Annotated in this window: 56 protein-coding genes (2 of these 56 only partly in view); 37 read left to right on the top strand and 19 right to left on the bottom strand. The window is 72.4% G+C overall.

Going from position 1 to position 56,352, the window contains the following annotated elements; translation table 11 throughout:
- Positions 1-3,541, top strand: partial view of a S8 family serine peptidase gene (locus tag AB0K00_RS25595; RefSeq protein WP_363524360.1) — the 3' portion only. Its footprint begins 287 nt before the window's first position; only the last 3,541 of its 3,828 coding nucleotides appear in the window; its start codon lies beyond the left edge, outside the window; the stop codon is at positions 3,539-3,541.
- A gap of 59 nt (positions 3,542-3,600) precedes the next feature.
- Here the strand turns inward: AB0K00_RS25595 and AB0K00_RS25590 are convergent, their stop codons facing one another.
- Positions 3,601-5,958, bottom strand: coding sequence for a glycoside hydrolase family 3 C-terminal domain-containing protein (locus tag AB0K00_RS25590; RefSeq protein ID WP_363524357.1), 2,358 nt, complete (start codon positions 5,956-5,958; stop codon positions 3,601-3,603).
- Positions 5,959-6,209: 251 nt separating this feature from the next.
- On the opposite strand from AB0K00_RS25590, the gene AB0K00_RS25585 reads away from it, so the two are divergent.
- From AB0K00_RS25585 to AB0K00_RS25565, 5 genes are read left to right on the top strand one after another with little or no spacing between them, the layout of a single operon-like run.
- Positions 6,210-7,910: a hypothetical protein gene (locus AB0K00_RS25585; RefSeq protein WP_363524355.1), complete on the top strand. Its 1,701-nt coding sequence runs from the start codon at positions 6,210-6,212 to the stop codon at positions 7,908-7,910.
- 13 nt (positions 7,911-7,923) lie between these two features.
- A complete protein-coding gene (locus AB0K00_RS25580; protein WP_363524352.1) occupies positions 7,924-8,889 on the top strand; it encodes an ABC transporter permease subunit in 966 nt (321 codons plus the stop codon).
- Positions 8,886-9,827, top strand: coding sequence for a carbohydrate ABC transporter permease (locus tag AB0K00_RS25575; RefSeq protein ID WP_363524349.1), 942 nt, complete (start codon positions 8,886-8,888; stop codon positions 9,825-9,827). Before AB0K00_RS25580 ends, AB0K00_RS25575 begins: the two co-directional genes overlap by 4 nt.
- A gap of 4 nt (positions 9,828-9,831) precedes the next feature.
- Complete coding sequence (locus AB0K00_RS25570; protein WP_363524346.1) at positions 9,832-11,745, top strand: beta-galactosidase; 1,914 nt, start codon at positions 9,832-9,834, stop codon at positions 11,743-11,745.
- The gene (locus AB0K00_RS25565; RefSeq protein WP_363524344.1) at positions 11,742-14,075 is read left to right on the top strand and encodes a glycoside hydrolase family 95 protein; all 2,334 of its coding nucleotides are present in this window, start codon (positions 11,742-11,744) and stop codon (positions 14,073-14,075) included. Before AB0K00_RS25570 ends, AB0K00_RS25565 begins: the two co-directional genes overlap by 4 nt.
- Positions 14,076-14,086: 11 nt before the next feature.
- Here AB0K00_RS25565 and AB0K00_RS25560 read toward each other — a convergent pair whose 3' ends face one another.
- Positions 14,087-14,824 (bottom strand): hypothetical protein, encoded by a 738-nt coding sequence (locus AB0K00_RS25560; RefSeq protein WP_363524341.1) that lies wholly within the window; start codon positions 14,822-14,824, stop codon positions 14,087-14,089.
- A gap of 66 nt (positions 14,825-14,890) precedes the next feature.
- On the opposite strand from AB0K00_RS25560, the gene AB0K00_RS25555 reads away from it, so the two are divergent.
- A complete protein-coding gene (locus AB0K00_RS25555) occupies positions 14,891-15,991 on the top strand; it encodes a histidine kinase (protein ID WP_363524338.1) in 1,101 nt (366 codons plus the stop codon).
- Positions 15,988-16,650: a response regulator transcription factor gene (locus tag AB0K00_RS25550; RefSeq protein ID WP_363524335.1), complete on the top strand. Its 663-nt coding sequence runs from the start codon at positions 15,988-15,990 to the stop codon at positions 16,648-16,650. The genes AB0K00_RS25555 and AB0K00_RS25550 overlap by 4 nt, the downstream gene beginning before the upstream one ends.
- Here the strand turns inward: AB0K00_RS25550 and AB0K00_RS25545 are convergent.
- The gene (locus AB0K00_RS25545; protein WP_363524333.1) at positions 16,580-16,981 is read right to left on the bottom strand and encodes a hypothetical protein; all 402 of its coding nucleotides are present in this window, start codon (positions 16,979-16,981) and stop codon (positions 16,580-16,582) included. The genes AB0K00_RS25550 and AB0K00_RS25545 overlap by 71 nt on opposite strands.
- A 131-nt stretch (positions 16,982-17,112) precedes the next feature.
- Here AB0K00_RS25545 and AB0K00_RS25540 point away from each other — a divergent pair, with 131 nt between their 5' ends.
- Positions 17,113-17,748 (top strand): DUF2306 domain-containing protein, encoded by a 636-nt coding sequence (locus AB0K00_RS25540; RefSeq protein ID WP_363524330.1) that lies wholly within the window; start codon positions 17,113-17,115, stop codon positions 17,746-17,748.
- Positions 17,749-17,771: 23 nt separating this feature from the next.
- Positions 17,772-18,257, top strand: a complete 486-nt coding sequence (locus AB0K00_RS25535) for a MarR family transcriptional regulator (RefSeq protein WP_363524327.1) — start codon at positions 17,772-17,774, stop codon at positions 18,255-18,257.
- On the opposite strand, the gene AB0K00_RS25530 is transcribed toward AB0K00_RS25535, so the two are convergent.
- From AB0K00_RS25530 to AB0K00_RS25510, 5 genes are all read right to left on the bottom strand, one after another.
- A complete protein-coding gene (locus AB0K00_RS25530; RefSeq protein WP_363524325.1) occupies positions 18,233-18,589 on the bottom strand; it encodes a hypothetical protein in 357 nt (118 codons plus the stop codon). The genes AB0K00_RS25535 and AB0K00_RS25530 overlap by 25 nt on opposite strands.
- 121 nt (positions 18,590-18,710) lie before the next feature.
- On the bottom strand, positions 18,711-19,679 hold the full coding sequence (locus AB0K00_RS25525; RefSeq protein WP_363524322.1) for a hypothetical protein: 969 nt from the start codon (positions 19,677-19,679) through the stop codon (positions 18,711-18,713).
- A complete protein-coding gene (locus AB0K00_RS25520; RefSeq protein ID WP_363524319.1) occupies positions 19,676-20,764 on the bottom strand; it encodes a hypothetical protein in 1,089 nt (362 codons plus the stop codon). The genes AB0K00_RS25525 and AB0K00_RS25520 overlap by 4 nt, the downstream gene beginning before the upstream one ends.
- Positions 20,761-21,213, bottom strand: a complete 453-nt coding sequence (locus AB0K00_RS25515) for a DUF4188 domain-containing protein (protein WP_363524316.1) — start codon at positions 21,211-21,213, stop codon at positions 20,761-20,763. Before AB0K00_RS25515 ends, AB0K00_RS25520 begins: the two co-directional genes overlap by 4 nt.
- Positions 21,210-22,751 carry a phenylacetate--CoA ligase family protein gene (locus tag AB0K00_RS25510; protein WP_363524313.1) on the bottom strand — a complete coding sequence of 514 codons (1,542 nt, stop codon included), beginning with the start codon at positions 22,749-22,751 and terminating at the stop codon, positions 21,210-21,212. Before AB0K00_RS25510 ends, AB0K00_RS25515 begins: the two co-directional genes overlap by 4 nt.
- A gap of 99 nt (positions 22,752-22,850) precedes the next feature.
- Between AB0K00_RS25510 and AB0K00_RS25505 the strand changes: the two genes are divergently transcribed.
- Positions 22,851-24,461 (top strand): amidohydrolase family protein, encoded by a 1,611-nt coding sequence (locus tag AB0K00_RS25505; protein ID WP_363524310.1) that lies wholly within the window; start codon positions 22,851-22,853, stop codon positions 24,459-24,461.
- A gap of 26 nt (positions 24,462-24,487) precedes the next feature.
- Here AB0K00_RS25505 and AB0K00_RS25500 read toward each other — a convergent pair whose 3' ends face one another.
- Both AB0K00_RS25500 and AB0K00_RS25495 read right to left on the bottom strand, forming a co-directional pair.
- On the bottom strand, positions 24,488-25,291 hold the full coding sequence (locus AB0K00_RS25500) for an SDR family oxidoreductase (RefSeq protein WP_363524307.1): 804 nt from the start codon (positions 25,289-25,291) through the stop codon (positions 24,488-24,490).
- Between the two features lie 58 nt (positions 25,292-25,349).
- Positions 25,350-26,048, bottom strand: coding sequence for an SDR family NAD(P)-dependent oxidoreductase (locus tag AB0K00_RS25495; RefSeq protein ID WP_363524304.1), 699 nt, complete (start codon positions 26,046-26,048; stop codon positions 25,350-25,352).
- 102 nt (positions 26,049-26,150) lie between these two features.
- Here AB0K00_RS25495 and AB0K00_RS25490 point away from each other — a divergent pair, with 102 nt between their 5' ends.
- A complete protein-coding gene (locus tag AB0K00_RS25490) occupies positions 26,151-27,026 on the top strand; it encodes a helix-turn-helix transcriptional regulator (RefSeq protein ID WP_363524301.1) in 876 nt (291 codons plus the stop codon).
- A gap of 19 nt (positions 27,027-27,045) precedes the next feature.
- Here the strand turns inward: AB0K00_RS25490 and AB0K00_RS25485 are convergent, their stop codons facing one another.
- The gene (locus tag AB0K00_RS25485; protein WP_363524298.1) at positions 27,046-27,855 is read right to left on the bottom strand and encodes a phosphotransferase; all 810 of its coding nucleotides are present in this window, start codon (positions 27,853-27,855) and stop codon (positions 27,046-27,048) included.
- Positions 27,856-27,913: 58 nt separating this feature from the next.
- Between AB0K00_RS25485 and AB0K00_RS25480 the strand changes: the two genes are divergently transcribed.
- Positions 27,914-28,576, top strand: a complete 663-nt coding sequence (locus AB0K00_RS25480) for a tyrosine-protein phosphatase (RefSeq protein WP_363524295.1) — start codon at positions 27,914-27,916, stop codon at positions 28,574-28,576.
- Between the two features lie 86 nt (positions 28,577-28,662).
- On the top strand, positions 28,663-29,148 hold the full coding sequence (locus AB0K00_RS25475) for a hypothetical protein (RefSeq protein WP_363524292.1): 486 nt from the start codon (positions 28,663-28,665) through the stop codon (positions 29,146-29,148).
- 193 nt (positions 29,149-29,341) lie between these two features.
- Here AB0K00_RS25475 and AB0K00_RS25470 read toward each other — a convergent pair whose 3' ends face one another.
- Genes AB0K00_RS25470 through AB0K00_RS25460 form a run of 3 tightly spaced genes read right to left on the bottom strand, consistent with a single transcriptional unit; the run spans position 29,342 to position 31,511 of the window.
- Positions 29,342-30,115: a tyrosine-protein phosphatase gene (locus tag AB0K00_RS25470; RefSeq protein ID WP_363524289.1), complete on the bottom strand. Its 774-nt coding sequence runs from the start codon at positions 30,113-30,115 to the stop codon at positions 29,342-29,344.
- 41 nt (positions 30,116-30,156) lie between these two features.
- On the bottom strand, positions 30,157-30,984 hold the full coding sequence (locus AB0K00_RS25465; RefSeq protein ID WP_363524286.1) for a hypothetical protein: 828 nt from the start codon (positions 30,982-30,984) through the stop codon (positions 30,157-30,159).
- Entirely contained in the window at positions 30,984-31,511 is a 528-nt protein-coding gene (locus AB0K00_RS25460; RefSeq protein ID WP_363524283.1) for a SigE family RNA polymerase sigma factor, read from the bottom strand. Before AB0K00_RS25460 ends, AB0K00_RS25465 begins: the two co-directional genes overlap by 1 nt.
- A 198-nt stretch (positions 31,512-31,709) precedes the next feature.
- Between AB0K00_RS25460 and AB0K00_RS25455 the strand changes: the two genes are divergently transcribed.
- The 3 genes from AB0K00_RS25455 to AB0K00_RS25445 are packed head-to-tail and all read left to right on the top strand — an operon-like array spanning position 31,710 to position 34,070.
- A complete protein-coding gene (locus AB0K00_RS25455) occupies positions 31,710-33,491 on the top strand; it encodes a S8 family peptidase (RefSeq protein ID WP_363524280.1) in 1,782 nt (593 codons plus the stop codon).
- Between the two features lie 15 nt (positions 33,492-33,506).
- Positions 33,507-33,764 (top strand): hypothetical protein, encoded by a 258-nt coding sequence (locus AB0K00_RS25450; RefSeq protein ID WP_363524277.1) that lies wholly within the window; start codon positions 33,507-33,509, stop codon positions 33,762-33,764.
- Positions 33,765-33,776: 12 nt separating this feature from the next.
- On the top strand, positions 33,777-34,070 hold the full coding sequence (locus AB0K00_RS25445) for a hypothetical protein (protein ID WP_363524275.1): 294 nt from the start codon (positions 33,777-33,779) through the stop codon (positions 34,068-34,070).
- 27 nt (positions 34,071-34,097) lie between these two features.
- Here the strand turns inward: AB0K00_RS25445 and AB0K00_RS25440 are convergent, their stop codons facing one another.
- Positions 34,098-36,800: a CHAT domain-containing tetratricopeptide repeat protein gene (locus tag AB0K00_RS25440; RefSeq protein WP_363524272.1), complete on the bottom strand. Its 2,703-nt coding sequence runs from the start codon at positions 36,798-36,800 to the stop codon at positions 34,098-34,100.
- Positions 36,801-36,889: 89 nt separating this feature from the next.
- Between AB0K00_RS25440 and AB0K00_RS25435 the strand changes: the two genes are divergently transcribed.
- The 6 genes from AB0K00_RS25435 (at position 36,890) to AB0K00_RS25410 (ending at position 41,314) form a co-directional block, all read left to right on the top strand.
- A complete protein-coding gene (locus AB0K00_RS25435) occupies positions 36,890-38,209 on the top strand; it encodes a S8/S53 family peptidase (RefSeq protein ID WP_363524269.1) in 1,320 nt (439 codons plus the stop codon).
- Positions 38,210-38,268: 59 nt separating this feature from the next.
- Complete coding sequence (locus tag AB0K00_RS25430; RefSeq protein WP_363524266.1) at positions 38,269-38,874, top strand: sigma-70 family RNA polymerase sigma factor; 606 nt, start codon at positions 38,269-38,271, stop codon at positions 38,872-38,874.
- On the top strand, positions 38,871-39,323 hold the full coding sequence (locus tag AB0K00_RS25425) for a hypothetical protein (protein ID WP_363524263.1): 453 nt from the start codon (positions 38,871-38,873) through the stop codon (positions 39,321-39,323). The genes AB0K00_RS25430 and AB0K00_RS25425 overlap by 4 nt, the downstream gene beginning before the upstream one ends.
- A 75-nt stretch (positions 39,324-39,398) precedes the next feature.
- A complete protein-coding gene (locus tag AB0K00_RS25420; protein ID WP_363524261.1) occupies positions 39,399-40,217 on the top strand; it encodes a hypothetical protein in 819 nt (272 codons plus the stop codon).
- 1 nt (position 40,218) lies between these two features.
- On the top strand, positions 40,219-40,473 hold the full coding sequence (locus AB0K00_RS25415; protein WP_363524258.1) for a hypothetical protein: 255 nt from the start codon (positions 40,219-40,221) through the stop codon (positions 40,471-40,473).
- 37 nt (positions 40,474-40,510) lie between these two features.
- Positions 40,511-41,314, top strand: a complete 804-nt coding sequence (locus tag AB0K00_RS25410; RefSeq protein ID WP_363524256.1) for a class I SAM-dependent methyltransferase — start codon at positions 40,511-40,513, stop codon at positions 41,312-41,314.
- 146 nt (positions 41,315-41,460) lie between these two features.
- Here the strand turns inward: AB0K00_RS25410 and AB0K00_RS25405 are convergent, their stop codons facing one another.
- Entirely contained in the window at positions 41,461-41,877 is a 417-nt protein-coding gene (locus AB0K00_RS25405; RefSeq protein ID WP_363524254.1) for a hypothetical protein, read from the bottom strand.
- Between the two features lie 90 nt (positions 41,878-41,967).
- On the opposite strand from AB0K00_RS25405, the gene AB0K00_RS25400 reads away from it, so the two are divergent.
- Complete coding sequence (locus AB0K00_RS25400) at positions 41,968-42,765, top strand: helix-turn-helix domain-containing protein (protein WP_363524251.1); 798 nt, start codon at positions 41,968-41,970, stop codon at positions 42,763-42,765.
- Positions 42,766-42,803: 38 nt separating this feature from the next.
- Here AB0K00_RS25400 and AB0K00_RS25395 read toward each other — a convergent pair whose 3' ends face one another.
- Positions 42,804-43,109 carry a hypothetical protein gene (locus tag AB0K00_RS25395; protein WP_363524249.1) on the bottom strand — a complete coding sequence of 102 codons (306 nt, stop codon included), beginning with the start codon at positions 43,107-43,109 and terminating at the stop codon, positions 42,804-42,806.
- A gap of 122 nt (positions 43,110-43,231) precedes the next feature.
- Here AB0K00_RS25395 and AB0K00_RS25390 point away from each other — a divergent pair, with 122 nt between their 5' ends.
- From AB0K00_RS25390 to AB0K00_RS25335, 12 genes are all read left to right on the top strand, one after another.
- A complete protein-coding gene (locus tag AB0K00_RS25390; RefSeq protein ID WP_363524246.1) occupies positions 43,232-43,585 on the top strand; it encodes a hypothetical protein in 354 nt (117 codons plus the stop codon).
- A 163-nt stretch (positions 43,586-43,748) separates the two neighbouring features.
- Positions 43,749-44,072, top strand: a complete 324-nt coding sequence (locus AB0K00_RS25385) for a YciI family protein (RefSeq protein ID WP_363524243.1) — start codon at positions 43,749-43,751, stop codon at positions 44,070-44,072.
- Positions 44,069-45,316: an RNA polymerase sigma factor gene (locus AB0K00_RS25380; RefSeq protein ID WP_363524240.1), complete on the top strand. Its 1,248-nt coding sequence runs from the start codon at positions 44,069-44,071 to the stop codon at positions 45,314-45,316. The genes AB0K00_RS25385 and AB0K00_RS25380 overlap by 4 nt, the downstream gene beginning before the upstream one ends.
- A 165-nt stretch (positions 45,317-45,481) precedes the next feature.
- Positions 45,482-46,429, top strand: coding sequence for a hypothetical protein (locus AB0K00_RS25375; RefSeq protein WP_363524237.1), 948 nt, complete (start codon positions 45,482-45,484; stop codon positions 46,427-46,429).
- Positions 46,426-47,277 carry an alpha/beta hydrolase gene (locus AB0K00_RS25370; RefSeq protein WP_363524234.1) on the top strand — a complete coding sequence of 284 codons (852 nt, stop codon included), beginning with the start codon at positions 46,426-46,428 and terminating at the stop codon, positions 47,275-47,277. Before AB0K00_RS25375 ends, AB0K00_RS25370 begins: the two co-directional genes overlap by 4 nt.
- An 83-nt stretch (positions 47,278-47,360) precedes the next feature.
- Positions 47,361-47,873: a hypothetical protein gene (locus AB0K00_RS25365; RefSeq protein ID WP_363524231.1), complete on the top strand. Its 513-nt coding sequence runs from the start codon at positions 47,361-47,363 to the stop codon at positions 47,871-47,873.
- Entirely contained in the window at positions 47,873-50,668 is a 2,796-nt protein-coding gene (locus AB0K00_RS25360) for a TIR domain-containing protein (protein ID WP_363524228.1), read from the top strand. Before AB0K00_RS25365 ends, AB0K00_RS25360 begins: the two co-directional genes overlap by 1 nt.
- Before the next feature lie 52 nt (positions 50,669-50,720).
- Positions 50,721-51,701, top strand: a complete 981-nt coding sequence (locus AB0K00_RS25355; RefSeq protein ID WP_363524225.1) for a hypothetical protein — start codon at positions 50,721-50,723, stop codon at positions 51,699-51,701.
- A 17-nt stretch (positions 51,702-51,718) separates the two neighbouring features.
- On the top strand, positions 51,719-52,006 hold the full coding sequence (locus AB0K00_RS25350; protein ID WP_363524222.1) for a hypothetical protein: 288 nt from the start codon (positions 51,719-51,721) through the stop codon (positions 52,004-52,006).
- Between the two features lie 161 nt (positions 52,007-52,167).
- Positions 52,168-52,422, top strand: a complete 255-nt coding sequence (locus tag AB0K00_RS25345) for a hypothetical protein (RefSeq protein WP_363524219.1) — start codon at positions 52,168-52,170, stop codon at positions 52,420-52,422.
- Positions 52,423-52,478: 56 nt separating this feature from the next.
- A complete protein-coding gene (locus AB0K00_RS25340; RefSeq protein ID WP_363524216.1) occupies positions 52,479-52,934 on the top strand; it encodes a MarR family winged helix-turn-helix transcriptional regulator in 456 nt (151 codons plus the stop codon).
- Between the two features lie 116 nt (positions 52,935-53,050).
- Complete coding sequence (locus AB0K00_RS25335) at positions 53,051-54,166, top strand: epoxide hydrolase family protein (RefSeq protein WP_363524213.1); 1,116 nt, start codon at positions 53,051-53,053, stop codon at positions 54,164-54,166.
- A gap of 21 nt (positions 54,167-54,187) precedes the next feature.
- Here AB0K00_RS25335 and AB0K00_RS25330 read toward each other — a convergent pair whose 3' ends face one another.
- A complete protein-coding gene (locus AB0K00_RS25330; RefSeq protein WP_363524210.1) occupies positions 54,188-54,868 on the bottom strand; it encodes a response regulator transcription factor in 681 nt (226 codons plus the stop codon).
- On the bottom strand, positions 54,856-56,040 hold the full coding sequence (locus AB0K00_RS25325; protein ID WP_363524207.1) for a histidine kinase: 1,185 nt from the start codon (positions 56,038-56,040) through the stop codon (positions 54,856-54,858). Before AB0K00_RS25325 ends, AB0K00_RS25330 begins: the two co-directional genes overlap by 13 nt.
- A gap of 143 nt (positions 56,041-56,183) precedes the next feature.
- On the opposite strand from AB0K00_RS25325, the gene AB0K00_RS25320 reads away from it, so the two are divergent.
- A protein-coding gene (locus tag AB0K00_RS25320; protein WP_363524204.1) for a hypothetical protein crosses the window boundary here: on the top strand, positions 56,184-56,352 show its 5' end (the start). The gene runs 521 nt beyond the window's last position; 169 of the gene's 690 nt are visible here — the first part of the coding sequence; its start codon is at positions 56,184-56,186; its stop codon lies beyond the right edge, outside the window.

Here is a 56,352-nt window from a genome sequence, read left to right as displayed (position 1 = left end):
GTTCGTCGGGCCGGTGCAGGAGTCGTGGCTGGCGACCCTCGCCGAGCGCGGCATCCGGCTCGTCGAGGCCGTCGGCCAGCACGCGGCCTACGTGCGCGCCGACGCCGAGACCGTGGCAACCGCGGTGGCGCTGCCGTTCGTCGAGTGGACGGGTCCGCTCGCGCCCGCCCTCAAGGTCAACCCTGACCTGCTGGGCGGCAATCCCGAGGTCGGCACCGATCGCGGCCTCGGACCCGTCGAGGCGGTCGACATCGGGGTCCTCGCCGAGGGCGACGTCGACGGCGTCGCGACGCTGGTGATCTCGCTCGGCGGGACCGTGCTCGCGATCGCGCCCGAGTCATCCGACGCGTTCCGCAGCGTCACCGCGCGGGTGCCCACCGAGGCGCTGCCGGCGATCGCCGGGCGCGACGACGTGCGCTGGATCGACGCCGTGCACGCACCCGCACTGGAAGACGAGCGCAGCTCGCAGATCGTGTTCGAGGACCTCGACGCGACGGCGCCGCCGAGCACGCTGCCGAACACCGGGTACGCCGCGAACCTGACGGGTCTCGGCGTCGACGGCACCGGCGTCACGATCGCGGTGTGCGACACCGGCATCGACACCAACAACCCGATGACCGTCCACGCCGATCTCGCCGGGCGCCTGGCGTTCGTCGTCGACTCCGCGGGCGCGGCCGTCGCCGGCGCCGACACCGACGGGCACGGCACGCACGTCACCGGCATCGCCGCCGGCGACGGCGGTTCGGGTGCGGTCGACCCGCAGGGGTTCCTGCTCGGGCAGGGCGTGGCACCGGGAGCCACCGTGGGCCTCGTCGAGCTCGGTGGCACGGTCGCGGCCCGGGTGCGCCAGTCGGCGCTGCAGGGCGGCGACGTCATGAACAACTCGTGGGCGATGAACGGCGCCACCTACTCCGCCGACGACCGCACCGTCGACCTGGGCGTCCGCGACGCCGACGCGACCGCGACCGACCAGACGCCGCTCGTCATCGTCTTCTCGGCGGGCAACAGCGGGTCGGGTGCCGGCACGGTCACGAAGAACCCGAAGAACGCGATCCTCGTGGGCAACTCGCTCAACGCGCGGCCGGGCGAGATGACCGCGAACGACGACATCCGCGGACTCGCGACGTCCTCGTCGCGCGGCCCCGCGGCCGACGGCCGGATGCTGCCGACGGTCGTCGCGCCGGGCACCGACATCATCTCCACCTACAGCCCGGTCGGCTTCCGCAGCGGGCCCTACACCGACACCGGCGGCACGCTGCACCCGGTGCACGCGCCGATGACGGGGACGTCGATGGCATCGCCGCACGTCGCCGGCACCGCCGCGCTGCTGATCGACTGGTGGCGGCAGACCCGCAACGGCAGGACGCCGAGCCCGGCGCTCGTCAAGGCGCTGCTGGTCTCCAGCACCGAACCGGTCGCGGGTGGCACGGACGGCGCCGGCGGCACGATCGCCGCCGGCCCGAACAACGCCGTGGGCTGGGGCCGCGTCTCGATCGGCAACGCGCTGCTGCAGGCACCCGACGCCGACCGCGGGCCGAAGGTCTTCGTCGACCAGCGGCAGGCGTTCACGGCGACGGGGCAGGAGTACACGGTCCGCGTGGCCGTCGCCGACGCGGCGCTGCCGCTGCGCGTCGCGCTGTCGTGGTCGGACGCCGCGGGCGCCGTCGGCGCGAACCCGGCGCTGGTGAACGACCTCGACCTGGAGGTGCGGCACGTCGGCACCGGCCAGCTGTTCCGCGGCAACGTGTTCGCGGGCGCGTTCTCGACGACGGGCGGCGTCGCCGACGACCTCAACACCACCGAGGTCGCCGTCATCCAGAACCCCACCGGCGACTACGAGATCACCGTCGTCGCGGCCAACATCGCGGCGTCCGCCCGCACCGACATCGCCGGACCGTGGCAGGACTTCGCGCTCGTCATCGACAACGCGGAGCTGCCGGCCGCCGACCCGGTGCGGGTCGTCACGGTGCTCGACCGGTCGGGCTCGATGCAGGCCTTCGGGTACATCGACATCACCCGCCAGACGTCGCGCCAGTTCATCGACCTCATGCGGGTCGACGACGCCGTCGGGGTCGTCAGCTTCGGCGACTCCGGCGACGAGGAGTACCCGGGAACGGGCGCGCCGCAGCTGATCGTGGGCCAGCCGACCAAGGACGCCGCGACCGCCGCGGTCGACGGGATCGGGTTCGGCGGCTGCACGTTCATGGGCGCCGGCATCCAGGCGGCGGGCGGCATGCTCGCCGGCGCCGGATCGCGCCGCGCGATGGTCCTGCTGTCCGACGGCTACGACAACAAGGGCTGCGACGAGGGCAACCCGGCCAGGCCGTGGGCGGTCGACGCCGCCGCGGCACTGCCCGCGGACCTGCCGATCCACAGCTGCGCGATGGGCCCGGCCTCGGATCAGACCCGGCTCGCGCAGCTGGCCGACGACACCGACGGCCGGTACTACTTCATGCCGACGATCGACGACCTCTTCGAGATCTACAACTACATCCGGGGCCGGGTGACCGGTGACGGCGTCATCGTCAACGAGTCGTCGACCGCATCGGTGTCGCAGGTGTCCGGCTGGGTCGACGGGTGCGCCGACGCGGTGCTGTTCACCGTCGCCTGGCACGACACGTCGCTGCGGTACGTGCCACGCGACCCGAAGGGCCCGGGCGAGATCGCGGTGCGACTGCGCTCACCGGGCGGCCGCTGGCTGCCCCGCTCGGCGACCGAGTTCCTGCGCAACGCCGGCGACGGCTACGTGAGCTTCACGATCCACGACCCGCAGCCGGGCCTGTGGACCGTCGAGGTCGCCACCGACCGCCAGCAGCACACGCCGTACACCGTCGGCGGTTTCGTCCACTCACCGCTCACGCTGAAGCTGGACGTGCCGACCCTCGTGCGGGTCGGCGACGTCATCGGCGTGCGGGCGTCGGTCGGCGACCCTCGCGGCGGCATCAACGGCGTCAAGGTGCGGGCCACGGTCGCGGCTCCCGCCGCGTCGAACGCGGACCTCATCGACAGGTTCCGGGACCGGCTCGCCGACATCAAGCTGCCCCGGGCGTTCCTCGCCGACGGCAAACCCGACCAGGCCCGCGCCCAGCTCGCGCAGCTCGTGCTGCTGCGGGACCAGCTGGTGGCCGACGCGGGTGACGACATCCTCGCGCCGCGAATCGACCCGCTCGCCCTCGGCGCGACGACACTCAAGCCCACGCGTCCGACGCGGTCCGGGGCCGTGCGCGCACCCGAGGCCTCGACGGTCGTCGTCGTCGGCGGCGGTACGGGGCAGGGCGGCGTCGTGGTCGGCACCGGCACCGGCGGCAGGGCGGGCGGCTCGGTCATCGTGAACCCCGGCCGCATCGGGGTGATCGACCCGCGGCTCGTGCTGCGCCCGAAGCAGGCCGGCGTCCTCACGGGCCGCTACGCGCGGACGGAGATCCCGGGCAGCTACTCCGTCGCCGTCACCGCGACCGGGTTCAGCCCGACCTGCAACACCCGGTTCGTCCGCATGGACCTCGCCAGCGTCGCGGTCGTCACGGCCGCCGACAAGGGGTAGCGCCACAGGCGCGGCGACGGCACCCGCCGGGCAATGCGGATGCCGTCGCCGCGGGCTCGTCAGGCGTCCAGGGTGACCGTGCACCGGGCGTCCGGACCGGCGTGGAACACGTACTCGCCGGGCGGGGCGACGAACCGGCCGGACCAGTACGCCAGCGCCGCGACCGGCACGTCGAACCGGACCTCGCGGGACTCGCCCGCCGCCAGCGGCACCCGCTCGAACCCGACCAGCCGCCGGGCGGGGGGCGGCACGGGCCAGCACCGGGGTGTGACGTACAGCAGCACGACCTCGTCGCCGGCGCGGTCGCCGGTGTTGGTGACGGTGACGGTCGCCGTGAAGCCCGAGGATGTGACCGCGACGGATAGCGGGCCGTAGCCGAAGGTCGTGTACGACAGGCCGTGGCCGAACGGGTAGAGCGGCTCGCCGCGGTGGTACTGATACGTCCAGCCGGCGCCGATGATGTCGTAGTCGGTCGGGTCGGGCAGGACGGTGCCGGCGCGGTACCAGGTCTGCGGCAGCCGCCCGCCCGGGTTCGCGTCGCCGAGCAGCACGTCGGCGACCGCCGTGCCGAGCTCCTGCCCGGCGTGCGAGGTCCACAGGATCGCCGGCACGTGCTCCTGGGCCCAGTCGATCGCGTACGGGTAGCTGGACACCAGCGCCAGGACGGTGGCCGGGTTCGCGGCGAGGACCGCGCGCAGCAGCGCCTCCTGCTGCGCCGGCAGCGTCAGCGACGAGCGGTCGACGGTCTCCCGGCCGTTGATGTGCGGGTCGTTGCCCAGCACCACCACGACCCGCGCGGCGGCCCGGGCGGCCGCGACCGCCGTGGCCAGGCCGGATGAGACCTGCTCCCGGACGAACCGCAGGGCGCCGTCGGAGGGACCCGCCGTCAGCCGCCCGTCCGGGCCTTCCGTCACGTACCGGCCGAGGGCGTTGGAGTACAGCAGGAACTCGCCGGGCGAGGCGGGGTGCAGCTCCCACAGCTCGCGCACCACCCACCCGTCTGGCGTGGCCGCGGACGCCGCGAGGACGCCGTCGTCGCCGACGGTCACGTAGCGCCCGGAACCGGTGTCCTGCAACGTGTGCACCGGCACCGGGCACTGGACGCTGGTGCCCCAGTCCTGGTGGGTGAACACCGCGCCCGGCCCGTCGCCGAGCCGGAGGCCGCCGTCGTCGACCCGCAGCCGCCGCCCGTCCGGCGTCGCCAGGCCGACGCGGTCCAGACCATCCACAGTGGACACGTCGAGGCGTGGGCGCAGCGCGGCGGCGACGGTCACCGCGTACGGCAGCGTGCCGCTGTACCAGTCGGTCAGCACCCGGTCGCCGAGGTGCCCGATCACCGCGACGCTCCCGCCCGCGCGCCACGGCAGGGCGCCGGGGGAGTTCTTGAGCAGCACGACCCCCGCGTGCGCGGCGCGGGCCGCCAGCCGGGCGTGCGCGTCGCAGGCGATCACGTCGCGGCGGATCCCGGTGTACGGGTCGTCCGCCGGGTCGAACTCGCCCGTGCTGGCCCGCATCCGCAGGATCCGCCCGAGCGCGGTGTCGATGTCGGCCTCGGTGATCAGGCCACGGTCGAGGGCCTCGGTGAACCGGGCGATCGTCGGCGCCGGGTCGGGGCCGTTGTCGGTGTAGCTGTCCACCCCGGCGCGCAGCGCCGCCGCGTGCGACGAGGCGTGTTCGTCGAAGTACCGTTCGGTCTCCACCAGGTTCGACGGTGCCTGCGCGTCGGAGCACACCACCAGGTCGGGTGCGGCGGCCCGCAGCACCGAGGCGAGCAGCGGGTGCACGTGGTTGGGGACGCCGTTGACGAGGTTGTAGGCGGGCATGACCCCGGCCGCCACGCCGGCGCGCAGCGGCTCGAGGAAGCCGGGCAGCTCGTACTCGTGCAGCACCCGCTCCGGCACCGCGACGTCGACCACATCCCGGCCGGTCTCCACGTTGTAGGCCAGGAAGTGCTTGAGCACCGGCGCGGTCCGCCACACGGTAGGGTGGTCGCCGCGCAGCCCGGTGCAGTACGCGACGGCCAGCTGCGCGGTCGCGTACGGGTCTTCGCTGTACCCCTCCTCGTTGCGCCCCCACCGCGGGTCGCGCAGCAGGTTGACCACCGGCGCCCACACGTTGAGCGAGACCCGCACGGCGCCGTCGGGCGGGTCGTGGTGGAACGCGCGGACCTCGGTGGCGGCGGCCTCGCCGACGGCCCGCAGCAGCGCCCGGTCCCAGCTCGCGCCGAGCCCGACCGCCTGCGGGAACACGGTCGCCCGGCCGACCCAGGCGACACCGTGCAGCACCTCGCAGCCGGTGTGGAACTCCGCCAGGCCGAGCCGGGGCACGGCCGGCTGCCGCTGGTGCAGCATCGCGATCTTCTCGGCGGTGGTGAGCTGCCGCAGGAGATCGGCGACCAGCTCCAGGGTGGTAGTCATGGGCCCCTACTCTGCACGAGATGAGCGTTGTCGAAGCGCTTCGATGATCGACGGCGGCCGGTTGGCTGTCAAACGGCGGGAAACTTTCACGCCCGGCGGCACGGGTCGCGCGGTCGGACGGCGGCCTTCGTCGATGTCCTTGTCGGTCGGCCATCGATGCCCTACGGTCTGGCAGTCGAAGCGCCGTCGAAGCGCTTCGATACTTCGCGCACCGCATCGTGCACCTCGATCACCCGAAGGGTGGAACCACCATGCAAAGCGGAGCGACCCCAGACACCGGCGGGCTGAGCCGGCGCGGCTTGCTCACCTCCATCGCCGTCATCGCCGCGGTGCCGCTGCTGGACGCCTGCGGCAGCCCGAAGGAGAAGAACTCGGGCACCACCACCGAGAACGACCTGACCAAGGCGCTGCCCGCCTACGTGGCCAACGACCTGGTCAAGCCCGACATCCCGGTCGTCGCCGGCGCCAACGGCGCGTCCACGGACCCGGCGTTCCTGGCGTACCCCGCCAACCCGCCCCGCACGGTCACCGGCGCGGTCGGTGCCGGCGGCACGTACGTGACCATGACCCCGCTGTGGGGCGCGATCCCGCCGTCCAGCGGCAACGCCTACTACGACGCGGTCAACAAGAGCCTCGGCGCGACGCTGAAGATGCAGCCCGCCGACGGCAACACCTACGCCGACCTGCTGCCACCGCTGTTCGCCGCCGACAAGCTGCCGGACTGGATCGACATTCCGAGCTGGACGACCAGCAAGCTCAACTTCGGCGAGGCGGTCCGCACCAAGTTCGCCGACCTCACCCCGTATCTGGCCGGCGACAAGGTCAAGCAGTATCCGAACCTCGCCGCCCTGTCCACCAACGCCTGGGTGGCCGGGGTCTGGAACGGCAAGCTCTACGGGCTGCCGATCTACTCCTCCAACGCCGTCATCGCCGGCATGTACTACTACCGCAAGGACCTGCTGGACAAGGCCGGCGTCTCCGCAGACGTCAAGAGCGTCGCCGACCTGGAGGCCATCGGCAAGGCGCTGACCAACGCCACCGCCGGTCAGTGGGCGTTCGACGACCTGTTCGGCAACGACGGCGCCTACATCTACCAGATCTTCGGGTTCCCCGGCACCGGCTACCCGTGGGCGCAGGACTCCGGCGGCAAGCTCGTGCACCGGTACGAGTCCGAAGGCATCGTCGAGGCGCTCAACTGGCACGCCAAGATGGTCAAGGCCGGCTACATGCACCCCGACGCCGTGGCCAACAACAGCCAGAACGCCAAGCAGCGGTTCTGGAGCGGCAAGGTCGCCGTGTGCGCCGACGGCACCGGCGCCTGGAACGGCGACGACGCCAAGTCCGGCTCGGCGGCCGCCCCGACCTACAACCGGCAGGCGTTCAAGCTGTTCAGCGCCAAGGGCGACAAGCCCACGGTCCAGCTCGGCAACGGCGCGTCGATGTACAGCTACCTGAACAAGAAGCTCAGCGACGGCCAGATCAAGGAGCTGCTCGCGATCGCCAACTACCTCGCCGCGCCCTACGGCTCGGCCGAATGGCTGACGGTCAACTTCGGCACGCCCGGCACCCACCACAACATGACCGCCGGCAACCCGCTGCTGACCGAGCAGGGCAGCAAGGAGATCGCCACCACCTACCAGTTCCTGGCGTGCCCCGCCTCGGCGAGCACCGTGCAGTCCGGCGCCGTGCAGGTGACCAAGGACGCCGCCGCCTGGCAGGCCGACATGGTCAAGTACGCGGTGAAGCCGCTGTTCTACGGCATGAACGTGACCGAGCCGGCGCAGTTCGGCTCGCTCGGCCTGCCGATGATCGACACGATCACCGACGTGAAGCTCGGCCGCAAACCGATCTCCGCGTGGACCGACGCGGTCACCAACTGGCGCAAGCAGGGCGGCGACGACCTGCGCAAGTTCTACGACGGCATCCGCGAGAAGTTCGGCACCGGCAAGTGAACGCAGGCACACCGTGACGGCCACGAAGCCGGACGCGCCACCGCGTCCGGCTCCGGCCGCCGCCGACAGGGAGTCGCGGTGGCGGATCCGGCTGCGCCGCGACCGCTCGCTGCTGTTCATGACGCTGCCCGCGGTCGTGCTGCTCGCCGTGTTCGCCTACGTGCCCATGTTCGGGCTGGTCACCGCATTCCAGAGCTACGACATCTACTCCGGGTTCTGGTACAGCCCGCTGATCGGCGTCGACAACTTCCGGCGGCTGCTCGACGACCCGATCTTCTGGCACGCGCTGCAGAACACGCTCGTCATCAGCGCGGTCCAGCTGGTGCTGTACTTCCCGGTGCCGATCGCGCTGGCGCTGGTGTTCAACGAGATCGTCAACGCCCGGATCCGCTCGTTCGTGCAGTCCGTGGTGTACCTGCCGCACTTCTTCTCCTGGGTCCTCGTCGTGACCGTGTTCCAGGAGATGCTCGGCGGCGCCGGCGCGCTCAACACGATGCTGCGCCGGCACGGGTGGGCGACCTGGGACATCATGACCGACCCGGACGCCTTCAAGTACCTGGTCACCGCGCAGGCGGTGTGGAAGGAGGCCGGCTGGGGCATCATCGTGTTCCTCGCCGCGCTCGCCGCCATCGACCAGAACCTCTACGAGGCGGCGGCCGCCGACGGCGCCGGACGGTGGCGCCGGCTTTGGCACATCACGCTGCCCGGCATGCGCGGCGTCATCGTGCTCATGCTGGTGCTGCGCCTGGGCAACGCCCTCACCGTCGGCTTCGAACAGATGCTGATCCAGCGGCAGGCGGTCGGCCGGGACGCCTCCGAGGTGCTCGATACCTTCGCCTACTACTACGGCGTGGTCAACAACAACTTCAGTTACGGCGCCGCCGCCGGCCTGTTCAAGGGTGTGCTGTCACTGATCCTGGTGCTGGCCGCGAACAAGCTCGCGCACGCCTTCGGCGAGGACGGGTTGTACCGCAGATGACCGTCGACATCAGAACCCAGCCGAAACCACGGCCGAAGCGCACCGGCCCGGTGTGGGAGGAGCCGCTCGGGCCGGCGGGCAAGGCCGGCAAGGGCGTCACGCTGTTCATCGTGGTGGCGGTGATCCTGGTGCCGCTGTACTCGATCGTGCTCACCAGCTTCTCCACCCAGGCGGCCATCAACGAGGCCGGCGGGCTCGTCACCGTGCCGACGGAGCTGACGATCGAGGCGTACCGGCAGATCTTCACCAACCAGCTCGTCACGCACTCGCTGCTGGTCAGCCTTGCCATCACCGCCGTCGGCACGGTGCTGTCGATGGTGGTGACCGTCCTGTGCGCCTACGGGCTGTCCCGGCACGGGTCCCTCGGCCACCGGGGCATCCTGCTGTTCCTGGTCGTCACGATGTTCTTCAGCGGCGGGCTGATCCCGACGTTCCTGGTCGTCACCTCGCTCGGCGGCTACGGCGAATACTGGACCATGATCCTGCCCAGCGCGGTGTCGGTGTTCAACATCCTGGTGATGCGCGGCTTCTTCAGCAGCACCGCACCGGAGCTCATCGACGCGGCCCGCATGGACGGCGCGGGGGAGTGGCGCATCCTGTGGTCGGTGGTGCTGCCGACGTCCCGCGCGGTCACCGCCGTCATCGCCCTGTTCTACGCCGTCGGCTACTGGAACTCGTTCTTCAACGCGCTGCTGTACCTGCCCGACAACGGCAAGTGGCCGCTGCAGATGGTCCTGTACACGTACACGTACCAGGGCAGCGCCATGCCGGGCACCGGCACGACCGGCACCGGCCAGTACGCCGGACATCAGCAGATCGCCCAGCTGTCGCTGCAGATGGCGGTGGTCACCCTCACCCTGCTGCCGATCGTGGTCGCCTACCCGTTCGTGCAGCGGCACTTCACCAAGGGCATGCTCATCGGCGCGATCAAGGGCTGAACCGGTGCCGGGACTGCAGGACGTGACGCGGGGGCGGCTGCTGTACGGCGGCGACTACAACCCCGAGCAGTGGCCGCCGCACGTGTGGGACGACGACGTGCGGCTCATGCGCGACGCCGGCGTCAACCTCGTGACGGTGGGCGTGTTCGCGTGGTCGGCGCTGCAACCGGCGCCGGGCACCTTCACGTTCGACTGGCTCGACACCGTCCTCGACCTGCTGCACGACGGCGGCATCGGCGTCGCCCTCGCCACCCCCACCGCGTCCCCGCCGCCGTGGCTCGGTCACCGCCATCCCGACACGCTGCCGCAGGGCCCCGACGGGATCCGGCGGCTGTACGGCTCCCGCAACCAGTACTGCCCGTGCGCGCCGGCGTACCGGCAGGCGGCACTGACGATCACCGACGCGGTCGCGGCCCGCTACGCCCACCACCCGGCGCTGCGGCTGTGGCACATCGGCAACGAATACGGCACCACCTGCCACTGTGGACACTGCGCCGAGCGGTTCCGCGGCTGGCTGAGCCGGCGCTACGGCGACCTCGACGGCCTCAACACCGCCTGGGGCACCGCCGTGTGGTCGCAACGCTACGGCGACTGGGCCGAGGTGCTGCCGCCCCGGCGGGTCCAGTACGTCATCAACCCGTCGCAGGACCTGGACTACCAACGCTTCTGCGACGCCATGCTGCTGGAGTGCTTCACCGCCGAACGCGACGCCGTGCGCGCCCACAACGCGGGCGTGCCGGTCACCACGAACTTCATGGACTGCTACCGGTACACCGACGGCTGGCGGTGGGCCGCCGCCGAGGACCTGGTGTCGCTGGACACCTACCCGGACCCGAACGACCCCGACGCCGCGATGCGCGCCGCCATGTCCAAGGACGTCATGCGGTCCCTCGGCGGCGGCCGGCCGTGGCTGCTCGCCGAACAGTCACCCGGCGCGGCCAGCTGGCGGCCGGTGGCCACCCCGAAACGGCCGGGCCTGAACCGGCTGTGGTCGATGCAGGCCGTCGCCCGCGGCGCCGACGGCGTCCTGCACTTCCAGTGGCGCGCCTCCCGGCAGGGCGCCGAACGCGCGCACGGCGCGATGGTGCCGCACGCCGGACCCGACTCCCGCGTGCACCGCGAGATCCGCGCGCTCGGCGCAGAGCTCGCCGGACTGTCCGAAGTGGTCGGTGCGCGGGTGCCGGCCGACGTGGCGTTCGTCCTGGACTGGGACGCGTGGCGGGCCGTCGAGCTGGAGCACCAGCCGCACGAAGGGTTCCGCTACGTCGACCGGCTCCTGGACTACTACGCGCCGCTGTGGCGGGACAACGTCACCTGCGACTTCGCCCCCGCCGGCGGCCCGCTGTCACGCTACCGGCTGGTCGTGGTGCCCAACCTGTACCAGGTGACCCCGGCCGCCGCGGCGAACCTCACCGGCTATGTCGAGGCCGGCGGCACCCTGGTCGTCGGCCCGTTCAGCGGCATCACCGACCCGGACGAGCGCGTGTACACCGGCGGCTGGCCCGGCCCGTGGCAGGACCTGCTCGGCGTGCGGGTCGAGGAGCACTGGCCGCTGCCCGACGGCGAGCTGCTCGACGTCGCCTCGGCGTCGCTGGGCGACTTCACCGCCACGACGTGGGCCGAGTGGACGGTGTCGCGCGGCGCGGACACGGTCGCCGCCGTCCGCGGCGGGCCCCTGCACGACCGGCCCGTCGTGCTGCGCAACACGTACGGCACCGGGACCGCCTGGTACGTCGCCACCCTGCCGGCACCTGACGCGATGCGCCGGCTGCTGCGGCGGGTCTGCGCCGAGACGGGCGTCGCGCCGGTGCTGCCGGACCTGCCCCCGGACGTGGAGGCGGTCCGCCGCGGCGGGCTGGTGTTCCTGCTGCACCACGACACCGGCCGGGTCGAGATCCGCCGGGAGGCGCACCCGTGACCCGGCACCGGATCGAGCGCGCGGCGCCGGCCGGCGAGTTCCATGACGGGTTCCCGCTCGGCAACGGCAGCCTCGGCGCCATGCTGCACGGGCGGCCCGGCCGCGAATGGTTCGACCTCAACGCCGACACCCTCTGGTCCGGCGGCCCGCTGCCGTCGTCCCCTGTGGACGGTCCGCTGCCGGCGCGGCTGCTGCCGGCGCTGCGTGCGGCCGTCGCCGCCGGTGACCACCACACCGCCGAGGCGCTCGCCCGGCGGCTGCAGGGCGGCGCGTGGACCCAGTCGTATCAGCCGGTCGGCCGCCTCGAGTGGTGCTACGCCTCCGGTGAGGAGGTCACCGGGTATGAGCGCAGCCTCGACCTCGCCGACGCCGTCGCCGGCACCGGCTACGACAGCGCCTCCGGCCCGGTGCGGCTGGCGGCGTTCGTCTCCGCCCCCGACGACGTCCTCGTCGTCGCCGCGACCGGTCCCGGAACCCTCGCGGACACCGTCATGCCGCGGCTGCGCACGCCGCACCCGGTCACCGCCGGCGTGGTCGACGCGGGCGCCGGACCCTGCCTGGTCTGGACCGGCCGGGCCCCCGCACACGTGCTGCCGAACTACGTCGACGCGGAGCCCGCCGTCACCTACGCGGATGACGATCCGGCCGCGGACGGCACCGTGCCCGCCGGGATGGGGTTCGCCGTCGCCGCCGCCGTGCGGCACACCGCCGGCGAGACCCGTCTCGTCGTCGCGGCCGTCACCGGGTTCCGCGGGCCGCACCTACGCCCGAGCGCCGACCTCGCCGCCATCGCGGGCGACGCCCTCGCACGCGTCGCGCGGGCCCTCGCGGTACCGACGGCGACGCTGAAACAGCGGCACATTGCGGACCACCGGCGGTGCTTCGACCGTGCCGACCTGGAACTGCCCGGCTTCGCGGACGCGGAGCTGCTGTTCCACCTCGGCCGGTACCTGCTGATCGCCGGCTCCCGGCCCGGCACCCAACCGTTGAACCTGCAAGGCATCTGGAACGCCGACGTGCGCCCCGGCTGGTCCTGCAACTGGACCACGAACATCAACGCGCAGATGAACTACTGGGCCGCGGAAAGCACCGGCCTGGCGGACCTGCACGAGCCGCTGCTCACCCTGACCGGCGACCTCGCGATCGCCGGCACCCGCACCGCCGAGCTGTACTACGGCTCCCGGGGCGCGGCCGCGCACCACAACACCGATCTGTGGCGCTTCACCGCGCCGGTGCCCGGTGACCCGCAGTGGGCGAACTGGCCGTCGGCCCTGCCGTGGCTGGCGGCGCACGTCTGGGACCACCTCGAGCACGGCGCCGGCGCCCGGTTCGCCCGCACGGTCGCGCTGCCGGTGCTGCGGGCCGCGGCCAGGTTCATCCTCGACATGCTCGTCGCCGACCCGGCCGGCGCCCTGGTCGTCAGCCCCTCCACGTCGCCGGAGCACCATTTCCTGACCGGCGACGGCGGGCACGCCGCCACGTCCTGGGGCTGTGCGCTGGACCAGGAGCTCGCGAGGGAGGTGCTGACCCGGCTGACGGCGCTGCTCGAACGATGGCCGGACCCCGCGCTCGCCGGTGCGGTCGCGGCCGCGCTCGCGGCGCTGCGCCCCGTCCAGGTCGGCGCCGACGGGGGCCTGCTGGAGTGGTACGACGACCGTCCACCCCGCGAGCCCGGCCACCGGCACCTGTCGCACCTCTACGGCCTGTACCCCGGCACCCGCATCACGGAGACCGGCACCCCCGCCGACTTCGCCGCCGCCGGCACGGCGCTGCGGGCCAGGCTCGCGCACGGCACCGGCCACACCGGGTGGAGCCGGGCCTGGGTCGTGTGCCTCGCCGCCCGCCTCCGCGACGCGGACCTCGCCGAGCGGTCCATCGCCGCGCTGGCCGGCGAGCTGTGCTCCGCGTCGCTGCTGACGCTGCACCCCGACGCGGGCCGCCCCAGCGGCTGGATCTTCCAGATCGACGGCAACCTCGGCATCCCCGCCGGGATCACCGAACTCCTCGTGCAGAGCCACGCCGGCGCGGTCAGCCTCCTGCCGGCGCTGCCATCCGCCTGGGACACCGGCCGGATCCGTGGCGTGCGGTGCCGCGGCGGTCATCGCGTCGACGTGTCCTGGGCCGCCGGGCACCTGTCGACCGCGCGGGTCGTCGCCGGGGCGACCGGGTCACTGGTGCTGGAACTGCCGTCACCGGTGCTGGAACTACCGGCCAAGGTGCTCGACGGCGACGGCGCCACCGTGGACGTGACCGTCGTGGCGGGCGCACCGGCGGGCCGGTGCCGGGTGCGCTGGCCGGCCCGCGCGGGCGTGGAGTACCGGATCGGCTGAGCCGGCGCGGTTCAGTTGTCGAACGCGCAGACCTTCCAGTCCCCTTGCTCCTTGACCAGTTTTACGGTGACGTTGTTGGTGGAGCTGCGGCCGGCGGCGGTCTTGATCGTGAACTCGGCGAAGACGCTCGCGGTGTCGCCGCTGATCGACTCGCCGGTCACGCGCCAGTCGACGACGGAGGTCCTGGACGAGGTGTCCCCGGTGTCGGCGAAGTCCTCCTTCATCTCGTCGACCTCGTCCTTGCACACGTACCGGGCGAGCTCGTCCGGGTCGGGGTGGGCTTTCGTGGCCTCCTTGAAGAACGCCTGGACCACCTCGGTCGGGGTGTCCACGAACACCTTCTGGAAGGTGAAGTAGCCGCCGACGACGACCAGGATGAGCGCCAGGACGCCGCCGCCGATGATGAGCGCCCACTTGCCGCCCCGCTGGCCGCCGGCCGCCGGGACCGGCAGCGCACCGGTCGGCGGCCCGTAGCCGGGCGGGGGCGGGTACTGACCGGGGTACTGGCTGGGGTACTGGCCGGGCTGGGCGTAGGGCTGGCCCGAGATCGGCTGCTGGTACGTCTGCTCATACGGCTGCGGGTAGGGCTGCGGCTGCCCGGGCGGTTGCTGGTACGGCTGTGGTTGCGCGTACGGCTGCTCATAGGGCTGCTGGTAAGGCTGCGGCTGGCCGTACGGCGGCGGCTGATATGGCTGCTGCGGCTGCTGATACGGCTGCTGCGGTTCTGGTTCGCCCCCCGGGTACGTCACGGGCTCATCGTATACACGGCCGTCAGTGGTGCAACCCGGCTTCGGCGGCGCCGGATAGGCTGGGGCGTGGCGTCGGTGAGGCTGGCGGCCGGTCGCGATGTCGGGGCGGCGGTCGCGGCGGTGGTGGTGGCGGTCCTGCTCGCCGTGCAGACCGGCACGTCGCAGCACGACGCACGGACCCTCGACGCCTGGGGCATCGGGTTGGTCGTGGTGGCCGCGGCGGCGCTGGCCTGGCGGCGGGCCGCACCCGTCGTCGCGCTCGCGATCAGCGTGGTGGCGAACGCCGCGAGCCTGCTCGCCGGGTACCCGTACGGGCCGACCCTGCTCTGCGTCGGCTGGGCGATGTTCGAGGTCGCGTGGCGCCGCCCGATCCGGGTGTCCGCGCCACTGGCCGGCGTCGCCGCGGTGGCGTCGGTGGCCGCCGTGCTGCCACGGCTCATCGAGGTGCTCGACGTGCCGGCGCTGGGCCTGGTGCTGTGGGCGGCGTGCTGGCTGGCGGCGCCGTGGTCGCTCGGTGCGCTGCTGCACGTGCGGGCGGCCGCCGAACGGCGGGCGCGCGGCGACCTGATGGCCCGGGCCGCACTGGAGGAACGCATCCGCATCTCCCGGGAGATCCACGACGTCGCGGGGCACGGCTTCGCGGTGATCGCCATGCAGGCCGGCGTCGCGCTGGTAGTGCTCGACGAGCAGCCGGAGCAGGTCCGCGCGTCCCTCGAAGGCATCCGGGCCACGGCGCAGGCCGCGCTGGGCGACCTGCGCCAGGTCCTGGACGAACGCCGGCCGCAGCCGGAGGGGACCGCCGACCTGGCGGCGCTGGTCGCGCGGGCCCGGACCGCCGGGCTCCCGGTGCGGCTGACGGGCGGCGCGGGTGACCTGCCGCCGGCCGCGGGTGACATCGTCTACCAGGTGGTTCGCGAGTCGCTGACGAATGTCATCCGGCACGCCGGGCCGACCGAGGCCGTCGTCGACGTCGCCCGCGAACCCGGCGCGGTGCTCGTCACGGTCACCGACCGGGGCGTCGGATCACGGGCGACCGGGGACGGGCGGGGCCTGGCCGGACTGCGGGAGCGCGTGGAAGCGGCCGGGGGAGCGTTCGAGGCGGCCGGCCTCGACGGCGGCGGCTTCCAGGTCCGCGCGCGTCTCCCGCTGCCCGGGCAGCCGGCATGATCGGCGTCGTGCTCGCCGACGACCAGGCCCTGGTCCGGATGGGCCTGCGGGTGCTGATCGAGCGGGAGGCGGATCTGGCCCTGCTCGGCGAGGCGGCCGACGGGCACGAGGCCCTGGCGCTCGTCCGGCGGACCAAACCGGACGTGGTGCTGCTCGACATCCGGATGCCCGGACCGGACGGGCTGCAGGTCCTGCGGGAGATCGTCGGTGACCCGGACCTCGCCGCCACCCGGGTCGTCATGGTGACGACCTTCGAGACCGACGAATACGTGCTGGAGGCGGTCCGCGTCGGTGCCAGCGGCTTCGTGTTGAAGGACGCCGAACCGGCCGACCTGATCCGCGCGGTGCGGGCCGCGGCGGCCGGTGATGTGCTGCTGTCGCCGTCGGTGACCCGTCGCCTGGTCGAGCTGATCGGCCGCCGCGTGCCCGGGACCAGCGCCGCCGCGCCGGCGATGGACACGCTGACCGGGCGGGAACGGGAGATCGTGGCGTGGGTGGCGACCGGCCGCTCCAACGACGAGATCGCCGCCGAACTGTTCATCAGTCCGGCGACGGTCCGCACCCACGTCGGCAGGGCGATGCTGAAGCTCAACGCCCGGGATCGCGCGCAACTGGTGGTGTTCGCGGTGCGGGCCGGGCTGACGATCCCGGACGCCTGAGCGCCAGCAGCCCCGCCACGATCGCGATCAGCACCCCGGCGAGCTGGATCGCCTGGCCGGCGGCGACGCTCGGCCCGTGCTGCCCGGTGAGGTTCGGCCAGCCGGTCGGGCTGATCGCCCAGCCGACGGCGACGAACAGCCCGAGGAACACCCCGACCGCGGGCGCCCACCGCCACCGCGCCACGCTCACGAAGATCGCGCCGGCCAGCAGGATCACGATCCCCGGCGGCACCGCGACCGGGAAGTCCACCCCGGCCGCCCACAGCATCGCGATGCCGGCCGCCCCGAGCACCAGGCCGCCGACCGTCACCACTCGCGAAGTCACATGCATGCCGCCAGCCTCGCCGCCGGCCGGCCCGGGCGCGTCCACGCGGGCGCGGATCCGCCCTACGAAGATCTTCGTATGCCGGAGCCGTCCGGAGGTGGACGCCGGACCGTCCCGCTGTCCGCGAGGCTGAGGGCATGCGCAGACGAGCGGCCTGGCTGATGTTCATCGTGGCGATCGGGTTCGCGCTGGTGCTGAGCTACCCGTACACCAGCCTCGACGCCGACGACAGCAGGCTCGGGGTGCGCGGCGGGACGTACTACGCCGTGCTGGTCGTGCACATCTTCACCGCGGCGGTGGCGCTGGTGGCGGGACCCTTGCAGTTCGTCGCGGCGGTCCGGGCGCGGCGGCGGACGCACCGCACGCTCGGCCGGATCTACCTCCTCGGCGGGGTGCTGCCGGCGGCGCTGACCGCGATCCCGGTGGCGCTGTGGTCGGGCCGCCCGCTGACCCAGGTCGGCCTGACCGCCGCCGCCGTGCTCTGGCTGGTCACGGGCGGCCTCGCGTACCGGGCGGCGCGCCGGCGTGACTTCGTCGCCCACCGGGACTGGATGACGCGCAACTACGCGTTGACGTTCCTCGCGGTGACGTCCCGCATCCTCGTCCCGCTGCTCCTGCTGGCGTGGGTTCCCTTCGGCGGGCCGGACGCCGGCTCGATCGGTGAGCACGCGACGTCGATGATCCCCATCGGCCAGACCTTGGGCTGGATCATCAACCTCCTCGTGGCCGAGCGCCTCATCAGGCGCCGCCGCACGAGTGACTTGCAGTTCTAACTTAGCAGGCTAAGATAACCGTCATGGAGCGCCGCCTGAGTTTCGACCTGCACGTGCTCACCGCCCGCCTGGAGCGCATCGCCGACCGGATGCTGCGCGCCGAGCACGACGTGTCCTACCGGCGCTTCCTCGCGCTGACCCTGGTGGGCCGGCTGGGGGCGTCCACGCAGCGCGCCCTCGCCGACGGCCTCGGCGTGACCGAGGCGTCCGTCAGCCGCATGACCGCCGTCCTCGCCGGCGATGGGCTGCTGGACGTCCAGCCCGAGCCCGGCGGGGGACGCCGGCGGCGACTCAGCCTCACCGACAAGGGCAACGACCTCGTCGCCGCCATCCAGGACCGGCTCGAGGAGCGGTTCGCCGCGCTCGTCACGCGCAGCGGCGTGCCGTATGCCGACTTCGCCGAGCACACCCAGCGCCTGCTGGCCGCGCTCGAGGTCCTGGACCGGGACGACGCCAGGGACGTTCCGGCGCTGACGGCCTCAACTCAGGCCGACGGCCAGCCGGGCTGAGGCGCCGGCGCCGGGGTGACGGGCGCCATCGGCCGCGGCGGGTACATCGGCTGGGCGGGGGCCGCGAACGGCACCGGCGGCATGGCCGCGTCGCGACGGCCGCCGATGGCGACGGCGGCCGCGGCGATCTCCAGCCCGATGCCGGCCAGGATGAACTGGCCCGGGACGTGGTCGCCGCCGGCGTTGCTGGAGCCGGTGCACCGCTGCGGCGTCGACTGGGTGGGCGGGTAGCACGTCCACTCGACGTTGGTCTTGGCATCGCCCTCGGCCATTGATCCCAGCATGCCGATCCCGATGCTGATGATCCCGGCGATGATGAACAGAATCTGCATGACCCTGGCGCCCGATGACATTCCCGCGACCTTAGAGCAAGCGCCGCGTTCCCGCTGTCTCGCCCGCGCCCGCGTGCCATAGATCACCGTCACCGGCGTCGTCGGCTGTGCGCGGTGCCCGTCAGAGCTGGGCGGCCGGGATGCGGGCGGAGCGGACCGGTTCGGCGAGGGGGTGGCCGGTGCGGAACACCGCGAGGGGCGACTCGTCCGGGGCGAGCCCGAGTCGCTCGGCGAGCCGGGTGGCGGTGGCCGTGCAGTCCAGCAGCTGGCTCAGCGGGTGGACGCTCAGGCCGCGGTCGGACAGTGCCAGCCAGACCCTGACGAGGGCGCGGCCGTGCTCGATGACCGTTTCCGGGGTGACGGCGCTGCCGACGAGGATGAGGACGCTGCCGTCATACCGCAGCAGGCTCTTCGAGGCGGCGGCGAGCAGGGCCGGGCCGCCGAGGCGGCGGGTGACCGCGTAGGCGCGCGGTCCGAGCATCGCGGCCAGGCCGGTGGCCTCGACCCGGGACAGCGCCATGGCGCGGTCGGTGAGGCCGTCGAGGTGATACCGCGGATGCTTCGGTGACAGTCGCATCCACGCGCGGAGTTCGCTGACGACCTCTGGCGTGCCGAACATCCACCGGTCCGCCTGCGCGAGCGGGGCGACGAGATCCCGGGTCGGCACCTGGCGCAGGTCGGCGCCGAGCGCGGTCAGAGCGGCCAGGACGGCCGGGTCGAGCACGCCGGGGACGTAGCCGCTCCGGGCGCAGCGCCGCTGGTGCACGGATGTGAGGGTGAACGGGGTGTCGTACACCGAAGCGGCCGGCACGAAACGGGCCGCTCGCTGCGCGGCGTGGTCGACGGCGATGTCCGCGCGCACGGGCAGGCCGGCAGCGGCGGCGACGATGAGGCTCGTCTCGATGAACGCGCCCAGGGACAGGAACAGGTCCCGCCGGGTCGGGTCGGAGTCCGGCAGGGCGCGGGCCGGGTCCCAGTGCACGTCGACGGTGTCGTCGGTGGAGCGCAGCAGCCACGGCTGGGTGTTGTGGGCGCTCGGCGCGCGGCGGCAGTCGTCCTCGTGCGCCCGGAAGGCATCGACCCAGGTCATGCCACGCCCCGCTCGTAGAAGGTGTAGCCGTGCAGGGGGCGGCCACCCATCCGCCGGTACTGCGACGCCGACGCCGGGTTGTCCCGCTCTACGTATGTGCTGCGCAGCGTACGGTACCCGCCGGCGCGCAGGTTGCGGTACAGCTCCCGGGACAGCAGCGTCAGGTAGCCACGGCCCTGCTCGCCGGGGACGGTGCCCTTGATGATGAGCACGGCGTCGCGGCGGTAGCGGCCGCGGGTCAGCAGCAGCCGCAGCTGGTTGAGCACGCCGAGGCGCCCGCGGACCTTCATGAAGAACTCCGACACGTCCGGGACGGTGACGACGAACGCGACCGGCCGGCCGTCCTTCTCCAGCCACAGCAGCAGCGCCTCGTCGAGCAGGTACGCCAGGCCGTCGGTCTGCGCGGCGAGCTCGTCGGCGTCGATCTCGGTGTAGTAGCCCAGCTGCGCGAAGGAGGCGTTGAGCATCTGCCGCAGGATCGGCAGCTGCGCCGTGAAGCGGCGCCGCGAGCCGTGGCGCAGGACGAGACCTTCCGACCGCAGGCGCGTGTCGTCGAACGGGAACAGCGCGGCAGGGTCGGCGTCGAACTGCGGGCACAGCCACGTGTCGGCCTCGAAGCGGCGGGTGAAGCCGTGCCGCTCATACGCCGAGGGGTAGTGGGAGGGGTTCCAGGCCGAGTCGATGAAGCCGCGCTCGTCGAAGCCGGAGGTGATGACGCCGCCGGTCTGGTTGGGCAGCAGCCCGACCGGGCCGAAGAGCGCGTCGGTGTCGCGGCCGCGGTCCGCCGCGAGGTCGAACAGGGCGGCGGCGGTCTCCTCGTCGCGGAACTCGGTGAGCCCGAACAGCTGGTGCCGGCGGCCGAGCTTGGCGTCGAACTTGGCGCTGCGGTGCAGGATCGTGCGCCCGACGGCGGCACCCGAGGCGTCGCGGGCCAGGAACAGCTCCACCGAATCGGACCGGTGCCAGCCGGCGATGACGGCGTCGGCCAGCGGCACGTACCGGTCGGCGGGGTGCAGCCGCAGCGGCAGGTCGCAGAAGGCGCGCAGCCCGGCCCGGTCGGTCACGGGGGTGACGTGGACGCTCAAGCCGGCCGCCGGTGCACGCTCGGGCCGTCGGTCTCCCGCGACAGCGGCGTGTAGGTGTCGATGTGGGCCATCGTGTTGCCCTCGGCCCGCCAGACGCCGTTGGTGTAGCCGCTGTCCTCGGCGTTGTAGAGCCGGATGTAGCCGCCGGTGGCGTTGCGGGTGCCGTTGTCGGTGATCCAGCACATGAGGTCGCGGTGGTGTTTGGTCCGCGCGAACTGCAGCAGCGCGTCCCGGTCCCGGAAGAACGCGATCGTGCCGAGCGTGAACGGCCAGTTCCAGTAGACGGTGTGCCAGCAGTACCCGGGCAGCCGGCGCATCTGGCGCACCATCTTGAACCACGTGAAGGTGAGGATGAAGATCGAGTGCGGTCCCCGGTACCGGGTGGCGCCGACGAACATCGCGGTCGCCTGGCCCACCGGCGGGACCTTCGAGAAGTCGGTGGTCCTCATGCCTCGGCGCTCCTTGCCAGGTAGACGTTCTTGATTTTGCCGTTGCTGGCGGCGAACGGGCCCGCGCCGTGCTCGTGGACGCGGACACGCAGGTCGGCCGCGGTCGGGTCCTCCGCGAGGGACTCGGCGAAGTCGCGGCTCACCTCGGCGAGGTAGCGCACCACGCCGCGCCGGCAGACGTCGGCGAGCTTCTCCTGCTCGGCCTCGCCGAGCTGGACGCCTTCGCGCAGCTGGATGTTGACCGCGGGCCGGCTCTCCAGGTCGCTGTGCTCCTCCAGGGTCAGGCAGAAGCTCTGGATCTGGTGCGCGAGCGGGTTGTCCTGGTACAGGCCGTTCTCGACGTCCTGCGGGTAGATGTTGGCGCCCATGTACGAAATCGTGCTGTCCTTGCGCCCGTACAGGAACAGCAGCGGCAGCCGCATCCGGTCCACGGCGAACGCCCGCTGCGCCTGCGCCCACGCGGCCGGGTCGGTCTTCAGGATCGCGGCCAGCTCGACATAGGACATCAGCTTGCCCTCGTCGCCGATGTTGTAGCGCACCTTCGGGTTGAGCACCGCGGTGGTGTTGATGGTGCACAGGATCTCGTTGTCGGCGGTGGTCTCCAGGTACGTCTCCAGCGGGTTGTACTGGAAGACCATCGGCAGCCGGTGCTCGTCGGCGCCGAGCAGCGCGGCCCGCAGCCGGTGGTCGGTGCGCAGGCGGCGGCGCAGCCACACGGTGAGGTCGGTCTCGCCGCCCATGCCGATGGTCAGGTCGCTGGCGCCGTAGCCGGAACGGACCTTCGTGAACCGCTGCTCCAGGTAGTCCCGCAGCGCCTCGGTCATGCCCTCGCCGCCGACCAGCGCGCTCAGCTTGTACGGCGCCCAGTCGAAGCCGATCGCGTCCATCTTGTCCAGCAGGTGCTTCAGGAACGGCGGGTACGCGGTGATGACGTAGTCGAACCCGGGCCCGAAGTGCCGCAGCGTGTCGATGATCTTGTCGAGGTCGGGACCGGTGTTCTTCACCATCGCCACGCGGGCCATGGCGATGCCGGTGTTGGTGCCGGTCGCCCAGGCGCCCATCGAGTAGGCGTTGATGACGAACCGGCGCTTCGACGGGAACACCAGCGTCGTGTATCCGGCGAGGTTCTTGTGCACCGTGCGCAGCTCCCGGCGGCTGCGGACCCAGTTGTACGGCTGGCCCGACGAACCCGACGACTCGTCCACGACACTGCCGGCGATCTCGAACCGGCCGTGCCAGCAGCGCTGCTCCTGCGAGTACGCCTTCACGTAGGACAGTTTGTCGGTGGGCGGGTAGGAGCTCAGGTCGAACCAGCGGAACTGCCAGCCGTTGCGGCGCAGGAAGTCACCGTAGGCGGGCACGTCGATCGCGGCGAACTGACACGTCATCCACGCGTGCAGGCGGGCGAAGCGGGCCATCCACGGCCGGTAGTTGCGGGCCATCAGCCGCCACACCGCCGGATGGACCCGGTAGATCGCGTACAACCAGGTTAAACCGAAGCTGCTGACGCGAAGCACCCATTGCCGCACGAACGTCACGACAGGCTCCCTTTCTCCTCGACCCGTACCATCCTCGGTTCGCGGCGATCCGAGCGCCTGAGCCGTCCTACTCGCATCCGGGTAAGTATTGTTCTGCGCATGGCCGGGACACTCATGACCGGAGCGACGATCTGGGCCGGCCCGACCTGCACCCCACAGCCTGGCTGGCTGCTGGTCACCGGCGACAGGATCACCGCCACCGGAGCACAGGACACGCCGGCACCGCCGGCGACCACCATGATCGACCTCGCAGGTTGCCACATCCTGCCCGGGTTCGTCGACACGCACCTGCACACCACCGTTGTCGGGTGGCAGACCCTCGGCGTCGACGGTTCGGCGTGGACCGACCTGCGGGAGGCGCTCGCCGCGATCGGCGCCGCGGCCGCCGCCGACCCGCAGGCGCCCTGGCTGCTGTGCTGGAACGCCCGGCCGTTCCGATGGCCGCAGCGCCGCCTGCCGACGGCCGCCGAGCTCGACGCCGTCGCCCCCGGCCGTCGGATACTGGTCAGCGGCGTCGACGTGCACCGCGGCGCCGTCTCCACCCAGGCGATGCGCGCCGTCGGCCTGACGACCCTGCGCGCCCAGGCCGGCGACGTCAGCCGCGACCGGCGCGGCCGGCCCACCGGCGAGATCTGGGAACAGGCGTACGGTGAGGCGCTCGCCCGCGCCCTCGCCGACGCGGCCGGCGACCCGGAGCAGCTGACCCGGCGGGCCCTGGACCGGTGCCTGTCGCTGGGCATCACCCACGCCCACGAGGCGTATGTCGCCCCGCAGCACCACGAGCGGATGTTGGGCCTCGCCGCCGCCGCCGCGCCCCGGCTGTCCTGGGCCGTCGGCGCCGGTTCGGGCCTGCTCAGCCCCGCCGACGGCCCGGCCGCCGCCCCCGACGGCGCGTACGGGGCGAGCGGCCGCGAGGCGAAGCTGTTCCTGGACGGCGGCGACCGGTGTGCCGTGTGCCTGCCGGCCCGCGCCCTCGGCCGCCTCACGTTCCAAGCGGTCCGCGAGACCGTCGCCGCCCGCCACCCCGGCCCGCTGCGTGACGCACTGCGCCGGCGCAGCGCCGTACACGGGCGGGAGCTGCACCTGGAGTACCTGCGCTACGCCGACGCCGACCTCACCGGGCTGCTCGCCCGCTACCTGGAGGCCGGCATCCGGCCGCGGCTGCACGCCCTGGGCAACCTCGCGGTCCGCCAGGCCGCCACGGCCCTGCGCGCAGCCGGCGCCGGCGCGGACGCCGTCATCGACCACCTGGTGCTGCTGGACCCGGCCGCCGTCGACCTTGTCGCCGCGAGCGGCGCGTGGGCCACGTATCAGCCGGGCTTCCTCACCACGTTCGGCCCGCAGATCGTCGACGGCGGCACCGACCGGTTCCTGACCGTGCTCGGAGGCCGGCGGCTGCTGGACGCGGGCGTGCCGCTGACCCTGGCCTCCGACCACCCGGCCGGCCCCCTCGACCCGCTCGGCAACCTCCGCCTCGCCGTGCACCGCACCCTGCCGGACGGCCGCACCATCCAGCCCTCCCAGGGGATCACGCCGGAGGAGGCCGTCCGCGCGCTGACGGTGACCGCGGCCGCCTCTCTCGGCACCCCGGGCGGCCTCGTCGCGGGGCACCCGGCCGACCTGGCGATCTGCGACGGCGACCCGTTCACGCCGGCGACCCGCGTCACGCAGACCTGGGTCGCCGGCCGCCGCGTCTGGCCCGCCGGCTGACCGGCGGTCCGGCGGTTGACCGGCGGTCAGCGGCGCAGGTCGTGGCGGCGGTGGGTGGCCTTTGCCACCAGGCCCGACGGCAGGAGCCGGCGCAGCGGGAAGACGAGCGGCGCGTTGCTGCCGACCGCGTAGTGCGCCTTGGGCCGGGGCGCCTCGATCGCCTTGACGATGGTCGCGGCGACCCGCTCGGCCGGTGTGCCCTTCCGCTCGTTGCGGTCCAGGGCGGCCAGCATCCGCTCGAAGTCGGCACGGTGCGGCGAGTCCTCCGCGACGTACTTCGTGCGGCGCTCGCTGATCCCGGTGTTGATCGATCCGGGTTCGACCGTGGTCAGCCAGACGTCGAACGGCGAAAACTCGTGCCGGGCGCCGTCGCTGAACCCTCGCAGGGCCGCCTTCGACGCGACGTAGGACGAGCGGTAGGCCAGGGGGAACGACGCGAGCATCGACCCGACCATGACCACCCGGCCGTGCCGGCGCTCGCGCATGCCGGGCAGCAGCAGCTGGGTGAGCCGGACCTGGCCGAGGACGTTGACCTGGAACAGCCGGCGCAGCGCGTCGCCGGGCAGGTCCTCGAACGGCCCGGACTGGCTCTCCCCGGCGTTGTTGACCAGCACGTCGACCCGGCCGACGGTGGCGGCGAGCGCCTCGATCGACGCGTCGTCGCTCAGGTCCAGCGGCAGCAGCTCGACCCCGTCCGGGCGCTGCCCGGCGGCGACCGCCTCCGGCCGGCGGCTGGTGCCCACGACCCGGTAGCCGCGCGCGACCAGGGCGGCGGCGGTGGCCTTCCCGATCCCCGACGATGCCCCGGTGACCAGCGCGGTGCGATCCATCGCTGCACCATACCGTCGGCCGGTTGCCTGCCACGACGGCGGCCGCATCATGCCCGGTTCAGGACCAGGTGATCTCGCCGTGGCGGTCGACGAAGCGGCCGCTGCCCTTGCCCGGGCCTTCGGTGGCGAGGGTGACGACGGCGTCGGTGCCTTCGGTGACGGTCTGCGGGCCGGTGTTGGCGTTGAGGTCGGTCGCGGTGTAGCCAGGGTCGGCGGCGTTGACACGGATGCCGGTCAGGGCCTTGGCGTACTGCGTCGTCAGCATCGTCAGCGCCGCCTTGGACGCCGTGTACGCCGGCGCGATCGCCCGGGACTCGGGCCGGGCCGGGTCGTGCGTGGCCGCGAGGGAACCCATCGAGCTGCTGACGTTGATGATCACCGGGTCGGCCGAGCGGCGCAGCAGCGGGAGGAAGGCGGTCGTGGTGCGGACCACGCCGACCAGGTTCACGTCCAGGACGGCCAGGACGGCCGCGCCGCTCAGGTCGCTCGGGTCGCCGTGCGGGCCGTGCACGCCGGCGTTGTTGATCAGCACGTCGATCATGCCCTCGTGCCGCTCGACGTCGGCGGCCGCGGCGGCGACCGACGCGTCGTCGGTGACGTCGATCCGGACGAAACGGGCACCGAGCTCGCCGGCCGCGGCGGCGCCCGCCGTCGCGTCGCGGGCACCGAGCAGCACGGTGTGACCCTGGTCGATGAGGCGGCGGGCGGTCTCGCGGCCGAGACCCTTGTTGGCGCCGGTGATGAAGGTGATCGTCATGCGCCCATCGTTTGCCGCGGCCGCGTCGCGTGCCAGGGACGGCTCGACGGTAGGAACGCCAGTACCACCATCGGCGGCCGGCCGCGCGGCACAATCAGACGTATGACCGGTCCCGAGACGCAGCTCGGCGCGACGCTGCGCGCGTGGCGTGACCGCCTGTCGCCGGCGGCGGCCGGGCTGCCGAGGGGGCACGCCCGCCGGGCGAAGGGCCTGCGCCGGGAGGAGCTCGCCGACCTGGCCGGCATCTCGGTCGACTACGTCGTGCGCCTGGAGCAGGGGCGGAACAGGACGCCGTCGCCGCAGGTGGTCGCCGCGCTCGCCCGGGCGCTGCGCCTCACCGACGCCGAACGGGATCACCTGTTCCGGCTCGCGGGTCTCGCCCCGCCGGTCGGCGGCGAGATCTCAGAGCACATCCCGCCTGGACTGCGCCGCATGCTCAACCGGCTCGGCGACGCGGCGGTTGCCGTCTTCGCCGCGGACTGGTACCTGATCTGGTGGAGCCGGGGCTGGGCCGCGCTGCTCGGCGATCCGTCGTCGGTGCCGCCGGCGCTGCGCAACTTCGCCCGCGACACCTTCCCGGTCGACGACACCGGCCCGCGGCTGTCGCAGTGGCCGGTCACCTCGCTGGACGCCGACCTGCTCGACGCCGCCGTCGTGTCCGACCTGCGGCAGGCCGCCGGGCGGTTCCCCGGCGACCGCCGGCTGGCCGCACTGATCCAGCAGCTCAACACCGGCAACCGGCGCTTCGCCGAGCTGTGGGCGGCCGGCGCCGTCGGCGCCCACCGGGAGGACCACAAGATCGTGCACCACCCCGCCGTCGGGCCGATCGCGGTGGACTGCGACGTCATGACCGACGGTGACGCCCAGCGCAAGATCGTGATCCTGACCGCGGCACCCGACACCGAGGACGAGATGAAACTGCGGCTGGCGTTCCTGTCCGGCGTCGTGGCACCGGCCGGCGGACCCACGGAACGCTAGGCGTCGAGGACCCGTCCGGTCACGACGGGAACAGCCAGCCGAGGCTGCGTTCGGCGGCCTGCGCGTAGTCGCTGCGCCCGTGGTCGCGGCCGTATGCGAGGTCCTCCAACGCGGCGCAGCGGGCGAAGAACACGATCCGCGGCCCGATGTCGTCGGCGTCGGGCAGGCCGCCATAGGCGTGCAGCGTCTGCGCGAGGAAGTCCGGCCCGAAGTCGCGGTGCAGCCGGGCGAAGTCCAGCGCCGGATCGGTGACGGCGGCGTCGGACCAGTCGATCACGCCCGTGACGTCGCCGTCGTGCTCGAGGATGTGCTCGGCGCCGAGGTCGGCGTGGGCGAGCACGCGCCGCGCGGCCGCGGGCGGCACCCCGTCGCGCAGGATCCGGAGCAGTTCGGCCGGGCCGTCGAGGTCCTCCAGCCATTCGCCGGGATCGGCGTCCTCGACCGGGACGAGACCGTCGACCGCCGCCGCGTCGATGGCGTGCAGCTCGCCCAGGAAACGCCCCATCCGGCGGGCCAGGCCGGCGGGCGCCTGGCGGCCCAGCAGCGGTCGCCCCGGCAGCAGCGGATAGGCGAGGACGCCGGTGTCCTCCGCGGCGAACCGGACCGCCGGCACCGGCACCGAGACCCGCTCCGCCACCACCGCCGGGAGACCGGCCTCCCGCCGTACGCTGTGGCCGTCCTCGGCGACCCGCAGGACCAGGTCGCCGGCCAGGAAGGCGGCGTTGTCCAGGCCGTGCCCCAACTCGCTGACGGTGCCGGCCGCCGCCCCGGGCACATGCGCCGACAGCGCCTGCAGGGCACGCCGGCGAGCCGGCTCACGCACGTCCACGCCGTGCAGCCTATCCGCCGTCCACTGTGGGCGCCGCGACCGGCCGTACGCTTGATGGATGACGCTCACCCCGCTGGCGTGGACCGGCCTGCGCAACGCCCGCGACCTCGGCGGACTGCCCACAGTGGACGGTGGTGCGGTGCGTCACGGCGCGGTGGTGCGCGCCGATTCCCCGCACGCGCTGACCGCCGATGGGATCGCCGCGCTGCGCGCCCACGGCGTCACCCGCATCATCGACCTGCGCTGCGCCGACGAGGCCGCGATGCGGCCGAACGTGCTCGCCGCCGACCCGATGTACCGCCTGGTCCCGTTCACCGACCCCGACGACGATCCCGCCGACGAACTGTCGGACCTGGCCGGGATCGACGAGCTGTACTGCTGCCGCATCGCCGGCGACGCCCGTCGCGTCGTCACCGCGGTCGCGGCCGTCGCCGACGCCCCGCCCGGCGCGGTCCTCGTGCACTGCCAGGCCGGCCAGGACCGCACCGGCATGCTCGTCGCCCTGCTGCTGCGCGTCGCGGGCGTCGCCGACGACGTCATCGCCGAGGACTACACGTACTCGTCGGTGTGCTGGGAATCCCCGGGCGAATGCGAGCCGGAGGCGATCCTGTCCATGCTCGCCCTCGTCGACGAACGCTGGGGCGGCGCCGACGGCTACCTGCTCGCCCACGGCCTGTCCCCGGACCGGCTGGCCGCGCTCAGGACACGGCTGCGCGGCTGACCTGTTCATCTCGCGGTGGGCGGATGGCAATGCGTCGTCATCCGCCAGGCAGCACCCGATGCGCGACGGGTCGCTACCGTCGCGCCGTGGACACCTCTCCTCACCGGGCGGCGGCGTTCCGTGCGGTTGAGCGGGCCCGCATCCGCACCCGCATCCTGTGGATCGTGGCCATCGTCGCCGGGGTCCTGCCCTTGCTGTGCTGGGCCGGCGGATACGGCTACCAGGTCGTGACCGGCGAACGCGACCGGACCGTCCTGCGGGGCGCGCGCGACGCCACCGAACGGTTCGTCCGGGACCTGGAACTCGACGACCACCCGGCCGCGTACGGGCTGCTGTGCGCCGGCACCCGGGACGAACTGACCCTGGACCAGTTCGAGTCGGGCCTGCGGGGCCAGCCGCACATCCGCGCCCACCGCAACGTGCACGCCTTTCTCAGGGCCGTCGACGAGCACGCGGGCGCCGCGATCGTCGAGGAGCTGACGCTGGACAACGGCTCGGTCGACACGCACACGTTCACGCTGTTCAAGGAGAACGGTGCCTGGCGGGTGTGCAACCGGAGCTGGCCCTACTGACCGGGCCGGAGGCAGACGAGCGTCAGCGGAGACGGCGCGTCATCATGAGCGCGAGGTCGTCGTCGACGCGCACGGCGCTTCGTGGCCGACCCCGCCGGCTTCCCGCGACAGGGTTCCCGCCGGCAGCCGTCCTGGTGACCGCGCGTCCAGCTGCTTGCCCGCCATGACGTTGACGATCACGTGGCCGGGCGGGTCAGTCTCCGATCAGTCGGGCCCGAACGGCACGCAGGTCCTCGGCGGTGAGGCCGGCCGCGCGCAGGTGCGCCTCGACGTCCAACCCTGCGAGCACCTGGTGCAGTGCTTCGGCGATCGTGAGCCCGTGCAGCGCCAGCCGGGCCGCGATCGGGTCACTGTCGTCGGCCCGCGCCTGGGTTGGCGTCTGCGCCTGCGCGTCCGCCCGCGCGTCCGCCTGCGCCTGCGCCTGCGCGAAGCGCCGGCGCAGGCGCTCGCCGCTGAGTGCGTAGTCGGCGGCGATCACGCCCGGGGTCGTGTCGACGAGGGCGAGCAGCAGCAACGACACCAGGCCGGTGCGGTCGCGGCCGAGCCCGCAGTGCACGACCACACCACCCGGCTCCGCCCGCGCCACCGCGGCGATCGCCGCGACGCAGCGCTCGGTCTTGCGCTCGATGAACGGCCGGTAGTACAGCGGCGTCGCGTCGTCGACGTCCTCGTCGACCAGCCTCGACCAGAACGCGGCATCCGCGTTGTCGTCCAGCGGCACGTGCACCACCGTGACGCCGTCCGGCCGGGCGACCGCGGTCGAACGCTCGTCGTCCTCACGCAGGTCCACCACGGTCCGCACCCCGTACGCGGCCAGGGCGGCCCAGCCCTGCGGGGTGAGCCGGTCGAGATTGTCGGCGCGCACCACAGCGCGCCACCGGGTCGTCCGGCCGTCGCCGGCAGGCAGGCCACCGAGGTCGCGGGCGTTGACACAGCCGGCCCAATCAAGATGCCGCTCGATCTCCACCCGCTCAGCCTACGAGGGCCTGCGCCGGTTGGCCGTCGGGCCTATGCGGGTTTGGCGGGCCACGCCGGGTCGGTGGCGATCGCCTGCAGCTGCTGGGTGGTCAGCGGCGGCTCGGCGCGGGTTGCGGTGTTGGTCTTCTCGTGTACGGCGTTCCAGGTGCCGACCACGACGCGGACGCCGTCCGGCCGGTAGATGTCGGCCATGCGCAGTTTGATCCGGTCATGGCCGGCATCCTCCGACGGGCCGTCGGTGAGCACGACGAGCGTGCCGTCCGCCAGCGTCGTTGCGGTGCAGGTGGTGCCGGGCGGGCTGGGCCGCGTGGCGCAGGAGAACAGGTCCATCGGGTCACTGCCGGCGTCGCGGCCCGGCGAGCGGCCGGCGATGAAGTTCGGCTGCACATTGATCTGGATCTTGCCGCGCCCGGCAGGGTCGGTGAGGATCAGCTCGGCGAACCCCCGCTGGCTGACCGGATCGGACGCGGTCACGCCGGCCGGCAGCAGCCGCCGCAGGGTGGCAAGCATGACGTCGCCCGGCAGCTCGTCGGCACGCCCGGCGCCGGGCGCGGTCGACGCCCGGACCGGGCCGGACGGGTCGCCCGCCGGCAGCGTCCAGGCCGGCGTGGACGGGGCGCCCGCCGACACGCTCGGCACCGGGGCGGCCACGGGTGCTCCGTCCGGCCGGTCGGCGGCCACCACGGCGACGCCGACCGCGACGCCCAGCACCGCGATCCCGCTGACCAGCGCCGTGAGCCGTTGCCGGGTCCGGGTCCGGTCGGCCCGCGCGAACACCGCGGCCGGTCCGGCACCGACCGGAGGCTCATCCAGCTCCACGGCCTGGGACAGCGTCGTGCGCAGTTCATCGAGCGGCATCAGACCGCACCTCCATCGCTGAACATGAGCTCCATCTGACTTCCGGCGAGGGTCTGGCGTAACGTGGCCAGACCCTTGGCCGACTGGCTCTTCACCGTGCCTTCACTGACCCCGAGCACGGCCGCGGTGTCCTCGACGCTGCGGTCCTCCCAGTAGCGCAGCACGATGGTCGCCCGCTGCCGCGCCGGCAGGGAGCGCAGCGCCGCCAGCACGGTGAGCGCCGTGGCCTGGTCGCCGCTCGCCGCCGGCGGCTCGACCGCACCGGCGGGGTCCGCCCAGTTCTGCTCGCGCCGCCGCGACCCGCGCCGGTTGTCGTCCAGGTAGACCCGCAGCAGCACCTGCCGGGAGTACGCGTCGAGGTTTTCCACCCGCCCACGCCGCGCCGCCACCACCACCCTGGCCAGCGCCGTCTGCACGAGATCCTCGGCCCGATGCCACTCGCCGCACAGCAGGAACGCGGTCCGGCGCAGGTGCACGTATCGGGTTTCGACGTACTCGTGCAGCTCGGACTCGATCTTCTTGTCCACTGGCACCCCCTTCACCAGACCTAGACCGGTGCGGAGCCCGACCGGGTTGCCCGGCAACACCGGACGCGGCCGGATTGTGCCGCTCCGGCCCGGCAGGAGCGGGTGTCTGCTCCGTGGGTGCATGTATCACGGCGCTGGGGTCGGGTCTCTTCCCCGGCATCCACGCAACCGTGCGTGGCGCACAGTGGAGAGGACGCCATGACTTCGAACCCATTGGAGCCGAGCCGGGAACCGCCCGGCGCCGCACCGTCCGCCGGACCGGGTCGGCGGGAGCTGATCGTGGTCGGGGCGGACAGCGCCGACCTGCGAATCTCCCCGACGGAGGCGCGGTCGCTGAACGGATCCGACCTCGGGCCGTTGGCAACGGTGGCTGCCGCGCCGGACGTCGTCATCCGGCCCCTGTTCGGCGCTTCGGAAGAGCGGGTGCGGGCCCTCAGGGCGCCCGCCGGCTCACCCGACAGTGGTCAGCCGAGCGGTGCGACAAACGAGCTGATCGACCGGATGTCGCGTTTCTATCACGTGGACGCGCCTGACGACCGGCTCGACGAACTGGCCGCCCAGCTCAGGGAAAGCCCGGCGGTCGAGGCTGCCTACGTCAAGCCGCCGGCCGATCTCGCGGTGCTCGTCAGCGACGTGAGTGCCGCACCGGCACTGCTCAACGCGATGGCCCCGACCGGGCCGGACGCGCCGCCGGTGACGCCGGACTTCAGCGGGCGGCAAGGGTACCTCGACGCGGCGCCCGGCGGGATCGACGCCCGCTGGGCGTGGACGCAGCCGGGCGGTCGCGGTGCGGGCGTGCGGATCGTCGACTGCGAGTGGGGCTGGCGGTTCACGCACGAGGACCTGACCGCCAACCAGGGTGGCGTCGTCGCCGGGACCGCCGACGCCGACCCGCAGAGCCGCGGCACCAACCATGGCACCGCGGTGCTCGGCGAGATCAGCGGCGACGTCAACACCGTCGGCATCGTCGGTATCGCGTCGGACGCCTTCATCAGTGCGTCGGCGTTCTCGGTGCCGACCGCGCAGGCGATCCGCGCTGGGGCCGACCGGTTGGGGCCGGGCGACATCCTCCTGCTGGAGATCCATCGGGGCGGGCCGCGGTACCCCGGCGGCGACACCCAGTTCGGGTTCATCGCGGTCGAATGGTGGCCGGACGACTACCTGGCCGTCCGGTACGCGGTCAACCGGGGCGTCATCGTGGTCGAGGCGGCCGGCAACGGTTCGCAGGACCTCGACGACCCGATCTACGACCGGGGCGATCCGAACTGGCCCGGCTGGTGGCGCAACCCGTTCCGGCGCACGGACCTGGACTCCGGGGCTGTGGTCGTCGGCGCCGGGGCACCGTCGAGTGGCAACCACGGACCGGACCGCTCCCGCCTCGGATTCTCCAACTACGGCCAATGCGTCGACGCGCAGGGCTGGGGGCGCGAGGTGGTCACGACCGGCTACGGAGACCTGCAGGGCGGCAACGTCGACGTCTGGTACACGAGCGCGTTCAGCGGCACGTCGAGTGCGTCGCCGATGATCGTCGGCGCGTTGGCGTGCACGCAGGGCGTCCTGCGGGCGCACGGTCGGCCGCGGCTGTCTCCGGCCCGGGCGCGCGAGCTGCTGCGCTCCACGGGGTCGCCGCAGCAGGACGCGTTGCCCAGTTTCCCCGCGACGCAACGCATCGGGAACCGGCCCGACCTGCGCCAGCTGATCGCCGCCGCGCTGCAGACCGCGACGTGGACGGGCGTGCAGTTCCGCGGCCAGATTCCGGCGCGCGGTACCCAGCGGTGGTTCACGTTCAATTGGCCGGCGCACTGGCACGTGCTGTGGACGGTGATGCCGACGAGCCCGCGGCCGGGTGGCCCGCAACTGCGGTTCCGGACCATGGTCGAACGCGCCAACGACCGGTACGCCACCTACTGGATCGAAATTGTCAACCTGGTCGACACGCCGGTCGACTTCGAGGGCCGGTTCGCGGTCCTCGGTTGGTAGAGACGGAGTCTGAAGATGCGCATCGGAACCCAATTTCTCGGAGCACTCGGCGCGAAGCAGTCCGGCCGGTGGTTCACCTTCCAGTGGCCCGCTGACTGGCACGTGATCTGGCACATGATGCCGACCACGCCGGTCCAGGGCGCGCCGGAGATCGAGTGGGACGTCGAGGTCGAACGGGCGAGCACCACGCACGTCACGTACTGGCTGACCGTCCGGAACCTGACCAGTTCACAGATCAACTTCGAGGGCCGTTACGCGGTCCTGAACCAGTGAGGTGGAACAGCCGTGAAGACAACGATCACCATCGAGTCCTCGGACTCGCAGGTCCCGTCCACCCGGCCCGACCAGTCGCCTGCGGCCGGTGACGCCACCGACGCCGGACCCGCGCCTGGCGCCGGTGGCGGGCAGGGAATCGGCGCGGCGCCGGCGCTGCCGGGCACCGACCACAACGGCGGTGAGCCGGCGGACTGGCTGATCGACGCGATCACCGCGGCGGGTGTCGGCGCTGTACCGCCCACGTCCGGCCAGGTGGCCGACGGCATCGCCGTGCACGACGCCGGCGCCGGGCCTTCGGCGTAACCGCGACGCACGCATCAGCGTCGGCGGTTACGGTGCCGTTCGCGGAGGACTCGTGCTCGCCGCGGTCGAAGGGGCGGGCAACGGCAGGCGGACGAGCCCAGATCCGATGCACACGAATCCGGCCGCGGAGGCCAGTACCGGACCATCCGACGCTCCGAGGACCTGCTGCTGGGTCAACGCCAGCGCCTCGGCCGGTGACTGACCCGCGACGAGCCGGTCGTGGAACGCCAGCATGAGCGGAACGGTCTGCACGTCAGGTATCGGGATGACCGAGGCGATGATCTGCTGGGTGCCGCGCGCGAGGAACGTCGCGCTCAGCCCCAGCAGTTCGTTGCCGGCCAGCACCACATGGCTGCCGCTGTTGCAGGCGGCGAGCACCACCAGGCCCGGCGTCCGCGGCAACCGCTCGAGGTCGTAGATCATCAGGGGCCCGTCGCTGAGCCGCAGGGCCGACAGCAGCGGGTTGTGCTGCGAGAGCGTGCCGTGGACGGCGAGGTGGGCGAGGTCGACCCGGGTCAGCGAGTCCATGGCGGCCGCCGCCGTCGCGGACTGGCCGGTGAGGAGTTCGCCGCCGTAGATCCCGCTGACCCGCTCGGCTTCGACGTGGCCACCCGGCAGATCCGGTCCGGCGATCGCGACGGTCCCGCCGATCGGCAGGTATGGCTGGGTATGGGCCTGGAACCAGCTGGTCGCGGAGAAGGCGACGGTGACCGGGCGCCCCGCGCACCGGGGCAGCACCGACCACGGCACGGACTGGAGACGCCCGGTCGGAACGACGACCAGCGGACCGTTGTCGACGCGGACCGGCAGGCGACCGAAGAGCGCGCGGTCGAGACGTCCGGCGGCGTCCAGCAGAACCGTCCGGGCGGCTGCCAGGCCGGCCGCGCTGCCCTGGCGGGTCAGGGTGAGCCGGTGCAGCGCGTACGTGATCCGGTCGAGCAGCTGGGACGCCTCGCCCGTCGGTCCGAGCCGGTACAGGCCGACGCCGCGATCGGCCACCACGACGGCGTGCAGGTGCTCGTCCAGCTCGACGAATTCGACCAGTGCCGCCGCGCCCAGCGCACCTTCGAGTTCCCCGACCGGCACGGGTTCGGTGAGCCGGGCCGTCCCCTGCTGCTGGCGGCAGTGGTCCCGGATCCGCCCTTCCAGCGCCGCCTGCCGGTGCAGCGCACGAGCCGGATTGCGTCCGGCTCGACCCGCCTCATAGACGTCGCTGACCACCCGGCGGAGCTCGCTCAGGGACGCGGCGAGGACCGGATCGTCCGGCGGCAGCACCGACCTGATGTGCAGCAGGCTGGCCCGCCCGCGCTCGGCCCACTCGAAGACGCCGACGGCCGTGTCCTCCGCGACGGCCATCCGCAGGCCGAGCCGGACCAGGTCCGTGCGGTGGGCGGCGGTTCGGGCCCGGATGTCGGTGGCACCGAAGCTCGCGCGGTGCTCGTCGATGATGCGCAGACCGGCGCGCAGGGCACGCACCGCTCCTCGGCTGTTGCCGGTGGAGTGGCGCAGCAGCGCGGTCGCGTACCACGACCGGGCCCGCTGTGCCGCCGGCCCTCGCCTGGTCGACCGTCCGGCCAGCTGCAGGTTGCGGATCGCGCGGCCGGTGCTGCCGCGCTCCAACGCCGCGTCGGCGGCGGCGATGCGGGCGTCGACGGCCACCGCGATCCACGGGGTGGCTTCCAGTTGCTCCGCGACCCGCTCCAGTTCCCGGGTCCCGACCGGACGGCCACCGGACCCGGCGCGACGCGCGGAAACGGCCGCGAACTGGGCCAGCGCGACCCACTCCGTCCGCTTGGAGCGGGAGAACTCCCGAACGGCGCGCTGCGCCTGCAGCAGTGCCGTGGCCGGGTCACCGTCGAGCAGCGCCGCGCGGGCGAGCAGCAGCCGCACCTCCGGCACCACCACCAGCCGTTGGTCACGGTCCAGCTCCGTGACGGCCGCGGCCGCGGCCGTACGCGCGTCGGCCACCAGATTCATTGACAGCAGCAGCTCGCTGCGGTCGCGGAGCACCTCGCCGAGCTGCGCCCCGGCGGTTCGCAACCGTGCCTCGGCCTCGTTCAGAAAGGTGAGCGCCTTCGGGAGGTCCCCGCGCATCGTGTGGACCCAGCCGAGATTCTCGATCGTGTACGCGGCGGAGATCCCCAGGTTCAGCTCGTCGGAGAGCCGGACCGCCTCGGTCAGATCCGCCTGGGCCGCGGCCAGCTCGAGGCGATGACCGTGCAGCACCCCACGGTTGGAGAGCACCCGCCAGATCCACAGGGTGTCGCCGATGCGGCGCAGCGTCGCCAACGCGGCGTTGTAACACTGCAGCGCCTCATCCAAGCGGCCCCACTGGTGCAGGATGACGCCACGCTGGGCCTGCCCGCGAATGCTCTCGATGCCGCGCAGATGGGGCATCGCCGCATCGACCTCGCGCAACGCGGCGGCCAGTCGACCACGGGAACTCGCCGCGAACGCGAGCGTCATCCTGGCTTCGGCCGCCAGGTCGGCCGCTCCGGCGCGCTCTGCGTTGCGGATTGCCAGGCGGGCGTGCCGCATGGCCACTTCGAGGTCACTGACGTGCAGCGCGGCCGCGGCCAGCGCCCGCTCCGCGATCGAACACGCGGCAAGATCACCGGTGGCCCGTGCCTGCGCAAGGATCCGCGAGGCGGCCTCCTGCGCCCGCGCCGGATCACGCTCAGCGGCGAGGAACGCTTCCCGTGCCTGATCGACAAGTGCCGTGGCCGCCATGGCCCAGCCTCCGCTGTATCAACGGATGCGGACATCCCTCTTTCCGTGTGCAGCCTACCCGTGGGCGCAGCGCATGAGGGGACATTTCGATGACGTCTGTCAATCCGCAGGAAACGGACAAGAGGCGGCCGGGACGGGAGAGTCTCGCCGCGCCGGACCAACTGATCGTCGCTCGCCCGCACGTCAACCTCGTCATCTCGGCCATCGCCGAGCTCGGTCTGCCCATTCAAGTGACGGAAGAGGAGAACAGTGGTCCGCTGGGCCTGCAACTGGTCGCGGTGAACGGTTTTGCGGACGGGCAGGTGACCGGGCAACTCGACGCCGAGTACCAGAAGCGGGTGGCGTCAATGCAGCAGCCCGGCCTGCGCCCGGCCGGTGGCTCGCCACGTACCGACCTGGAGAAGCTGCTGTTCTGTATCAGGCACGACTTCGCCGGACGCTATCGCGGGTGGTCACCGGAGATGGGCCGTAACCGGCACGTCGAGAGCATCACCGGCCTGCCGCACCTGAGCGGTACCGGCCCGGCCACCAAGTTCCCGGAGCCCTCGCCGGACGGGCCGTTACGCGTTGCCGGAGTTCTTCGCCGGGAACGAACGGGCCGTGACGTCGTGGTGGGGCTCCTGGACACTCCGCTGTTCAACCATCCGGACCTCACCGGCAGGTTCGTTGCCGATGAAGGCGACATCCTTTCCTCGGGACCGCCGTATCCGCATTGGGCGGGGCACGCCACGTTCACTGCCGGCTTGATTCTCCGGCAGGGACCGGCCGTGGCCCTCAACATGCGTGCGGTGCTGAACAGCGACACCGCAACCGGCACGGCCTGGGACGTGGCCAAGCGCATGGTCGAGTTCCGCGGAACCGGCGTCAAGGTCCTGTGCGTGCCACTGGGCGGATTCACCGAGGACGGGCAGCCGCCACTCGTGCTCAGCCGGGCAGTGGAGCTCATCAGCCCGGAGATCCTCGTCGTCGCCGCGGCGGGAAACCACGGTGAACTTGAGCCGCCGGCCGGACGCAGCCACCCGTCGCCGAAGTCGGCGATGTTCCCGGCGGCCCTCGACGGTGTAATCTCCGTTGGCGGGCTCGACGATAATAATCAGGTCACCAGCTTCACTCCGAAGGTTCCCTGGGTCAGGTTCCTCGCACGTGCCGAAGACGTCAGCAGCACGTATCTCGTCGGCGACGTCGACATTCAGCATCATGACAACGAACGCCTTGGCTTGCATGACGGCCACACCGGCCAGACGACCTTCACAAAGTATGCAAAGTGGTCCGGCAACTCGTTCGCCGCCGGTCTGGTGGCGGGCCGCCTTGCCGCTCTGACGGCTGACAACGGTGGTGACCCATGGGACGCGCTGAAGACGTTCGAGGAGCAATTGGGCGGCGCATTCCGGCGGGCCGATCTGAGGTAGCCGGTGCGGGTACCGACGCGGCAACCGGCGATGACAGCTCCTCGCTCCTGGACACGACCGTGGAGCCACTCGTCATCGCGGCCCGTGGTGGGAGCCAAGAGGCATGGGACACCCTGGTGGAGCGGTTCGCTCCACTGGTGTGGTCGATCTGCCGGCGGTTCGACCTGAGCGCATCGGATCGCGACGACGTTTGCCAGAGCGTCTGGTTGCTCCTGGTGGAGCACCTTGCCGAGCTGCGGCAACCGGCCGCTTTACCGGGCTGGGTCGCCACGACGACCCGACGTGAGTGCCTGCGGGCCGTGCAGGCAGCTCGGCGGCGCACTCAGCTCGAGCGGCGCTCGGAACAGGGTTCCTTGACGGAGGACGGTTTCGACGACGTCGAGCGGAACATCGACCGGGCGATCGAGAACGCCATCCTCCGGCAGGCCCTCGCCGAGCTGCGGCCACAGTGCCGACATCTCCTGCTGCGGCTGTTCAGCGCGGCGAAGCCGTCCTATGTCACGATCGCCGCCGAGCTCGACATGAAGATCGGATCGATCGGCCCGACCCGCAGACGATGCCTGGACGAGCTACGCCAATGCCCGTCCTTCGCCGCGATCCTGCATACGGACGGCGCCGGCGGGGTAGCCGACGAGGGGGAAGCGGAGAGAGGTGACGACCGATGACGACACCCCAGTGGGACGACGCGCACCTGGTGACCAGGCTTGCCGAAGCAGTTCAGGAATCGTATGCCGTGCCGCAGAGCGTCATCGAGTCCGGCCGGGCGATGTTCGCGTGGCGGAACATCGACGCCGATCTTGCGGCGCTGGAGTACGACTCGCTGACAGATTCGGCTGCCCGCTCCCGGGCGGACATGGCGGCACTGCGCTCGCTCACGTATTCGACCGAATACGCCTCCATCGAGCTGACCTTCATGTCGGGAGTCGTGTTCGGTCAGATCCTTCCCCAGTGCCCGGCGCAGATCGACGTCCGCACCGCGTCGGGCATCGACACCCGGGTCACCGCGGATCATCTCGGCGTGTTCACGATCGAACCGCCACCGGCCGGGCCGTTCTTCCTGCACTGCCAACATGGCACGTCGATCAACGTCCGGACGCCATTGATCACTCCGTAGCCGGGTCCGCCGTGCTGCCTCTGTCGTGGATATCGATAGAGTCCGTTCCGGCCGCGATCGGAGGAGTGGTACGACATGGATTTGGCTGGGCGGGCGTTGGTCGCCGCGACTCGGGACCCGCAGTTCTGGCGCTGCTACGCGTTCGACGATACCGACGGGTTCGACTTCGTAGCGGTCGGCGAGAGGCTGGCGCGGCGGCTCAACGACATTGATGTCGATGATGACGACTGGGACGAAGAGGACGAGGACGATCTTTCCTCGGCGCGGGTCATCCTGCCGGCCCGCCGCGGCTGGTGGCTCGGGCTGGAACTGAACTTCGAGCTTGCCCTGCATGTGCTGTATCTGCAGCGGGACGACGAGGACGACGACGAGATCGACGATGACGAGGTCGACGAGGACGACGAGGACTGGGATGACGAGGATTACGACGTGCCGGACGTCTCGGTGGAATTGGGCCACTGGGACCAGGCGCGTTGGCATCCGTTCTGCCTGCGCTGGAGCGAGCTCGAAGCGGTAGTGGCACAGATGCGTACCGCGCCGGATTCGCACCCGCTCCCGCCCGAGGTGGGCATGCTGCTGCTGGCGCGCTGGGTCGGTCACGGTTCGGATGAGGCAGCGCTGCTCAACGACCGCCGCGAGATCATCGCCGGCACGTTCGAGCGGCTCGGCCTGTTCCACGGCGAGGACGCGGCGCAGATGGCCGCGCAGCTCATGCAGGCCGTCCCGGAGGACGACTACGCGTGGCGATGGGACAGCGAGCGCGGCTGGCTGCTCAGCGGTGACTACCCGGGCTACTCCAACCGCAACGACTGCCACGGCCGCTTTCCGTTTCCGGCGTTCACCGAGTTCCGCCGGCAGCTGGCAGTGACCGACGGACCCGGTGGAGTGGCCTGACATGGCACGATGGCCAGCGCGCTCGCGATCGCGCTGGCCGACGATTCGTTTGCGGGTCATCCCCGTCCGCCTCGACGACACTCCGCTTCCGCCGCTGCTCCGTTCGATCATCTGGGTCGACGGCGAAGCGGAGGGAGCGGTCACAGTGGCGCGCAAGATCATGGGACTTGATACGGGCACGTTATTGCGAATTTCCGGTAACGATCGGCAGGCGGGCGAGCTGCAGCGCCCCGGCGAGCCAGGCATTGAGAATTGAGTGCCTGCCGTAGGAGTGGCCCCCGTACTCTCTCTGGGTGAGCGATAGCAATGACTACGTGAGGCTGCGAGAAACTTTCAACGAGGACGCTGAACGGTATGACCGTGCCCGGCCCCGGTACCCGGCACAGATGTTCGATGATCTCGCTGCGGCCGGAGTAGCGCCCGGTGCAAGGGTGTTGGAGATCGGCTGTGGCACTGGGCAGGCGACCGTGCCGCTGGCGGAACGAGGCTACCGGATCGTGGCCGTCGAGTTGGGCGCGGACATGGCCGCTGTGGCTCGGCGAAATCTCGCCGGATTCGACTCGGTGGAGGTCGTGACGGCAGCGTTCGAGGAGTGGCCCTTGCCTGGGGAACCGTTCGACGTGGTGTTCTCCGCGACGGCGTTTCATTGGATCGATCCGGCCGTGCGGGTGTCGAAGTCTGCTGACGCCTTGCGTCTCGGTGGTCTGCTGGCCACCGTGGGAACCCACCACATCGCCGGTGGCACCTGGACCGAGGCGTTCTTCGTTGAGATTCAGAAGCTTTACGAGCGCTTCGATCCGTCGACCCCGCCGGGCCTGCGTCTTGAAGGTGCTCGGGAGATTCCGGAGGACGATCGGGAGCTGACCTCGTCGGAGCGGTTCGGGCCTGCGAGCTTCTACCGATACGAGTGGGAGTTGCCGTACTCGACAGCGGACTACCTGGATCTACTGTTGACCTACTCCGACCACCGTGCCTTGCCGGACGCGCAGCAGAGCGCATTGCTGAACTCCATCGCCCGGCTCATCGACGTCAACTACGGGGGCCAAGTCGTCAAGCGCTACCTGACTGAGCTGAGGCTCGCCCAACGTGTCCGGTGAGTCGCTTCGATCGATGGCGGTCGTCGGATTCAGCAGACTGAGCGTGAATTCGGCTGAGTCCTGGTTGAACGGCAACGAAGACGCCCCGTGCAGTTCGTCTTGTTCGGCTGCACGGGGCGCCCAAGTTTCTGTGGGTCGCGGTCTCGTCACGAAGGGCCCTCCCGGAGGCTCGCGCGCAGGGCGGTGAGCGGAATGAAGGCCGTGCCGTTGCCGAGTTGGTTCGGTGTTGGGCCGGATGGAGTGGCGACGTCGGCGAGTCGGTTGGCGAGTGCGGTCAGGCGCAGGCGAGCCGGTGTGGGCACTTGGCGAAGAAGGCGTAGCTGCACGATCACGTTGCCGATCAGCAACGCCCGCAGCGTCGGCGAATCCGGCTGATCGCGCACCAGGAACGCGGTGACGCCGACCGCCGCGATGAGTACACCCACCTCACGGCCCCAGACGTTCGCGGCCGCGGTCGGGGTCACCCCTTTGCTGTCCAGCAGCCGGTGCGGCAGCGCGGCGGCGAACCCGCCGATGCACACCGCGACGCCGGCCACGACGGTGAGGAACACTGCTCTGCTCATGCCCGGCGACCGTACGGACCGGCCGTCCCACAGCTCAATTACCTGCGGACGTAGGTGTGGCACCGCCGGCCGGTGGCTAGCATCGGGCGGGTGACCGGCCGCCTGTTCCCGGCCCTGCTGCGATATTGGCGGGACTGCCGCGGGATCTCCCAACTCGATCTCGCCATCGCCGCCGGCGTCTCCGCGCGGCACGTCAGTTTCCTCGAGTCGGGCCGGTCGCAACCCAGCGAAGCCATGGTGCTGCGCCTGCTGGTCGCCCTTGACGCGCCGCTGCGCGAGCAGAACCAGGTGCTGCTCGCCGCCGGCTTCCCGGCCCGCTTTCCCGAGCCGGGACTGGACGAGCTCGCACCGGCCGTCGAGCAGGCGATCGACCGCATGATGCAGCAGCAGGAGCCCTATCCCTTGACCATCCTGTCCGGGGGCTACGACATCCTGCGCAGCAACCGGGCCGCCCGCGCGTTGTTCGCGCACTTCGTCGCGGAACCCGACCGGCTGCCGACCCCGCTGAACATGTTCACCCTGCTGTTCGATCCGCACCTGGTCCGGCCGTTCGTCACGGACTGGGCACACGTCGGCCACCGGATGATCGCGCGCCTGCACCGGGAGACATTGCAGGGCCGGCCGGACGACCGGCTCCGGGCACTCATCGAGCGCACCCTGGCGTACCCCGATGTGCCCTCCGGTTGGCGCCGCCCGGACTTCTCCGCGCACAGCGGGTCGACCCTGGAGATCCAGCTGTGCCGCGGCGACCTCCGCGTCGGGTTCCTCACCACGATCACGATGTTCTCCGCACCGCAGCAGGTGACCCTCGACGAGCTGCGAATCGAGAGCTACTTCCCCCTCGACGACGCGACCCGGTCGGCGTGCGCACGACTGGCTGTCAGCTGATGCTCTGACCGGAGACGGCGGTTGCCCCCATGGCCCGCTCAGTCCTGGTCGACGGCCTGGTAGCCGAATCCTTCTCCGGGAGCCAGCGTCAGCAGGGCGTCCAGGACCGGTTCCGTGTTGGTGCCCCACATCTTCGACAGCACCCAGGTGCGGTCGTTGTCGTGCAGTGGCGTGTCGAGGAACCACCGGCCGAGTCGTTTGGTCGAGGCGGAATACCTCACCATGAACGCCTGCGCCAGGTCCTCGCCGGTGAGGACGCCGTCGACCGACAGGAATCGGGAGCGGGGCAGGACGCCGGCGAGTTGGTCGGCGGGCACCCCGGCTTCGTGCAGCGCTGTGACCATGGCCAGGACCGCGCGGCGTTTGCGGAGCGGCTCCGTTGGTCCGGCGGGGGTGGTGATCCGGTACGGGGTCCAGTCGCGGCTGTCCGTGGTGACCGCGCGTGCCGTGGTCTGCCGTCGGCGCAGTGCTCGTAGTGCTCGGTCAGGTCGTCGAAGGTCATGACCGAGACCATGGCCGCGTAGCGCAGCGCCTGCAGTTCCAGGTGGCCGCCGTCGTTGGTGCGTTTGAGTTCGACGACCACCAGCCGGCCGTCGCGGTCCACGCCCAACAGGTCGATCCGGCGCCGGGAGTCGGTGAACGCGCCGAACTCCTCCGCCACGACCAGCACACCGTCGACGATCGTGTCGATCCGGGCGCGGAGCAGTCGCTGCAAGTCGGCACGCTCCAGGACCTGCGCGGCGGCAAAGCTCGTCGACGGAACCTCGACCAGCGCCTCGGACGTCATCTCGAACAGCGGCATGGGAAGTATCTTGCCTGACGGCGGCGTCCGCTCATGGCGACCAGAACCGACCCGTTCCGGCACGCTCGCCGGGAGGTCTTGGAAAAATGCTCTGGGGGCGGTGTCGGATCGGGACCGCTGCGTTCGTAGCAGGGGAGAGGGCGCCCGTGAGGGGCGTTCGAACCGGAGGGGATTTTCCGAGATGCAGTACCTGGTTTCCGTGCTCCACGACAGCTCCGACCTGGCCACCGACGCCGAGATGGCCGCCATCGACGTGTTCAACGAGATGCTGCAGGCCGAGGGGCACTGGGTCTTCGCCGGTGGGCTCGGCTCGCCCGGCACGGCCACGGTCATCGACAACCGGGGTGAGGAGGCGTTGTTCACCGACGGGCCGTACCTGGAGTCGAAGGAGCACATCGTCGGCTTCTGGGTCATGGAGGCCGAGGACCTCGACGTGGCGCTCAAGCTCGCCGCCGAAGGGTCGAGAGCCTGCAACCGGAGGGTCGAGGTGCGGCCGTTCCTGTGAACGTGGGCGACGACGCCGGTGCGGCGATCACCCGGGCCCACCGTGCGGAGTGGGCGCGGGTGGTCGCCGCCCTGGCCAGGCGTTTCGGTGACCTCGACCTCGCCGAGGAGGCGGCGGCCGAGGCGTTCGTGAGCGCCGTCGAACGGTGGCCCGTCGACGGCGTACCCCCGAATCCCGGAGCCTGGCTGACGACCACCGCCAACCGTAAGGCGATCGACCGGATCCGCCGGGAGAGCAAGCGCGACGGCAAGCACAAGGAGGCTCAGATGTTGCATGACGACGACCCGCCCGAGTCTCTCGGTGTCATCGACGACGAGCGGCTCCGGCTGGTCTTCACCTGCTGTCATCCGGCGCTCGCGCTGGAGGCCCGGATGGCGCTGACGCTGCGCATGGTCGGCGGGCTGACCGTGGCCGAGATCGCGCGTGCCTTCCTGGTCCAGGAGAGCGCCGTGGGGCAGCGGATCACCCGCGCGAAGGCCAAGATCAAGGCCAATCGCATGCCGTACCGGGTGCCGTCGGCGGAGGACCTGCCGAAGCGTGTCTCCGGCGTGCTCGCCGTCCTCTTCCTCGTCTTCAACGAGGGCTACCTGGCGACCGGACCCGACACCGATCCCGTGCGGCACGACCTGACCGCCGAGGCGATCCGGCTGACGCGACTGATCCGGGCCCTCATGCCGCAGGACGGTGAGGTGGCCGGGCTGCTGGCGTTAATGCTGCTCACCGAGGCCCGTCGCGTCGCCCGCGTCTCGGCGAGCGGTGAGCTGGTCGCCCTCGCCGAGCAGGACCGAGGGCGCTGGGACGCGGCGCTGATCGGCGAGGGGCATCGGCTGGTGCGCGAGCGGCTGGCCACCGTGGCCGCGACCGGGGTGGCTCCGGGTCGCTACCAGATCCTGGCGGCGATCAACGCCGTGCACACGTCTGTCCGCGATGTACGTGACACGGACTGGTCGCAGGTCGTCGCCCTGTACGACCAGCTGGTCCGTGCCGACCCCTCGCCGATCGTCGCGCTCAACCGGGCGATCGCGGTCGCCGAGCTCGACGGTCCGGACGTGGCGCTGGCGGCCGTCGACCGTCTCGAGGACAGGCTGGCCGCCTATCACGCCTTCCACGCGACCCGCGCCGACCTGCTGCGCCGGATGGGCCGCAGCCGGCAGGCGCGCGCGGCGTACGACCGGGCCATTGACCTGGCCGGCAACACTGCCGAGGCCGCCTACCTGACCCGCCGCCGCGACCAGCTGGGGTGAGGCGGGCGGACCCGGCCGCCATGGCCGGTCGGCGCGTGGCCGTGCGTCGTTCGGGTCGGGATGGGTTTCCGGAAGGTGGATTTCCGATCCACGTTCTGCGATACACCCAGGGCTGCCGCTACGTTGGGGCGGCGATCGACCGGCTCTGGATGTGCTGGAGGACAGGTGGAACAGGCGCTCGCCGTGGTGCTCGGTGTCCTGGGGGCGGTGGCGGTCGCCGCCGTTGGCTTCGCCGCGACGGCCGGGCGTCGTCGACGTTTCGGCATCGTCCGCGTGCCGGTGGACCGGTGGGCCTTCTCCGGCGTGCTGCCCGTCGTCCTTGCGGTCGGCGTCGCGGTGACCGCGGCGTTCCAGCTGCCGTGGCAGGGTCCCGGCGCGTCCGTCGGGCGGTTCGCGGCCTGGGTGGTGGTGTGCGGGGTGGCGGCGATGGTGCTCATCGAGACGGTCAAGCGGCTGCTGCCGTTGCGCGGCGCCTACAACCGCCGCCAGGTCGCGGTGTGGTTGGACGATCGGAGCCGGTCGCCGCGGCCGGCGGTGTTCGGTCAACTGGTGCGGGCCATGGAGCTGGTGTCGGCGAAGGGTGAGCGGCCGGCGAACGACGACGGGTCGCGGGACCTCGCCGACGCCGTCGTGGGCGAGCGCTGGCGGCAGGTCACGTTCGCCGGACCGGGCGTCGGGGGGGCGTTCAATCTCCCGGCGGAGCACCTGTCGGCCCAGATCGGCGCGGCCGTCGAGCGCGCGTCGCGGCACGGGACGCAATACGCGGAGCTGCTCCTCGCCCTCTGCCCGGACGTCGACCGGGAGGACCTGCACATGCTCGACGACCGGCGGTTCGGCGGGGACAGCGGGTCCTCTGCCGTCGCGGCCGAGTTGAGCTACGGCATTGCCACGGCGATCGACCAGTTGCAGATCCGGCTGGCCGGCCGCTGGCGGCACTACCTTCAGGTGACCGCGTGGTGGCTGACGGGGCTGATCGCCTTGCTGGTGGCGCTGGCTGACGGGTCGGCGCCGCTGCACTCGGCCGCCTTCGTGGTGGCGGCGCTGCTGTTCGGCGGGTTCTTCGCGTGGCTGGCCCGCGACCTGTCCGCGGCCATCGAGCGGCTGCGCCGGTGAGGACCTACCGGCTGTCGGTGCGCGCCGGCCAGTCGCGGGACCCGGCGCTGGCGGTGAGCGGCGAAGGCGTGGCGGCGCTGCGCCGGTCGCATCGTGCCGTGATCATGATCCATGGGTTCGCCAACTCGCCGGCGGTGGCCGAGCAGAGCTACGAACGGCTGGTCGCGGCGCTGTCGGACAACCTGTGGCCGACCCGGCCCGACCGGTTGGCCGGCTTCTTCGGCTTCCACTGGCCCGGCGATCACCGGCTGCCGGTGGTCACGCAGCTCTCCTACGCCACCCGGGTCCCGGCCGCGACGGCGTCGGGGCAGGCGCTGGGCCGGCTGCTGGCCGACCTGCCGCGCACGACGGAGGTCATCCTGGTGGCGCACTCGCTCGGCTGCCGGGTGCTGCTGGCCGCCCTCGAGTGGCTGATGAGCCAGGCGTCCGGGCACGGTGCCCGGATCAGCGGCGTGTACCTGCTCGCGGCCGCGGTCCCGGTCGGTGAGTGCGCGTCCCCGCAGCGCTTCGCCGCCCGGCATCCCGACTCGCGCTACGTCGTCCTGCACTCCCATCGCGACCGGGTGCTCGGCCTCACCTTCGGGCCGGGCCAGTTCCTGTTCGAACGCATCGCGCAGGCCGTCGGCCGGTACGGGGCTCCCGACGGCGACCGCTGGGACCAGCGGGTAGCGACCGGACTCGGCCACTCGGGCTACTGGCGCTCGCCGCTCATCGCCGAACGGGTGGCCCGGGCGGTCTCGCCGTTCGGCCTGCACCTGCTGCCGGTGCTGCCCTCGTACACGGGTGTGGTCGACGAGGAGGCCTGGCAGCCGCTGGTCAACGAGCTGGACGCCCGGCACCTTCCGTAGCATCCCGCACTGGGCCTTTCGCGTTGCCGATGCGTCCGTTTGAGGGACGTCTGCGCCTGTTGCGTCGCCTACGCTCCGTGAACATGTCGTTGCTCGTCTGGCGGGTGCGGGTCGTCAGTGGTCTCGTCGGGCTGTCAGCCGTGATGCTCGGCGCCTGTAGCGATGACACGGTCGCCGGGCCTGCGCCGTACTTCACGCCACCGTCCACGTCAGCCGCCGCGACGGCGTCCCCGACGGCCGCCGCGCCGGCGGTCACGGCGCCGTCGGCGTGTGGCGCCGCAAGGGAGGGGTACCGGCGGTGGCGCAGCTTCCCGCCGCCGACGACCACGCCCGCGATGACCGCGCTGACGAGGTTCGAGCTGGCCCGGCTCGTCGACGCCGCGGTGATGTTCGGCAACGAACTGTCCCAGTCTCCGGGCGGCACGCAGCAGTACGAGGCGCTCTCCGGCGCCGTGGACCGGTACCACCGGCGGCTGGACGGCATCACCGCCGGGTTGACCGGCAACACCGGCATGAGCCGCAGGGACGCCGAATCGGTCGTTGCCGCCGCGGGCGACGTCGAGACCGCGTTCCGCGCGTTCGACGCGGGTTGTTGATGGCCGCGAGGAAGGACACGGGCAAGGGCGGGTACGACGCGTTCATCTCATACTCCCGGGCGGACCGGGCGCTGGCGGTCGCTATCTACAACGGGCTGCGCCGGCTGGCCCGGCCGCCGTTCGCGTGGCAGGCGCTGAAGGTGTTCCGCGACGAGACCGATCTCGGCGTCAACCCCGCCCTGTTCACGACGATCGCCGGCGCGCTGGACCGCTCCGCGCGGCTGGTCGTCATCGCCTCACCGGCCGCGGCGGCGTCGGAATGGGTCAACCGGGAGATCCAGCACTTCCGGGACGGCACGCCGGGCCGGGAGATCCTGCTGGTGCTCGCGGACGGCACGTTCGTGTGGTCCGAAGAGGATCGCGAGATCGACTTCGCCGCGTCGACGGCGGCACCGGCGGCGCTGCGCGGATGCTTCGCGGAGGAGCCGACGTACCTGGACGCGGCACCGTTGCGTGCTGGTGGTTCGCTCGCGCTCGACGACGGTGCGTTCCGCCGGTTCCTGTCCAGGCTGGCCGCGCCGATGCACGGGCTGGCGCCGTATGAGCTGGAGGACGACGACCGCCGCCTGCAGCGCCGCGCGTTGCGCCGGGCCAGGGCCGCGATCGCCGCGCTCGTCGTGCTCACGGTGCTGGCGGTGGGGACCGGTGTGCTGGCGGTACGCAACGCCGACCGGGCCCAGGCACAGTCCGTGCGGGCCGCGTCCCGCGCGCTGGCGCTGCAGGCCGTTGGCAAGCTCGGCTCGGACCTGGACCTGGCGATGCTGCTCGCCGTGCAGGCGTCGCGCATGGAGGACTCGTTCACGTCCCGCCAGGCGCTGCTGCGGACCCTGCAGTACGCGCCGCTGGCCACCAGTGTCCAGGTCTGGGCAGTCGATCCGCTGGCCATGGCCGTGTCACCCGACGGCACCGCGGTCGCGTCGTTCGGGCGTGACGGCATCGTCCAGGTCCGCCCGGCGCGTGCCGGCCGGATCGGCGCGGTACGGGCCGGCAAGAGCCTGCCGGGCACGCAACGGCTCGCGTTCCTCGACAACGACACCGTGGTCGCGGCGACCCCATCGGGTGCGGTCACAACCTGGCACCTCACGGACGACTCCACCCGCACCTGGCAGATACCGTCCACTGTGGACGAAGGGGTGGCGTTGTCGCGCGACGGCCGGCTGGTCGCCGCGGCGGGCCGTGACGGGGTGACCGTCTGGGACTACGCCAACGGCCGCAAGGTCGGCGCGGCCATCCCGGCCGTGACCAACGCGGAACGCATCGCGTTCAGCGCCGACGGCACCCGGCTCGCCGCCGTGTACCCCATGGACAAGGCGTTGGTGGGCACGGTCTGGACCATCGCCGACGGCAGCCGCAGTACCCCCGTGAACATCGACACCGAACCGACCGGCAAGGTCGGTTTCGACGCGGACCTGCGCCGTGTGGTGGTCGATGTGGCACCGTTCCCGGGACAGTCCATCGAGCGGGCCGCGGTGGTCGACCTGACGACGGGGAAGAGCACGCCGCTGCCGGGCTCCGTGCAAGGTTCGTCGCTGGCGCCGCTGGCGGTCCGCGCAGACGGCAAGGTCGCGGCCGCTGGCGACGCCAGCGGCAACATCACCGTGTGGAACCTCGACACCGGCGCCTCGCTCGGCCGGCTGGAGGGGCACGCCAACATGCTCCGCACGATGGCGTGGATCCCCGGCGTGAACCTGCTGGTCAGCGCCGACATCTCGGGCCGGGTCGTGGTGTCCGACCTCGACCTGCGCCCGGGGCTCGGCCTCGCCCCGCTCGGCGATCCGCGGCTCGTCCTGGACGGCTTCGGGCACGTCACCGCCGCGCGGGTGAGCCGGGACGGCCGCGGCACGGTGGTCGACAACGAGGCGGGCATCGTCACGCTCGTCGGTCCCGACGGCACCCGGACGAAACTGTCCGGCCCGCAGTCGTTCCCGCCGCCGATTTTCGACGATCCGAACGGCGCGGCGTTCGTCGACGGATCCCGCGCCGTCGTCGCCTCCGGCCCGGGCGGGCGGCTCGTCCTGTACCCGCTGGAGCCCGCCGGCGGCGCGCCGGTCGTGCTCAGCGAGGACCGTGGCGGCACCGTCGCGCTGTTCCCCGGCGGCGACCGCTTCCTCACCGGCTCGCCGACCGGCGTGATCACCGACTGGCGGCGCACCGGCGACCGGTGGAGCGGCACACCGATCGGTGAACTGGGCGCCGGCCCGGTCAGCGCGCTCGCGGTCGCGCCCGACGGGCGGCACGTCGCGGTCGGCGCGCGGGACGGCCGGGTGGAGATCTGGGACCTCGTCACCGGCGCGCGGATCCGCGCACCTGACGGCCCGCCGGTCAGCAGCGTCGATGCCAGTCCGGTCGTTGCGTGGCACCCGACGGAGCCCGTCGTCGCGATCGGCTCCGACGGCGGCACCGTACAACTGTGGAACTACGAACGGCAGCGGGATGTGCTGCCCGCGCTGTTCCTCGGCACCGGCTCCGTCCTGGCGGTCGATTTCAGCCCCGACGGGCGCATGCTCGCCGCCGGCGGCGGCTTCGGCACGGCGCCGACACTCTGGGACGTCGCGGCCGGAGAGCTGCTCGGCCGGCTCGGCGGCCACGGCTCCGACGCGGTGACCGCGATCGCGTTCGGCCCCGACGGCCGTTCGCTCGTCACCGCGGACGACGACGGCGCGGTGCTGTTCTGGAACGTGTCGATCGCGGACTGGCGGCAGCGGCTGTGCGCCGTGGCCGGCCGCGACCTCACCGCCGTCGAGTGGGCCGCCTACGTCGGCGACGTCACGCCCCGCCGCGCCGTGTGCCCCTGACGACGAGGCGGCATCAAGCGAGGGGGTGGCGGCGGTACGCTGGCGCATGGCCATGGATGAGACGTTGGGGGTGCTGGCGCACCATGGCGGCCTGGTGGTCGAGCGACCCGAGCTGACGGTCGGCATCGTCCGCGCCGTCTCGCGGCCCACCTGGTTCGAGCTCGAACTGCTCGCGCGTCGACCGCTGGACCGGCGCAACGCCTCCGAACGGCAGGCGGACATCCGGGCGGGGCGCGGTGCGCCGCCCGCCGCGCCGCGTCGCCTGCTTCCGCCGTTCGACGAGGGCGTCGACCTGCGGGTCGGGTGGCTCGACGACGACGGGCGCGCACATTGGGAGTTCGCGTCGTCGTGGTCGTCGAGCAGCGGCGATCACTTCGAGGGCACTCACGGTCCGAGCCTGCAGGCCGCGCTGCGGTTTCCGCCGCTGTTCGACCATGTGTCGGTGGTGCTGGCGTGGCCGGAGATCGGCTTCGCGGAGACCGTCGTGGAGCTGTCCCTGCCCGACCGGGCAACGGTCGAGCGCGACACCGTCTCGATCTGGGATGCGCCGCTGCGTGCGCGGCCCGCGCCGGGTTCGCTGCGGCACCACATCGGCGCCGACCCGTTCGAGGAGCTGGCGGTCGAGGCGGGACGCGCCGTCGCGGTGCCGCAGGTGCTGAGCCGCGGCGAGGACGCGGCGGTCGTGCTGACCCGCCTCACCGCGATCGGTGACCTCCTGTCGCTGGAGGTCCTCAGCGTGGCCGTCGAGGCACGGGCGCAGGCCGCGGCCGCCGGAGGCTTCCCACCGGTTCGTGACGGTGCCGAGCGGCCGCACACGCACCGCCGGGGCGCGTCCATCGCGGTATTGCACGACCGGGACGCGACCTGGGTCCCGCCGCAGGGCGGCACGTCCAGCGGCGGGGACCGTTCCTTCCGCTCCACGGTCGAATTCACCCCGCGCCGCCCCGAAGGCACTGTGCTCGACCTGCTCGTCGCATGGCCCGCGGCGGGCCTTCCGGACGTCTGCGTAGCGGTTCCCCTCAGCGAGCACTGATCCGGCCGCACCGGCGAATGACCCGCCGTCGCAGGGCGTCGGCCGGGTCACCCGGACTGGTGCACGCCGAGCACGCGCTCGGCGAGGCCATCAACGGCAACGGGGACAGCGGCGGCCCGGTGGTCAGCATCGGGTCGAACGGCAAGCTACTGGCTCGCGGCGTCATCAGCGGCCAGAGCCTGGGCGGCTACCTGCGGCCCTGCGTCGGGTACGTGTTCGCCGGCCGCCAGTGCGCCATGGACGTCTACTACGCCGATCTCAGGTCGACCATGAACGCGGTCGGCGTGCACATCAACACCGCCTGAGCACGTCGGAGGACTGGTGGCCGGTCGGCGACGACCTCCGGCCGGCTACCGGCCCGACTTGCGGAACCGTTCCGCCGTGCCTGCCGTCTCGTCCGTACGGACCGCAGGCTCCCGGGCCTGAGCTCCCGAACGGACGAACCGGAGAAAGTCACATGTCTTGGATGCGTGCCGTGACCCTGCTGGGCATGGCGACCGTGCTCCTGCTCGGCATCTCGGCGTGCGCGGCCGACCAGCGCGCCGGCGATCAGGACGCCGCCAACGATCCCGCCCTGCTGGCGGCGGCGGAAACGGCCCGGCCGACGACGGCGGCGGCGTCACCGTCATGGTCGCCGGCTGAGCGTGCCGCGAGCGCCGCACGCGCCCGCAACGCCTCGTGGTCGGCCGCCGTGGTACACGAGCTCGGCGGCGCCGCGTAGATCACCCGGGCTCGGGCATTCGTGGGTGGGACCAACAATTCGGTACCCTGGCGGGCATGAAGACGGGCGACGAAGCGCCACCTGGGCGGCTCAGGCGCATGCCGAGCTGGCTGATCAACCAGGCCTCCGCGCACAGCCATCGCCTGGTGGCCGAGCGGTTCGCCGCCGTCGACGCCCGCGGCTACCACTACCGGCTGCTGGCCGCGCTGCAGGACGGCGGTCCCGTCAGTCAGGCCGAACTGGGCCGCCGCACGGGGATCGACCGCAGTGACGTCGTCGCGGCGCTGAACGAGCTGGCCGACCAGCGGCTGATCGAGCGGTCACCGGACCCCGCCGACGGCCGGCGGAACATCATCACCCTCACCCCGGCGGCGGGTCGTCGCCTGGCGGGCCTCGAGGGTGTGCTGGCGCAGATCCAGGAGGACCTGTGTGCCCCGCTCTCGCCAGCTGAACGCGAGCAGCTCGTCGGGCTGCTGACCCGCATCGTCGAGCACCACGCCCAAGCGCGCTGACCGTGGCGACCGGGGATTCCGCTGTGACGCGCACAACGAATCGTTGGTAGCACCAACGATTGCGGTATCGTTGGCCAGGCCAACGATATTCGCACGCGATCCCGGGAGCGCAGACCATGATCACGCCGTTCCGCATCGACATCCCCCAGGCCGACCTCGACGACCTGACCGACCGGCTCGCCCGGACCCGCTGGCCCAACGAGGTCGCCGGCGCCGGGTCGGACTACGGCTTCCCGCTGCCGCGGCTCAAGGAACTGGCCGAATACTGGCGCACCGGCTACGACTGGCGCGAGCACGAGGCCAAGCTCAACGAGCTGCCGCACTACACCACCGAGATCGAGGGGCAGAACATCCACTTCGTCCACGTCCGGTCCCCGAAACCGGACGCGCTCGCGCTCATCCTCACCCACGGCTGGCCCGGCTCGTTCCTGGAGTTCCTCGACGTGATCGAGCCGCTGTCGCGCGACTTCCACCTCGTGATCCCGTCGATCCCGGGGTACGGCTTCTCCGGCCCGACGCACGAGCGCGGGTGGGACGTCGTCCGGATCGCACGGGCCTGGGCCGAGCTCATGCACCGCCTCGGCTACGAGCGCTACGGCGCGCAGGGTGGCGACTTCGGCGCCGGCATCTCCATGGCGCTCGGCGCGGTGGCCCCCGAACGGGTCGTCGGCGTGCACGTCAACTACCTGCCGACCCGGCCGGACCCCGACGCCGGCCTCGTCCTGTCGGCGACGGACGAGGCCCGGCTGGACAAGGTCCGGCAGCTGATGGCGAACCGCCCGCCCTACCAGGCACTGCAGGCCGCCACGCCGCAGACCATCGGCTACGCGCTGACCGACTCGCCGGTCGGCCAACTGGCCTGGATCGCCGAGCGCTTCGCGCAGTGGACCGACCCACGCGCGCCGATCAGCGACGACCGGATGCTCACCGACATCTCGCTGTACTGGCTGACCGCCACCGCGGCCTCCTCGGCCAGGCTGCACCACGACACCCCGCGCCAGGTCGCGCCGTGCCCGGTGCCGCTCGGCGTGGCGGTGTTCGCCCACGACATCACCCAGTCGGTGCGCCCGCTCGCGGAGCGGCTGTTCGACATCCGGCACTGGTCGGAGTTCGACCGCGGCGGCCATTTCGCCGCCATGGAGGTGCCGGACCTGCTCGCCGAGGACGTCCGGGACTTCTTCACCCACGACTACCGCAGCGCCGTCCGCCCCGATCGGGAGACCGCCGCCTGAGGCGGCTCCCCAGGCGGGGGCTCAGAGCGGCAGCTCGGCGTCGTGGACGAGCAGCGCGACCTGGACCCGGTTGTTCAGGTCGAGCTTGGCCAGCAGCCGCGACACGTGGCCCTTGGCGGTGGGCACGCTCATGCCGAGCGCGGCGCTGATCTCCGCGTTGGACAGGCCGCGGCCGAGGGCGAGGGCCACGTCGCGCTCGCGGTCGGTGAGCGTGGCCAGGAGAGTGCGGGCCCTGGCCCGCCGCGGGCCCGCGTGGGGGTCGGCGACGTGGTCGATGAGCTGGCGGATGACCGCCGGGGACAGGATCGCGGCGCCCGCGGCGACGGTGCGGACCGCCTCGATGATGTCGCGGGGCGGGGTGTCCTTCAGCAGGAACCCGCTGGCGCCGCCGCGGAGCGCCTCCAGGACGTACTCGTCGGCGTTGAACGTGGTCAGCACGATCACCTGCGGCGGCGACTGCCGGCACCGGATGCGTTGCGTGGCGATCAGCCCGTCCAGCCTCGGCATGCGGATGTCCATGAGGATCACGTCGGGCCAGTGGGCGTCGGCGACGGTGAGCGCCTCCACGCCGTCGCCCGCCTCCGCGACCACCTCGATGTCGGGGGAGCCGCCCATGAGGATGCGCAGCCCGGCCCGCACGAGGGGGTCGTCGTCGACGATCGCCAGCCGGATCGGCCGCGCCGCCGGGGCTACGCCGGCCACGGCAGCCACGCCTGGAGCCGGAACGTGCCGCCCTCCGCGCCGTGCTCGACCCGGCCGCCGGCGAGGGCGATCCGCTCGCGCAGCCCGATGAGGCCCAGACCCGCCCCCGGTATCGCCGGGCGGTGGCCCGTGCCCGCACACGGGTTGGTGATCGTGACGCGCAGTTCCCCGCCGGGGACGCCGTCCAGCAGCACCTGCACGGCGGCGCTCGGCGCGTGCTTGCGGGCGTTGGTCAGGCCCTCCTGCACGAACCGGTACACCGTGCGCCCGAGCATCACGGCCGGGCCGTCCGCCGGCACGTGGCAGGTGTAGCCGACCGTCATGCCCGAGGCGCGGGCGGTGCCGACCAGCTCGGGCAGGTCACCGAGGCCCGGCTGCGGCGGCTCCGGCCGGCTCGCCGCGCCCTCCCGCAGGACCCCGAAGACGGTGCGCAGCTCCTGCAGGGCCTCGTGCGCGCCGGTGCGGATCGCCCCGGCGGCGAGCGCCGTCTCCTCCGGCCGGGCGTCGGTGCGGACCTCCAGCGCGCCGGCGTGCAGGCTGATCAGCGACAGGCGGTGGGCGAGCACGTCGTGCATCTCCCGGGCGATGCGGGTCCGCTCGGTCAGCCGCGCCTGCTCGACCCGCAGGTGCTGCTCGGCCTCCAGGCGCGCCGCATGGTCCCGCAACGACTGGGTCAGCCGGCGGTACGCCCGCACGAACAGCCCCCAGCCGATCGCTGCGGCGGTGACGAACCCGCGCACCAGCAGGTCGACCCACAGCGGGAACGGCGGATCGTCCTGCAGCAGGAAGTATCCGGCGCTGGTGGCGACGTTGGCGGCGCCGAGCCACAGCACGACCGGCGCCCGGTGCCGCACCGCGACGGTGAACAACGCGACCGTGATCGCGCCGGTCGCCATCACCGACACCGCACCGAACGGCAGCAGCGCCAGCGCGACCCCGAGCGGCCGGCGCCGCCGGGCCACCAGGGCCAGGGCGCACAGCACGCCGACGGCCACGTCGAGCTGCCACGGGATCGCCGCACCGGGTTTGGTCGCGTCGCCCATCGGCACCATCAGCGCGCCGTAGCCGACGGCCAGGCCGATCGCGACCGCGTCGGCGAGCCGGTCCCGCCGCGCCGACCCAGGGATGCCCGCCGGTTCGGGCACGAGCAGGGCGAAGAGCAGCGCCGACATGTGCGAAGCGTACGAGGTACCGGCGGCGGGCGGGACCTACCAAAGTCGTGGTCGGCACACGCACATCGGCCGATGCGCCCCCGGCGCCGCACCCGCCATGCTCGGCGCCAGCACCACCACCAGCGGCAAACGGGGGCAGACACGTGCGGCGGTACACCTCACTCAACGGTCTGGGCGGCGCGCTGCGTCGATGCGTCGGGACGCGGGCCCGGCGCTGGCTGGTCGCGGGCATCCTGCTGCTGGGCGCGGCGGCCGCGGCGGCCCTGGGCGCCGCCGTGGCGCCGCCGGACCGGACGTTCGCGGTGCTGAGCG

Origin of the sequence: Dactylosporangium sp. NPDC049525 (genome assembly GCF_040676755.1) — a bacterium.
GTDB lineage: Bacteria > Actinomycetota > Actinomycetes > Mycobacteriales > Micromonosporaceae > Dactylosporangium.
This window is presented reverse-complemented; position numbering and strand designations above follow the sequence as displayed.

Bases quoted from the DNA above. Each gene is read 5' to 3' on its own strand.
- AB0K00_RS25540 (WP_363524330.1), top strand. From the start codon at position 17,113: ATGCGCAGACGAGCGGCCTGGCTGATGTTCATCGTGGCGATCGGGTTC.
- AB0K00_RS25465 (WP_363524286.1), bottom strand. From the start codon at position 30,984: ATGCCGCTCGATGAACTGCGCACGACGCTGTCCCAGGCCGTGGAGCTG.
- AB0K00_RS25545 (WP_363524333.1), bottom strand. From the start codon at position 16,981: ATGCATGTGACTTCGCGAGTGGTGACGGTCGGCGGCCTGGTGCTCGGG.
- AB0K00_RS25495 (WP_363524304.1), bottom strand. From the start codon at position 26,048: ATGACGATCACCTTCATCACCGGCGCCAACAAGGGTCTCGGCCGCGAG.
- AB0K00_RS25415 (WP_363524258.1), top strand. From the start codon at position 40,219: ATGGCACGATGGCCAGCGCGCTCGCGATCGCGCTGGCCGACGATTCGT.
- AB0K00_RS25350 (WP_363524222.1), top strand. From the start codon at position 51,719: ATGACCCGCCGTCGCAGGGCGTCGGCCGGGTCACCCGGACTGGTGCAC.
- AB0K00_RS25360 (WP_363524228.1), top strand. From the start codon at position 47,873: ATGGCCGCGAGGAAGGACACGGGCAAGGGCGGGTACGACGCGTTCATC.
- AB0K00_RS25585 (WP_363524355.1), top strand. From the start codon at position 6,210: ATGCAAAGCGGAGCGACCCCAGACACCGGCGGGCTGAGCCGGCGCGGC.
- AB0K00_RS25535 (WP_363524327.1), top strand. From the start codon at position 17,772: ATGGAGCGCCGCCTGAGTTTCGACCTGCACGTGCTCACCGCCCGCCTG.
- AB0K00_RS25480 (WP_363524295.1), top strand. From the start codon at position 27,914: ATGACGCTCACCCCGCTGGCGTGGACCGGCCTGCGCAACGCCCGCGAC.
- AB0K00_RS25530 (WP_363524325.1), bottom strand. From the start codon at position 18,589: ATGCAGATTCTGTTCATCATCGCCGGGATCATCAGCATCGGGATCGGC.
- AB0K00_RS25395 (WP_363524249.1), bottom strand. From the start codon at position 43,109: ATGGTCACAGCGCTGCACGAAGCCGGGGTGCCCGCCGACCAACTCGCC.
- AB0K00_RS25575 (WP_363524349.1), top strand. From the start codon at position 8,886: ATGACCGTCGACATCAGAACCCAGCCGAAACCACGGCCGAAGCGCACC.
- AB0K00_RS25335 (WP_363524213.1), top strand. From the start codon at position 53,051: ATGATCACGCCGTTCCGCATCGACATCCCCCAGGCCGACCTCGACGAC.
- AB0K00_RS25425 (WP_363524263.1), top strand. From the start codon at position 38,871: ATGACGACACCCCAGTGGGACGACGCGCACCTGGTGACCAGGCTTGCC.
- AB0K00_RS25440 (WP_363524272.1), bottom strand. From the start codon at position 36,800: ATGGCGGCCACGGCACTTGTCGATCAGGCACGGGAAGCGTTCCTCGCC.
- AB0K00_RS25550 (WP_363524335.1), top strand. From the start codon at position 15,988: ATGATCGGCGTCGTGCTCGCCGACGACCAGGCCCTGGTCCGGATGGGC.
- AB0K00_RS25435 (WP_363524269.1), top strand. From the start codon at position 36,890: ATGACGTCTGTCAATCCGCAGGAAACGGACAAGAGGCGGCCGGGACGG.
- AB0K00_RS25325 (WP_363524207.1), bottom strand. From the start codon at position 56,040: ATGTCGGCGCTGCTCTTCGCCCTGCTCGTGCCCGAACCGGCGGGCATC.
- AB0K00_RS25385 (WP_363524243.1), top strand. From the start codon at position 43,749: ATGCAGTACCTGGTTTCCGTGCTCCACGACAGCTCCGACCTGGCCACC.
- AB0K00_RS25515 (WP_363524316.1), bottom strand. From the start codon at position 21,213: ATGAGGACCACCGACTTCTCGAAGGTCCCGCCGGTGGGCCAGGCGACC.
- AB0K00_RS25525 (WP_363524322.1), bottom strand. From the start codon at position 19,679: ATGACCTGGGTCGATGCCTTCCGGGCGCACGAGGACGACTGCCGCCGC.
- AB0K00_RS25450 (WP_363524277.1), top strand. From the start codon at position 33,507: ATGCGCATCGGAACCCAATTTCTCGGAGCACTCGGCGCGAAGCAGTCC.
- AB0K00_RS25345 (WP_363524219.1), top strand. From the start codon at position 52,168: ATGCGTGCCGTGACCCTGCTGGGCATGGCGACCGTGCTCCTGCTCGGC.
- AB0K00_RS25420 (WP_363524261.1), top strand. From the start codon at position 39,399: ATGGATTTGGCTGGGCGGGCGTTGGTCGCCGCGACTCGGGACCCGCAG.
- AB0K00_RS25405 (WP_363524254.1), bottom strand. From the start codon at position 41,877: ATGAGCAGAGCAGTGTTCCTCACCGTCGTGGCCGGCGTCGCGGTGTGC.
- AB0K00_RS25340 (WP_363524216.1), top strand. From the start codon at position 52,479: ATGAAGACGGGCGACGAAGCGCCACCTGGGCGGCTCAGGCGCATGCCG.
- AB0K00_RS25355 (WP_363524225.1), top strand. From the start codon at position 50,721: ATGGATGAGACGTTGGGGGTGCTGGCGCACCATGGCGGCCTGGTGGTC.
- AB0K00_RS25455 (WP_363524280.1), top strand. From the start codon at position 31,710: ATGACTTCGAACCCATTGGAGCCGAGCCGGGAACCGCCCGGCGCCGCA.
- AB0K00_RS25505 (WP_363524310.1), top strand. From the start codon at position 22,851: ATGGCCGGGACACTCATGACCGGAGCGACGATCTGGGCCGGCCCGACC.
- AB0K00_RS25490 (WP_363524301.1), top strand. From the start codon at position 26,151: ATGACCGGTCCCGAGACGCAGCTCGGCGCGACGCTGCGCGCGTGGCGT.
- AB0K00_RS25500 (WP_363524307.1), bottom strand. From the start codon at position 25,291: ATGGATCGCACCGCGCTGGTCACCGGGGCATCGTCGGGGATCGGGAAG.
- AB0K00_RS25590 (WP_363524357.1), bottom strand. From the start codon at position 5,958: ATGACTACCACCCTGGAGCTGGTCGCCGATCTCCTGCGGCAGCTCACC.
- AB0K00_RS25365 (WP_363524231.1), top strand. From the start codon at position 47,361: ATGTCGTTGCTCGTCTGGCGGGTGCGGGTCGTCAGTGGTCTCGTCGGG.